This window comes from Candidatus Moraniibacteriota bacterium (assembly GCA_016699795.1).
Lineage (GTDB): Bacteria > Patescibacteriota > Minisyncoccia > Moranbacterales.
On record CP065011.1, the window covers coordinates 460,158 to 517,828 of the forward strand.

Annotated in this window: 47 protein-coding genes and 12 tRNA genes (2 of these 59 cut by a window edge); 32 read left to right on the forward strand and 27 right to left on the reverse strand. The window is 33.6% G+C overall.

Translation table 11 applies throughout. The features are described 5' to 3' along the window. Positions 1-263, reverse strand: partial view of a hypothetical protein gene (locus IPN70_02270; protein ID QQS61731.1) — the 5' portion only. The gene continues 1,930 nt to the left of window position 1, outside the view; 263 of the gene's 2,193 nt are visible here — the first part of the coding sequence; it begins with the start codon at positions 261-263; the stop codon falls past the left edge of the window. Positions 264-713: 450 nt separating this feature from the next. On the opposite strand from IPN70_02270, the gene IPN70_02275 reads away from it, so the two are divergent. The 9 genes from IPN70_02275 (at position 714) to IPN70_02315 (ending at position 8,168) form a co-directional block, all read left to right on the forward strand. Then, positions 714-1,256 (forward strand): DUF4446 family protein, encoded by a 543-nt coding sequence (locus IPN70_02275; GenBank protein ID QQS61732.1) that lies wholly within the window; start codon positions 714-716, stop codon positions 1,254-1,256. Positions 1,257-1,304: 48 nt separating this feature from the next. Beyond that, positions 1,305-3,083, forward strand: a complete 1,779-nt coding sequence (locus tag IPN70_02280) for a translation initiation factor IF-2 (GenBank protein ID QQS61733.1) — start codon at positions 1,305-1,307, stop codon at positions 3,081-3,083. A gap of 94 nt (positions 3,084-3,177) precedes the next feature. Beyond that, entirely contained in the window at positions 3,178-4,629 is a 1,452-nt protein-coding gene (locus IPN70_02285) for an HDIG domain-containing protein (GenBank protein ID QQS61734.1), read from the forward strand. 208 nt (positions 4,630-4,837) lie between these two features. Continuing rightward, positions 4,838-5,611, forward strand: a complete 774-nt coding sequence (locus IPN70_02290; protein ID QQS61735.1) for a hypothetical protein — start codon at positions 4,838-4,840, stop codon at positions 5,609-5,611. A gap of 755 nt (positions 5,612-6,366) precedes the next feature. Continuing rightward, positions 6,367-6,437, forward strand: a tRNA-Pro gene (locus IPN70_02295). Positions 6,438-6,582: 145 nt separating this feature from the next. Beyond that, complete coding sequence (locus tag IPN70_02300; GenBank protein QQS61736.1) at positions 6,583-7,341, forward strand: slipin family protein; 759 nt, start codon at positions 6,583-6,585, stop codon at positions 7,339-7,341. 35 nt (positions 7,342-7,376) lie between these two features. Then, a complete protein-coding gene (locus tag IPN70_02305) occupies positions 7,377-7,676 on the forward strand; it encodes a hypothetical protein (GenBank protein ID QQS61737.1) in 300 nt (99 codons plus the stop codon). Between the two features lie 2 nt (positions 7,677-7,678). Further along, positions 7,679-7,761: transfer RNA gene (locus IPN70_02310), tRNA-Leu, on the forward strand. Between the two features lie 86 nt (positions 7,762-7,847). Then, complete coding sequence (locus tag IPN70_02315; protein ID QQS61738.1) at positions 7,848-8,168, forward strand: hypothetical protein; 321 nt, start codon at positions 7,848-7,850, stop codon at positions 8,166-8,168. A 62-nt stretch (positions 8,169-8,230) separates the two neighbouring features. Here the strand turns inward: IPN70_02315 and IPN70_02320 are convergent, their stop codons facing one another. From IPN70_02320 to IPN70_02340, 5 genes are all read right to left on the reverse strand, one after another. Next, complete coding sequence (locus tag IPN70_02320; GenBank protein ID QQS61844.1) at positions 8,231-9,262, reverse strand: ribonucleotide-diphosphate reductase subunit beta; 1,032 nt, start codon at positions 9,260-9,262, stop codon at positions 8,231-8,233. A 32-nt stretch (positions 9,263-9,294) separates the two neighbouring features. Further along, entirely contained in the window at positions 9,295-11,913 is a 2,619-nt protein-coding gene (locus IPN70_02325; GenBank protein ID QQS61739.1) for a ribonucleoside-diphosphate reductase subunit alpha, read from the reverse strand. Positions 11,914-12,066: 153 nt separating this feature from the next. Next, positions 12,067-12,645, reverse strand: coding sequence for a superoxide dismutase (locus tag IPN70_02330; GenBank protein QQS61740.1), 579 nt, complete (start codon positions 12,643-12,645; stop codon positions 12,067-12,069). 44 nt (positions 12,646-12,689) lie between these two features. Then, positions 12,690-13,277 (reverse strand): redoxin domain-containing protein, encoded by a 588-nt coding sequence (locus IPN70_02335; protein QQS61741.1) that lies wholly within the window; start codon positions 13,275-13,277, stop codon positions 12,690-12,692. Positions 13,278-13,572: 295 nt separating this feature from the next. After that, a complete protein-coding gene (locus tag IPN70_02340; protein QQS61742.1) occupies positions 13,573-15,858 on the reverse strand; it encodes a hypothetical protein in 2,286 nt (761 codons plus the stop codon). A gap of 120 nt (positions 15,859-15,978) precedes the next feature. On the opposite strand from IPN70_02340, the gene IPN70_02345 reads away from it, so the two are divergent. The 4 genes from IPN70_02345 to IPN70_02360 all read left to right on the forward strand — a co-directional run bounded on the left by IPN70_02345 (position 15,979) and on the right by IPN70_02360 (position 18,503). After that, entirely contained in the window at positions 15,979-17,529 is a 1,551-nt protein-coding gene (locus tag IPN70_02345; protein ID QQS61743.1) for an NAD(P)/FAD-dependent oxidoreductase, read from the forward strand. 106 nt (positions 17,530-17,635) lie between these two features. Then, positions 17,636-18,097: a 50S ribosomal protein L19 gene (gene rplS, locus IPN70_02350; GenBank protein ID QQS61744.1), complete on the forward strand. Its 462-nt coding sequence runs from the start codon at positions 17,636-17,638 to the stop codon at positions 18,095-18,097. Between the two features lie 8 nt (positions 18,098-18,105). Next, positions 18,106-18,190: transfer RNA gene (locus tag IPN70_02355), tRNA-Leu, on the forward strand. A 239-nt stretch (positions 18,191-18,429) separates the two neighbouring features. Then, positions 18,430-18,503: transfer RNA gene (locus IPN70_02360), tRNA-Val, on the forward strand. 430 nt (positions 18,504-18,933) lie between these two features. Here IPN70_02360 and IPN70_02365 read toward each other — a convergent pair. The 3 genes from IPN70_02365 to IPN70_02375 all read right to left on the reverse strand — a co-directional run bounded on the left by IPN70_02365 (position 18,934) and on the right by IPN70_02375 (position 19,238). Continuing rightward, positions 18,934-19,005 (reverse strand) — tRNA-Gly (locus IPN70_02365). Between the two features lie 61 nt (positions 19,006-19,066). After that, positions 19,067-19,139, reverse strand: a tRNA-Ile gene (locus tag IPN70_02370). Positions 19,140-19,166: 27 nt separating this feature from the next. Next, positions 19,167-19,238: transfer RNA gene (locus IPN70_02375), tRNA-Phe, on the reverse strand. 163 nt (positions 19,239-19,401) lie between these two features. Between IPN70_02375 and IPN70_02380 the strand changes: the two genes are divergently transcribed. From IPN70_02380 to IPN70_02395, 4 genes are all read left to right on the forward strand, one after another. Then, the gene (locus IPN70_02380) at positions 19,402-20,004 is read left to right on the forward strand and encodes a guanylate kinase (GenBank protein ID QQS61745.1); all 603 of its coding nucleotides are present in this window, start codon (positions 19,402-19,404) and stop codon (positions 20,002-20,004) included. After that, positions 19,907-20,968, forward strand: coding sequence for a tRNA lysidine(34) synthetase TilS (gene tilS, locus IPN70_02385; GenBank protein ID QQS61746.1), 1,062 nt, complete (start codon positions 19,907-19,909; stop codon positions 20,966-20,968). Before IPN70_02380 ends, tilS begins: the two co-directional genes overlap by 98 nt. A gap of 16 nt (positions 20,969-20,984) precedes the next feature. Continuing rightward, a complete protein-coding gene (gene ftsH, locus IPN70_02390) occupies positions 20,985-22,808 on the forward strand; it encodes an ATP-dependent zinc metalloprotease FtsH (protein ID QQS61747.1) in 1,824 nt (607 codons plus the stop codon). A gap of 76 nt (positions 22,809-22,884) precedes the next feature. Beyond that, positions 22,885-22,960, forward strand: a tRNA-Val gene (locus IPN70_02395). Positions 22,961-23,419: 459 nt separating this feature from the next. Here the strand turns inward: IPN70_02395 and IPN70_02400 are convergent. Both IPN70_02400 and IPN70_02405 read right to left on the reverse strand, forming a co-directional pair. After that, on the reverse strand, positions 23,420-24,628 hold the full coding sequence (locus IPN70_02400; GenBank protein ID QQS61748.1) for a hypothetical protein: 1,209 nt from the start codon (positions 24,626-24,628) through the stop codon (positions 23,420-23,422). A gap of 94 nt (positions 24,629-24,722) precedes the next feature. After that, positions 24,723-25,727, reverse strand: a complete 1,005-nt coding sequence (locus tag IPN70_02405) for a hypothetical protein (protein QQS61749.1) — start codon at positions 25,725-25,727, stop codon at positions 24,723-24,725. Between the two features lie 70 nt (positions 25,728-25,797). Between IPN70_02405 and IPN70_02410 the strand changes: the two genes are divergently transcribed. Further along, positions 25,798-26,721 (forward strand): tyrosine-type recombinase/integrase, encoded by a 924-nt coding sequence (locus IPN70_02410; GenBank protein ID QQS61750.1) that lies wholly within the window; start codon positions 25,798-25,800, stop codon positions 26,719-26,721. A gap of 18 nt (positions 26,722-26,739) precedes the next feature. Here IPN70_02410 and IPN70_02415 read toward each other — a convergent pair whose 3' ends face one another. Continuing rightward, positions 26,740-28,959, reverse strand: a complete 2,220-nt coding sequence (locus IPN70_02415) for a UvrD-helicase domain-containing protein (GenBank protein ID QQS61751.1) — start codon at positions 28,957-28,959, stop codon at positions 26,740-26,742. A 41-nt stretch (positions 28,960-29,000) separates the two neighbouring features. Between IPN70_02415 and IPN70_02420 the strand changes: the two genes are divergently transcribed. Beyond that, the gene (locus IPN70_02420; protein QQS61752.1) at positions 29,001-30,650 is read left to right on the forward strand and encodes a UbiA family prenyltransferase; all 1,650 of its coding nucleotides are present in this window, start codon (positions 29,001-29,003) and stop codon (positions 30,648-30,650) included. Here the strand turns inward: IPN70_02420 and rsmA are convergent, their stop codons facing one another. The 13 genes from rsmA to IPN70_02485 form a co-directional block, all read right to left on the reverse strand. Beyond that, on the reverse strand, positions 30,651-31,508 hold the full coding sequence (gene rsmA, locus IPN70_02425; protein ID QQS61753.1) for a ribosomal RNA small subunit methyltransferase A: 858 nt from the start codon (positions 31,506-31,508) through the stop codon (positions 30,651-30,653). A gap of 191 nt (positions 31,509-31,699) precedes the next feature. Next, on the reverse strand, positions 31,700-32,638 hold the full coding sequence (locus IPN70_02430; GenBank protein QQS61754.1) for a G5 domain-containing protein: 939 nt from the start codon (positions 32,636-32,638) through the stop codon (positions 31,700-31,702). A 9-nt stretch (positions 32,639-32,647) separates the two neighbouring features. Continuing rightward, positions 32,648-34,192, reverse strand: coding sequence for a YifB family Mg chelatase-like AAA ATPase (locus tag IPN70_02435; GenBank protein ID QQS61755.1), 1,545 nt, complete (start codon positions 34,190-34,192; stop codon positions 32,648-32,650). A 34-nt stretch (positions 34,193-34,226) separates the two neighbouring features. Further along, positions 34,227-34,619, reverse strand: coding sequence for a signal peptidase II (locus IPN70_02440; protein ID QQS61756.1), 393 nt, complete (start codon positions 34,617-34,619; stop codon positions 34,227-34,229). 43 nt (positions 34,620-34,662) lie between these two features. Further along, a complete protein-coding gene (locus tag IPN70_02445) occupies positions 34,663-35,019 on the reverse strand; it encodes a hypothetical protein (protein QQS61757.1) in 357 nt (118 codons plus the stop codon). 66 nt (positions 35,020-35,085) lie between these two features. Further along, the gene (locus IPN70_02450; protein ID QQS61758.1) at positions 35,086-35,505 is read right to left on the reverse strand and encodes a YraN family protein; all 420 of its coding nucleotides are present in this window, start codon (positions 35,503-35,505) and stop codon (positions 35,086-35,088) included. A 604-nt stretch (positions 35,506-36,109) separates the two neighbouring features. After that, a complete protein-coding gene (locus IPN70_02455; GenBank protein QQS61759.1) occupies positions 36,110-38,083 on the reverse strand; it encodes a hypothetical protein in 1,974 nt (657 codons plus the stop codon). 64 nt (positions 38,084-38,147) lie between these two features. Further along, positions 38,148-40,262: a polyribonucleotide nucleotidyltransferase gene (pnp, locus tag IPN70_02460; GenBank protein ID QQS61760.1), complete on the reverse strand. Its 2,115-nt coding sequence runs from the start codon at positions 40,260-40,262 to the stop codon at positions 38,148-38,150. A 54-nt stretch (positions 40,263-40,316) separates the two neighbouring features. Beyond that, complete coding sequence (locus IPN70_02465) at positions 40,317-40,832, reverse strand: NYN domain-containing protein (GenBank protein QQS61761.1); 516 nt, start codon at positions 40,830-40,832, stop codon at positions 40,317-40,319. Between the two features lie 32 nt (positions 40,833-40,864). Next, positions 40,865-41,131: a 30S ribosomal protein S15 gene (gene rpsO, locus IPN70_02470; GenBank protein ID QQS61762.1), complete on the reverse strand. Its 267-nt coding sequence runs from the start codon at positions 41,129-41,131 to the stop codon at positions 40,865-40,867. A gap of 201 nt (positions 41,132-41,332) precedes the next feature. Continuing rightward, positions 41,333-43,789 (reverse strand): DNA gyrase subunit A, encoded by a 2,457-nt coding sequence (gyrA, locus tag IPN70_02475; protein ID QQS61763.1) that lies wholly within the window; start codon positions 43,787-43,789, stop codon positions 41,333-41,335. Position 43,790: 1 nt separating this feature from the next. Further along, positions 43,791-44,051: a hypothetical protein gene (locus IPN70_02480; GenBank protein ID QQS61764.1), complete on the reverse strand. Its 261-nt coding sequence runs from the start codon at positions 44,049-44,051 to the stop codon at positions 43,791-43,793. A gap of 118 nt (positions 44,052-44,169) precedes the next feature. After that, complete coding sequence (locus IPN70_02485) at positions 44,170-44,823, reverse strand: MBL fold metallo-hydrolase (GenBank protein QQS61765.1); 654 nt, start codon at positions 44,821-44,823, stop codon at positions 44,170-44,172. 426 nt (positions 44,824-45,249) lie between these two features. Here IPN70_02485 and IPN70_02490 point away from each other — a divergent pair. From IPN70_02490 to IPN70_02520, 7 genes are all read left to right on the forward strand, one after another. Beyond that, positions 45,250-45,322 (forward strand) — tRNA-Ala (locus IPN70_02490). A 24-nt stretch (positions 45,323-45,346) separates the two neighbouring features. Further along, a tRNA-Arg gene (locus IPN70_02495) sits at positions 45,347-45,418 on the forward strand. Between the two features lie 58 nt (positions 45,419-45,476). Beyond that, positions 45,477-45,827, forward strand: coding sequence for a 30S ribosome-binding factor RbfA (rbfA, locus tag IPN70_02500; GenBank protein QQS61766.1), 351 nt, complete (start codon positions 45,477-45,479; stop codon positions 45,825-45,827). Continuing rightward, positions 45,811-46,848, forward strand: coding sequence for a bifunctional oligoribonuclease/PAP phosphatase NrnA (locus IPN70_02505; GenBank protein QQS61767.1), 1,038 nt, complete (start codon positions 45,811-45,813; stop codon positions 46,846-46,848). The genes rbfA and IPN70_02505 overlap by 17 nt, the downstream gene beginning before the upstream one ends. A 7-nt stretch (positions 46,849-46,855) precedes the next feature. Then, on the forward strand, positions 46,856-47,419 hold the full coding sequence (locus IPN70_02510; GenBank protein ID QQS61768.1) for a uracil-DNA glycosylase: 564 nt from the start codon (positions 46,856-46,858) through the stop codon (positions 47,417-47,419). Positions 47,420-47,481: 62 nt separating this feature from the next. Beyond that, positions 47,482-47,553 (forward strand) — tRNA-Cys (locus IPN70_02515). A 13-nt stretch (positions 47,554-47,566) separates the two neighbouring features. After that, positions 47,567-47,652 (forward strand) — tRNA-Leu (locus IPN70_02520). A 163-nt stretch (positions 47,653-47,815) separates the two neighbouring features. On the opposite strand, the gene IPN70_02525 is transcribed toward IPN70_02520, so the two are convergent. After that, positions 47,816-48,397, reverse strand: coding sequence for a 3D domain-containing protein (locus IPN70_02525; GenBank protein ID QQS61769.1), 582 nt, complete (start codon positions 48,395-48,397; stop codon positions 47,816-47,818). Positions 48,398-48,763: 366 nt separating this feature from the next. Then, on the reverse strand, positions 48,764-49,849 hold the full coding sequence (locus IPN70_02530) for a S1 RNA-binding domain-containing protein (GenBank protein ID QQS61845.1): 1,086 nt from the start codon (positions 49,847-49,849) through the stop codon (positions 48,764-48,766). A gap of 390 nt (positions 49,850-50,239) precedes the next feature. Here IPN70_02530 and IPN70_02535 point away from each other — a divergent pair, with 390 nt between their 5' ends. The 6 genes from IPN70_02535 to IPN70_02560 form a co-directional block, all read left to right on the forward strand. Next, the gene (locus IPN70_02535; GenBank protein QQS61770.1) at positions 50,240-51,391 is read left to right on the forward strand and encodes a LysM peptidoglycan-binding domain-containing protein; all 1,152 of its coding nucleotides are present in this window, start codon (positions 50,240-50,242) and stop codon (positions 51,389-51,391) included. Positions 51,392-51,603: 212 nt separating this feature from the next. Beyond that, the gene (locus IPN70_02540; protein QQS61771.1) at positions 51,604-53,814 is read left to right on the forward strand and encodes a hypothetical protein; all 2,211 of its coding nucleotides are present in this window, start codon (positions 51,604-51,606) and stop codon (positions 53,812-53,814) included. A 5-nt stretch (positions 53,815-53,819) separates the two neighbouring features. After that, positions 53,820-54,914 carry a hypothetical protein gene (locus IPN70_02545; GenBank protein QQS61772.1) on the forward strand — a complete coding sequence of 365 codons (1,095 nt, stop codon included), beginning with the start codon at positions 53,820-53,822 and terminating at the stop codon, positions 54,912-54,914. A gap of 85 nt (positions 54,915-54,999) precedes the next feature. Further along, positions 55,000-55,479 carry a PrgI family protein gene (locus tag IPN70_02550; GenBank protein ID QQS61773.1) on the forward strand — a complete coding sequence of 160 codons (480 nt, stop codon included), beginning with the start codon at positions 55,000-55,002 and terminating at the stop codon, positions 55,477-55,479. A gap of 3 nt (positions 55,480-55,482) precedes the next feature. After that, positions 55,483-56,190, forward strand: coding sequence for a hypothetical protein (locus IPN70_02555; GenBank protein QQS61774.1), 708 nt, complete (start codon positions 55,483-55,485; stop codon positions 56,188-56,190). Between the two features lie 2 nt (positions 56,191-56,192). After that, positions 56,193-57,671, forward strand: the 5' portion of a protein-coding gene (locus tag IPN70_02560; GenBank protein ID QQS61775.1) for a DUF87 domain-containing protein. Its footprint extends 327 nt past the window's final position; the window shows 1,479 of its 1,806 coding nt (coding positions 1-1,479); its start codon is at positions 56,193-56,195; its stop codon lies off the right edge, out of view.

Sequence of the window (57,671 nt, forward strand, 5' to 3'; positions counted from 1 at the left end):
TTATCAGGATCATAGGCCCAACCTTTTACACTACAAGTATTGGAGTCAGGACCATCAAAAGCTCCTATAGCAGGTTTAGCACTTGCAGCATCTGAAAATGGTAAATCAAAAGAAATTCCTGAGAAGATATCCCTTGTTGTTGCTTTTTGAATAAGAAGAATACTTCCAAGAAAAAAGCTTATGACAAGAAGAAGAGAAATGATTTGTATTTTAGAATCTTTTTTTTGTTTTTTTTTGTTTTTTTTTGTTTTTTTTGAAAACATAGTTGTGTGTTTTAGGTTATAGTAGTAATGATACTCTTTTGTGGGAGATGTTCAAGACTTTATAATTTTTCTCTATTGTAAAGTAATTTTCCAACGATGCAGTGCTTGAGAATTTCTTTGTGAACTGCATATATTAGTAGCGCTTGTTTTAAATTTCGCACAGTACACATAGAAAGATCCGTTTGCTATATGATTTGCGGAAGCATTATCACTAACTACCGTACAATATTGATATCCACCATCTAAGCCTTGTTGACTTGCTGGTTCTTCTACGATAGTTTTTGAGAATTCTCCCCTATTTATATATAAAAATTATTCAAAAAAGCATTCTATGTAATTCTTTTTCTACTACAGAGCTTTTTTAAAATTTTTACTTTCCAAAAAATGATTTTCTTTACTTATTGTAATTAAACACTTTTTCATTGAATAATTCTTATAGACAAAATAAAAATGTTGTGCTACATTTTCCTCATGGATGCGCCTAGTGATTTTTGGTTATGGATTTGGATTCTTTCTGGAGGAATAATATTTCTTCTTCTTTTTCTTACCTTACTTTGGATTTACGTTCGAAAAATTAATGAAACGTTAAAAATTTTTTTTTCTGGCACGCAAGAAGCTAAAGACTTTGAATCCGTTATTATAGAAAATATACGTCACACACAACAACTTGAAAAAGATGTAAAAGACCTCGCATCCTTCAGTAATAATGTTTATCGATTAGCCACAAAAAGTCCTTATAAAATGGGCCTTATAAGATTTAATCCTTTTAAAGATATTGGAGGAAATCAAAGTTTTGCCCTTTCTTTTTTGGATAAAGAAAAAACAGGTATGGTTATTTCATCTCTTTATACCCGAGAAGGAACGAGGATATACGCCAAACCTGTTTACAAAGGAGAGGCTCTGGATGGTTATGAATTTTCAAAAGAAGAAAAACAAGCTGTAATCCAAGCATCAATAAAAAAAATAAAAGGATTTCAAAAAAGTGAAAAGTAATTTTTTATTATCATAACTCTCAATTAATCATCATAGAATCATTTTTATATGACAACAACTACATCTCCTCAAAGTGAAGAAAAAATAATAAAAATCCCCGAAACAATAACTGTCCAAAGATTTTCTGAAATTCTTCAACTTTCTGTTTCTGCAGTTATAATGGAATTGATGAAAAATAAAATCTTGGCCACTATAAATGATGAGATTGATTTTGAAACAGCCAGTATTATAGCGCAAGATCTTGGATTCACTACACAAAAAGACTTAGATGTTACTGCTGGGGAAAGCGTTACCTTAGAAAAACTTCTTGAAATTTGTCGTCAAGAAAAAGAGAAGGGTTTAAGACTTACTCCTCGTCCACCAATAGTTACTATTCTCGGACACGTTGATCATGGAAAAACTACTCTACTTGATTATATTCGCAAAGCAAGCGTTGCTCAATCTGAAGTCGGAGGGATTACTCAAGGCATCAGTGCTTATCAAACAAAAAAACAAGGTAAATATATAACATTTGTCGACACACCTGGTCATGAGGCCTTCGCATCTATGCGACAACGTGGTGTTTCCTTGGCAGATATAGCAATCCTTGTTGTTGCTGCTGATGACGGAGTAAAACCTCAAACAAAGGAAGTTATCGCGTATTTAAAGGAAAAGAAAATACCTACCATCGTAGCTATAACGAAAATTGATAAACCGGAAGCTAAAACTGCTCGAGTAAAACAAGAGGTTTCTGAGCATGGCATTCTCTTGGAAGGTTGGGGAGGAGATGTTATGTGTGCTGAGGTAAGTGGTAAAAGTGGAAAAGGTGTCGATCAATTATTAGAAAGTATTCTCCTTCTTTCTGAAGTAGAAGACTTTTCAGCTGATAAAAAACGAGATGGTTTAGGTATTGTTCTTGAAGGAAATCTTGATGCGAAAAAAGGTCCTGTTGCGATCGTATTAGTAAAAACAGGAACATTCCGAGTAGGTCAGGATGTTGTAGCGGGAACAGTTTCTGGACGAATTCGAAGGATAGAAAACTGGAAGGGTGAATCCATACCTTTCGCAGAACCTTCTGTTCCAGCAACTATAATAGGACTTTCTGACGTACCTCAGTCAAACACTATTTTGCAAGTTATTGATGCAAAAAAAGAAAGACGCTTACGAGATACCATAAACTTCTCAAAGAAAAAAACAATCTCAGCTCAAAAAGATGATTCAAAAAAAGTAGTTTCCGTTATCCTTAAGGCAGATACACAAGGATCTCTCGAAGCAGTTCAACAAATCCTTTCTACATTTACCAATGATGAAGTTTCTCTTGATTATATTGATGCTGGCATTGGGAGTATAACAGAATCCGATATTCGCTCAGCAAAAGCTGGTGAGGCTTCTATTTTTGGATTTAGCGTAGAAGCAACCCCTGTTGCTAAAAGAATGGCTCAAGCTGACTCTGTTGAAATAAAAACATATCGTATTATTTATGAATTGGTTGATGATATAAAAACTCGAATGGAAAATCTCCTTGAACCAGAAGTGATCCGCACAGATCTTGGGAAAATGGGAGTGCTTGCAATTTTCAAAACAACAAAGAAAGATATGATTTTGGGAGGAAAAGTCATAAAAGGAAAGATTGCCAAAGGAGCTAATATTGAAGTTATGCGCGAAGATCGTCTTATTGGAATAGGAAAACTCGTCAACTTGCAACAGAATAAAGTCGATGTAAATGAGGTAAAACAAAATTACGAATGTGGAGTTACCTTTGAAGGTGAAACTCGCATTGTCGCTGGAGACATTCTCGTCTGTTCTTTTCAAGAAATACGAAAACGAACACTCTCAGCATCTCGATAAAAATACCCTTAAAAACAAAATATTCCATCGGATACTTCTTCTTACAGTATCCGATTTTTTGACCTTGTGAAGAAAAACCATTACAGTAGTCTTTATGAAATATATAATTCCTCCATCAGTACTACACACTGGAAAAACTTTACTTGAAGCGGGTTTTGAGGTTTATCTCGTAGGAGGTTGCGTTCGGGATCTTCTTATGCAAAAAAAACCAAAAGATTGGGATTTTACGACAAATGCACTCCCGGAACAAATACAAAAACTATTCCCTGATAGTTTTTATGAAAATACTTTTGGCACCGTTGGCATCAAAGTTCCTGAAGAAATTTCCATAGATTCCAGTGATCGTATTATTGAAATCACTACGTATAGAACCGAATTGGGTTATTCAGATAATAGACGCCCTGATCACATACACTTTGCCAAAACTTTAAAGGAAGATCTCTTACGAAGAGATTTTACTATGAATGCTATTGCTCTATCCCCTCTTAAAAACGAGATTCAAGATTTCTATAATGGCGAGAAAGATATTGAACAAAAAATTATTCGTGCCGTAGGAGACCCAAATGAACGTTTTTCTGAAGATGCTCTTCGCATGATGAGGGCTGTTCGATTTTCAAGTGAGCTCTGTTTTTCTATCGAAGAAAAAACTCTACAAGCCATACAAAAAAATGCTTCTCTTCTCAAAAATATTGCGAAAGAACGTATTCGTTTAGAATTGGAGCGCATTCTTCTTTCCCCACATCCTTCTGAGGGAATAGAAATGCTTGAAAAATCAGATCTTCTTCAATACATAATTCCCGAACTTCGTGAAGGAATTGGTGTTTCTCAAAATCTTCACCACACGTATACTGTATGGGAACATAACCTTTTAGCACTTAAAACTTGCCCATCGAAAAAACTTTCCGTTCGTCTCGCTGCACTTTTGCATGACGTAGGAAAACCCCGAACAAAAAAAGGTGATGGAAAATTCGCCACCTTCTATAATCATGATCATGTTGGTGCTCGTATAACACGAGAAATTCTCAAACGTCTCACCTTTCCTCGTGAAATTGTAGAACACACAACCCTTCTCGTAGATCAACATCTCTTTTATTACAACGTGGAAGAAGTTACAGAGTCCGCCGTAAGACGAGTAATTGCGCGTGTTGGTCTTGAAAACATAAAAGATCTTATTGATGTTCGCATTGGGGATCGACTTGGAAGTGGTGTTCCTAAAGCTAAACCCTACCGACTTAGACATTTTGAATATATGGTAGAGAAAGTTTCTCATGATCCTATAAATGTTAAGGATCTCAAAATAAATGGAAATGATCTCACTCAAACTCTTACCCTTAAACCTGGACCAAAAATTGGCGCCATTCTTGACGTTCTTCTTGGAGAAGTTATTGAGGATTCTTCAAAAAATACTAAAGAGTTTCTTCTTGAGCGCGCTCGTAAACTTGAATCACAAGAAATTGAAACACTTCGCCATACAGCCAAATCTCGCATTGAAGAACAAAGAAAAAAAGATGAGGACTTTATGAAAAGTAAATATTGGGTAAAATAAAAATCTTAAAAACTTAAAATCTTCTCAAGTTCATTACAAATTTACCCTATTTAAAGATATGTTTCTATTCTCTCTTACATTTTCCATTAAAAATTTTACGCATAACTTTTCAAATTTCTGTACATTTTCGAAGGAAAAATCTATACTAAAGCCATAATTGTTATTCTATTTTTAATGTTCTCTAAAATTTTAATGAGAATACAAAAGTATGCTTAGTGAAAAAAATTTCTTCTCCATTCTCAACAACCAATCCAATCATTTTCCTGGTTATAATGAAAATCAATCTGAAGGAGACGGAAAAATTCTTGAACGAGCCCTCTTTGGTGGCCTAACCGGTTTCAATAAAGACTCTGACACACTCCTTGAGAATAGATTTGAATCCGTAAGTGGAGAACATGACAAAAATTATTATTCCAAGATATTTGAAATCGTACGCACACGCCAACCACACAATAACCCCAAAAATCCTCCTGGTCATTTCCCTCAACAACTCCTCAAAGAAATTGTGCGAACTCTTGCGATAAAAACAAGGCGCATTCAACCCGGAGACTCAATCACCCTTCCGCATCCCTTTTTAGATGTTCGTTTGTATACAGCGGTTAATTCAATTCTCGATCGACGAGAAGGAGTGGATGCTTTCATTGATTTTGTACTCCCAAACAAAACTATTCGAACTGTGACTCTCGATGCCACGCTTCAGGATATAAAAAATTCGTTCAAAGCAGATATTCTTTTCAGTCTTCCTCCAGAAATAAAGAGAAATTTTCGAAGGGATACCTTTATAGAAGATTTTGTTGATACTAAAAGATGTACGACATTCTTCTATGAACTCTCCGAAAAAATAGTCAATGTATTGACAAATCCCAAAAATATGGTAAATATAGAAGAACGTCTGGCACACCCGACAAAGCATGTCGTACCCCAGGATGTTCTTTATTGCACTGGAAACACCTATCGAAAAAACGATATGGAGGTAAAATAAGATTGAAGAAAAAATCTTTTGCAAACGTCCTTTTTGGAAGTGTCGTGAACGGGCCTCCTGATATCGAACATGAGCCAAATCTCGAGTATTTCACTCATGAATTTACTTCGGGATGTGTCGCTCACGCTTTCTGTAGTGGATGTGGAAGGCACTTTCAAGTAACTACTAAGAGAGCAGAAGAGATTCTCCATTCACACACACTCCCTCACAATGACGAGTACATCCGACTTATAGAGTGCACGCTCTGCTGTCCCCAGGGTGCTCGGGGAGCTATTATAAAAAAAAGACCCAAGCTCTCCTAGCTTTTCAAGTGCTAAAAAATAAACCACATTTTCAAAACGGGATTGTCTTACTTTCCCGTTTTTTCTTTTTATATTAATCTCTTTTGCGAAGAATCCTCCACCCTTTAGTGTACGGTCTCGAAAATAACCTTCACACCCAAAGATAAATATGAAAATTACCCAAAATCGTAAAGTTATTATTTCATAATAGAAATTTCTCGCGTCTGTGCTTCTATATTTCGTATTTGAAAAAAATATTAAAATCCAAAATTTTAAACTATAAACAATATATTGTCGGAAAACTTTTTTACATTTTTCTTCACTCTTTCTTCTTTTTACTCACAAAGGATATCTCAAAACAAGCATCCTAACCTTTATTGGAGAATAAAATATTTAAAATAGACTCTTTATTTTTCTAATCTTCTACAATATAGACAAAAAAAAATTTTACAATTATAGTAAAAGATAACCTAGCGGGCTGTAGTATACCGGTAGTACGCACCCTTCGGGTGGGTGTAGACTGGGTTCAATTCCCGGCAGCCCGACAATAATGAATGGGCTGAAGTACACAAACTGCTTTGCGTGCGTCGGAAATTGAAGGGATGGGCGATGCGTTTCGCCGACTATCCCTGGCCCGAAGGGAATTTCTAGCAGCCTGACGTGAATTAATTTATAAAAAGTATCATTTATATGGAAACATTTCTTTTGTATTTATTCTTTATAGGAATTGGGGTTATTCTTATTTCTATAAAACAAATCAATCAATACGAGCGTGGAGTAAAATTTACTTTTGGAAAATTTACCTCCATTATAGAACCTGGCTGGAGACTTATTTTTCCTATAATACAAGGATATCAAAAAGTAGACATGCGAACCCGAGCTGTAGACGTTCCTGATCAAGAAGCTATTACCAAGGATAATATTTCTGTTCGAGTTAATGCTGTTATTTATTATCGAGTAAATGACGCTCAAAAAGCAATATTGGAAGTAGAAAATTTTTATTTTGCTGTATCTCAACTTGCCCAAACTACAATGAGAAATATCGTAGGAGAGGTAGATCTCGATGAACTTCTTTCAAATAGAAACGCCATAGCAGAAAAAATACGTCTTATCATTGATAAATCATCTGATTCTTGGGGAGTTCAAGTAGAATCTGTTGAACTTAAAGATGCTATTCTTCCTGAGGATATGAAAAGGACTATCGCCAAACAAGCTGAAGCTGAAAGAGAAAAACGAGCTGTCATTATCAAAGCTGAAGGAGAACTTATCTCAGCTGAAAATATGGCTAAAGCTGCCTCTATTCTCTCGGGAAGTAATGGCGCTCTCCATTTACGAACACTTCAAACACTCAATGATATTAGTAGCGATGAATCTAATACTATGATCTTTGTGACTCCTATAGAGCTTATACAAGCTATTGAAGGTTTTTCAAAGAAGATTTCTCGCTAAAAATTACTGAAAATACAAATTTTTTGTATTAGTGTATGCAAATATATGTAAAAGATTTTAATGGAACCGCCGTTTCTCTTATGCGAAAAATCGGTTATGTTTTCCAAAAACAAGAAAATTCCCATGAATTAGCTTTTGTTCGAACACTAGCACAATCAGGTTTTCCTCGATTTCACATCTATGTAAAAAAGAAGGATAAAGAACTTCTTCTTACGATTCATCTTGACCAACACAAAGAAACCTATGGACAAGAAACCCTCCATCATGGAGAATATGCTTGTGATGGTGCCCTTGGAGAAGAAATGAAAAGAATTCAACATATTCTCCAAAAATAAAAGCCGAGGTGGCGAAATGGTAGACGCATCAGCCTTAGGAGCTGACGGAATAATATCCATGGAGGTTCGAGTCCTCTCCTCGGCACTACATCTACTCTTGATTTTTTTCTCAAAATAAACTATTACATACCCACAGCCCTTCAAAAATCCTTCGTACAAGAGAGTTTTTCTGTGCAAGTTTTTTTAAGGATTGATCCTTCAGTTTGTAACGAGGCAAAGAAGAAAATGCATTTTGTCATTAAAGGTCTTTCCATAAATGAAAGAGAAGGTTTTATATATGGAGAAAAAGCCTTCGATCCCTCTACTCAAACAACGAGTATTAAGACTCAGTTCTTTGAAGGTATTTTTTCGGGTTTTTATCCCCTAGAACAGAGAGAATCCTCTATTCCCATTCAGTATGATAAAATTTTTACCTCTCTCTTGGTGATAAATATCACTCAGAAAGATTGGGAGAAAAAACTCTCAGAATATCTTCAAATAATCCTTAACTAAGGATTATTAAAAAAGCATCTGCCAAACAAGGTATGATGCTTTTTTCTTAAATTCCACCTTTTTTAGAAATCCCAACTTCCCTTAAGCGAACTTGACTGAGTGTAATTTACAACCGTTGTTTCAAAAAAATTTCCTTTGTCCCCATTAGTATCTTGTAAACGATCAAGATGTTTATAGGGGTTTGCTATAGCATCAGGATATAAAGGATTAATACTAAGTGTTGCTAGGCGTTTATTGGCAAGCCATCGAGTATATTCTCTTGTTGTTACCGCATTTATTCCAGGAATTTTATTTCCTAAAATATGCGTCCCCCATTCTATTTCTTGATCAACAGCTGACTTCATCATTTCAACAATAAGTTTTTCGTTATAAATAGAGGGAAATTCTTTTCGTATTTCACGAATAATATTCGCAAATATCGAGACATGAGTAAGTTCATCCCTTCGAATATAAGCAATCATCCTTCCTGTCGCTTGCATTTTCCCACGATCTGTTAAGGTATCAAAGAAAGCAAATCCATTATAGAAATACAGTGACTCCAAAAGGAAATTAGCTACAATTCCACGGAAGAAGTTTTCATCGCTTGGGGTATCTATAAAATCTTGGTACATTTGACCTATATACGTATTTCTTTTGAGAAGAATTTTATTTTTTCTCCAAAAATAATAAATCTCAGTACGCTCATCACTATCCACGACAGATTCAAGGATAGTTGCATATGACTGTGAATGAATTGCCTCTTGATATGCCTGAATAGACAAGATGAGATTTACTTCTGGACTCGTAATATACTCAGAAAAATTCGGCAAATTAACCGTCTGTATAGAATCCAAAAAAATAAGAAAAGAAAGTATACCCTTATAGGCTCGCTGTTCTTCCGCACTCATTTCTGAATGAAACATGCGAGCATCATCTTTAAGTCCCATTACCTTTTCAGGAACCCAAAAATTACCAATCATAACTTGATACAAAGATTTTGCCCAAGAATATTTTGTAGCATTTAAATTGAATAATCCTGTTGTATTTCCCTTTATAATAGCCCTATCTGAAACGTCATCGTTCCCTAAAGGATTAAATATGGGATTTTTTTGCATTTTTTTCACCATAGAAGTTACGTTTAAATAATTTATCCGCTACACGAAACACAATCGTCTTTTATTTCACCTGATAAGCTTCGTACATAATATACCGTTTTAATACCATCTTCCCACGCTTTCATATAATAACCAAAGAGTTGTGCAGGACTTGTCCGCGCAGGATCAATCATCCACTCAAAACTTATTGATTGGTCAATCCATTTATACACAATCGCTATCATATCAATGACATCTGCCATATCCATAGTAATATATTCCCTATAATACCAAAAATTTTCTTTATTAAGTTTTGGAGCTACTCTTATTGTGGAAGAGCTGAGATTTGTTTCAATAAAATATTTTTTATATATAGGAAGAAGTGCTGCTGTTGTACCAACCACACCCGCTGTGGATGTATTTGGGGCTGGAGCTGTATGATAACCAAATCGTACTCCATATTCTTTCATATCTAAGAAGATGCGTTTCCATTGTTCTGCATATTTAGTATTTTCTTCAAACCATGAACTTTTATGTCCAAGAAGTATTCCTTTACTATATTCACTTCCTTTATATAATTCATATGAGCCTCGCTCTTTCGCTAAATTTATCGATGAGCGATATGTATAATACGCATATCGTTCAAAAAGTTGATCAACTTGTACTCTTGCTTCCAAACTTTCATATGCCAACTTTCTCGTTGCTAAATATTCTGCCAAACCTAAATATCCTATTCCTATACTGCGATATCTAAGGGCTGTTCTCTCAGCTTCTTTGATAGGATAATAATTAAGTGTTATCACATTATCCAAGACACGTAGAAGAATGGGAAATGTTTTTTTCATCACTGATTCCGTATAGACTTTAGCAACATTTACAGAAGCAAGATTACAAACAACAAGATCTCCAGGTTGATAGCGAATAATAATTTCTCCACTTTCTTCCAAAACTTCTTTTTTAAATACTGTAGGTGATGTATTTTGACAAATTTCTGTACAAAGCTGAGTAGAATAAATATTTCCAGCGTGTTTATTTGGATTTAATCTATTTACAGTATCCCTATAAAACACATAGGGCATACCTGTTTCAACTGTTGCTTTGAGAAATTTTTTAAATAAATCCTTTGCAAGAACTGTTTTCTTTAATTTCAAACGATTATCAGCTTCAAGTTCTTTATAAAATTTTTCAAATTCTTTTCCAAAATGATCTTCTAATTTTTTCCCCCAAACACTACCCACTTCATGGGGATCAAAAAGTGTCCATTCCCCCTCATCCTTCAATCTTTTCATAAAAATATCAGGAATAGAAACGGCTGGAAATATATCAAATGCTTTAGAACGAATATCTCCTGTTTCTGTTTGAAGATCAAGGAAATCATAAATATCTGCATGCCAAATATCAAGCGTAACAGAAATTGCTCCAGCACGAGCCCCGAGCTGATTAACTGCATTAGCCGTATCATTTATAACTTTTATCCAAGGATTAACTCCGCCAGAGGTACCCTCTACTTTACGAATCATCGCCCCTCGTGAGCGAATATGACCGAGATACACACCAATACCCCCTCCAAATTTAGAAATCTGCGCCATATTCTCAATACCATGATAAATGGCTCTTAAATCATCATCTATATTTATTTTAAAACAGCTAGAAAGTTGATGGTAATTCGTTCTTGCATTAAGGAGTGTCGGAGTTGGTAATGATATTCTTTGCTCAGAACATTCTTCGTAAAGACGTAAAGCAAATTTAAGACGGTTCTCTTTTTTCTCAGGAATAGCCAAAAATAAAGCAACTGACATATACATCTCCTGAGGAAGTTCCTTAACAATCTTATTAGGATTTAAAAGATATCTATTTGCAAGAGATAATATAGTTGTATATTCATAATTTTCATCCGTATTTTTATTTAAATAACGGCCTGCTTCCAGAATATCTTCTTTAGAATAATATTGATAAAAATCCTTATAATAGAGACCCTGTTGAATATAATCATCAAATAAAGATTTGTAAGACTGTGCTGAATATAATTTCTCCATTGAAAGTTTTCGGTTAGAAAGTGCCTGTTTGTACAAATTCCCCAAAAAAATTCTTGCTCCTACATATTGCCAAGCAATATTTTCCACACTCACCAAATCAATACAAGTCTTTACTAAAAGTTTATTTATATCAGATGTTTTAATATCCTCTACAATGTTATTTTTAAAAGCCTCAACTAATTCTTTAAAAAGACATTGTTTTTCATAGCCCTTTGAAGCCCTATCAAAGACTTTTTTTATCTTTTTTATATCAAAAAGTTCTTTAGATTTATTATTTTTTATCACTTTAAGTGATTTTTTCTCAAACTGTGAAATGAGATATTCTTTTCGCTCTTCGCGTTCTCGTCGATGTTCCTCACGATAAAGAATATATGCCTTTGCTACCTCAAAATATTCAACTCGCATCAAAGCTCGCTCAACAGCATCTTGTATCTTTTCAACAACAGGGATTGATGAATGAATTTCATTTTCACAATGACGTTCCAATTCTTCAACAATCTCATCAACAAGAAATGGAATAAACTCCTGATCTTTTTCTCCTATAGCATCACATGCTTTTTGGATAGCTTCTTCGATTCTTGCTCGATCAAAGTCCTCTATTTCACCGTCACGTTTTTGAATATGTGTGATAGTCATATATTTTCATTATATTTTTTATTTCGATTCATTTTTAACTAAAAACTGGAGAATTTCTTTTATATGCAATTTTTATTCAAAAACTTACATTTTAGAGAAGGAAAAGGAGTGGCAAAAAACCACCCCCTCATTCTTTCTACAAAGAAAAATGAACTATTTTACAAACCGAGATTCAACAACACGCCAATCAATAGCTTTCATAAAAATTTCAATATAATCCACTCGCTTCAAACCATAGTCAATCATATATGCGTGTTCGAATACATCCATCACAAGAAGTGGGATCGAGCCAGAAAGATGTCCTCCGTCATGCTCATTAATCCATACATTAAAAAATTGATCTTCTTGGGGATCATAGTAGAGCACAATCCAACCAATTCCTCTCATTACAGCCATAGATCGAAAATCTTTTTCCCACACCTCCAAACTTCCCCATTCTTTCTTGAAAGCCTCTTTCAATTTTCCTTCCAAAAGAAAAGATTTTTCTTTTGTAAGATTTCCAAAATACAATTCATGAAGTCGCATACCATTCCATTCCCATCCAAATCGTCGATTCATTTCCGCATATTCTGGCACGATAAACTTCTCATTTCTCCTTAATTCTATCAAAGAATCTTGTAATTTATTAACATTGGCAACATATCCTTCATAAAGGGTAAAATGATTCCTTAATAAATCTTCACTCATTCCTGAGATTCCCAAAAGATGTTCAAATTTCTTCGGATGATACATAAATAATACTTTATTTTATATTTTATCGCTATTGAAAAATATTTTTAAATCTTTCCTACCAAGTCTACTCCTGGCTTTAATGTTTTCTTCCCTGGAGTCCATCGAGCAGGACAAACCTCTCCCTTATGCTTTGATACATAAATAGACGCTCTCAATTTTCGAAGTAATTCTTCAGCATTTCGTCCAATAGAATTATCATTCACTTCGTAGGCCTTAAGCACTCCCTTTGGATCGATAATGAATGTTCCTCGAAGAGCAAGTCCTTCCTCTGGAATATAAATTCCGAAATACTTTGCTATTTGTGCAGTAGGGTCAGCTCCCATTGGATAAGTAATCTTTTTTATAGAAGGTGAATTATCATGCCAAGCCTTATGAACAAATGCCGTATCTGTACTAAAACTAACAATTTCAGCACCTTCTTTAACAAAATCTTTATAATTCTCTGCGAGATCTTCAAGCTCCGTAGGGCAAATAAAAGTAAAATCTGCTGGATAAAAAAAGATAATTAACCACTTATCTTTAAAATCAGATATTTTTTTCTTCGAAATTCTATTATTTTGAAATACTTCAAACGAAAGATCTTCGATTTTTTCCCCTATTACAGGATGTCGATTATTATTTATTTGTTCCATACTTTTATAAGAATTGATATATTATTTTTACATTTTATACAAAAACTTCTCTTTAGCTTGAAATTATATAAAACTACTCCTTAGTGTATTCCAACAAAAATATCTTGTCAAACCAAAAGAAACCAATTATACAAAAAAACACAACATATTGTGCTTTTTCAATAAAAAAAACACAATCAATGTATTTCATACAATAAAAATACTCTCCAAAAAACCTTCGAATTTTTCTTATTATAAAGATTAGGAAGGCTTCTTCACTAAAAATTTTAGAAAAAATACAATTAAGATACATACATTATTGAATTTCATAAATTTCATATTCCTCCCCATATGATTTTATAAAGACAATATCCTGATTTTCTTCCAAAAAAGATTTAAAATTTTTAGATGCAATACATATTTTATTCTCTTCCATATTCTCTTTATGTAAACATGTATTAGCTCGGAAACGATAAAAAAGGATATATTTAACATTAAATTTCTTTAAAACCTCTTTAGGATTTTCTTCTTTTGAAAAACACAAGAATAACTCACCAAAAAAATCAGGAATAAAATTTTTATATGAATCTTGAAGAAAATATCCTTGAGGCTCAAAAAGGCCATAAATTTTTACATCTTCTTTTAAAAGCCTTATGCGATTATTAAGAAATTGTGATGCCTGAAAAAGGAAATAATTACCAGAATCACATCTTTTATCAACTTTATCACAAGATATCTGTTCAAAACCCTCACTCAAATCAATTTCATTTCGAAAGTATTCAAGCTTTGTTGGTATATTTGAAATAAGGGAAAAAATAAAAATTAAGAAAGTAGAAATAAAGAAAATAGATATTTTAACAGCATTTTGTATTACGATTGTTTTCCTTGAAATTTGAATAAAAGCTATGTATAACCATAAAAAAAACGATGGCCCTAAATACCAGATTTGTCCACTTAAGAAAAATGCCCAAAAAAAGAAATACATCCAGGAAAAAATAAAAATAATTCCATCAAATAAAGAAAATTTTCTCCATTGAAAAAATAATATTACTGGCAAAAAAAGGAAAAAATAAATTCCTGGGTTATTCAACAAAAAACTATTATTTCCCAATAAAAAATGGGAAATAAAAAATATTTTTACATTATTAATAAAACTCACAGCCTCTCTTTTTATATCAAATTTCCAACTATAAATGAAAATAACATCTTCTCGAATCTGCTGAGTAAATTCTTTATGACAAGAATCTCCATTCTGAGAGGAATAAATGTTTTTTCCATCCATTAAGGGATAAAAGGGTGAGCTGTAAAAAGAAAGATCTTTTACCATCCATGGAAACATAGCTATAAACATAAACAATGTAACAATAAGAATATGTTGAATTCGAATCTTTTTTAAAATCCAGAAAACAAAAAAGATACTTAAGAAAAAGATAATAAAGAAGACTGCTGTATATTTTATGGACATAAGGAATCCCAATAAAATACCAAAAATTGAGTATGTACCAAGAGATTTTTTTAAGGAAATTTTTTCAATAATATCCCTAAAAACAAGAAGTGTGACAAGAAAGAAGAAATAAAGAAAAAGATCTATTTTTAAATGAAAAAAACTCATGTTAAGCAAAAAAGGAAACGTCGAAAAAACAAGAACAAACCATATCTTCAATGACCCTTTTCCCCCCTTCACAGATAATAAGTCAAAAAAAGCAAGCGCGGAAAATACATATAATAACCAGTGCAAAACAAAAGGACCCAGTAATCCTAAAGAAAAATAACCAGCCATAAACAAAATTTCTCCCAGTTGAGGAAATCCCCAATGAGGATGAAATGCAAAAGGAATAATATGTCCTAAACGAGCATATGTTTCAGGAAAAGTAAGATACTGATGAAAAGTATCCCATCCCCCACTTAGTAATGAACCTAGAGAAGAAAGAAAACTTGAAAGAAAAATAAGAATTAAAATAATCCAAGGAATAACTTCTATTCCGAAATGAGATGCTATTCGAAAAGAAAACGCCACAGAAAAAAAATCACGCAAAAAATGAAATATTTTTTTATAAAAAATAAAGCTTAAAAACAAAACAATCCCTAAAAAAGAAAAATTATTTATTCCAAAAAATAGCGTGAAAAGATATAAGCTATATCCAAAACATCCCATTCCCATAGCAAATGAGACGAGAAAATAGCTCATTTTTCTTTTTGTGTAATATCCAAAAAATTTCAAAATGCTCTCTCCTATACTTATTGAAAGAAGCACAAGCATTCCTAAAAAAAAGAAAATAAAAAAAATATCTAAAAAACCAAAAAATAATTTGCCCCACAGTTCCATTTTTAAAGCATATTCCTGAAAAACTAAAGAAAATATAAGGATGAAAATGAAAAAAATTAAAATCCAAACAGGTATTTTAGACTCCAAAATAAACTCTTTTAAGATTTTTCTCAAAAAGAACAAACTAAAGAAAAGAAAAGAAAAGAAAACAATCAGGAGAAGTCCAAAAAGAAGAAGAAAATCTCTCACAGTATCCAAAGGAAGTAATGTTGCAACATAGGGAATACTTGACATTCCAATAAGCCAAAAAATATATAAAATCTCTTTTTTAATCATAAAAACTTTATAGCATACTTTTCATTTTCTTGACTCGATAAAGAATACTAGAGTATACGTTAAACTATAAAGAAAGCCCCGATATAAGAATGTCTATGATAGAGCTTAAATTAAACTAAAATGAAAAAAAGTCAAAAAACAGCCCTCATTATAGGTGCTGGTCCTGCAGGTCTTACAGCAGCGCTTGAAATACTGAGAAAAAGTAATCTCCAAGTTATTATTATAGAAAAAGACTCTGTTGTTGGAGGAATTTCTAAAACAATTCCCTTTAAAGGAAATCGTATTGACATAGGAGGTCATCGTTTTTTTTCAAAATCAGATGAGGTAATGCTTTGGTGGAATGAAATACTTCCCATACTCGACAAAAACAATGATCATTTCTTACCCAAAGAGAGTTTTCACTTTATTTCTCAAAAAGAGTATAAAAAGAATCTCCCTAAAAATATAATGTTTATTCGAAAAAGAATCTCAAGAATATTCTATGCCAATACATTCTTTACGTATCCCATAACATTTACTTTAGAGACCCTTAAGAATCTCGGTTTTTTTTCTTCCCTTACTATAGCCTTTTCCTATATTTTTCATAAACTCTTTCCAAGGAAACCAGAAAACACTTTAGAAGATTTTTTTATCAACAAATTTGGAAAAAAACTTTATTCTTTATTCTTTAAAGAATATACCGAAAAGGTATGGGGGACTTCCTGTAAAAACATACAAGCTACGTGGGGAGCACAAAGAATAAAAGGACTTTCTTTGAGAAAGGTTATTTCTCATTCATTACATACCTGTTTTTCAAAAAAAACTCTGTCTTCCAAAAAAATTGAAACCAGTCTTATTGAAAGATTTCTTTATCCAAAATATGGACCAGGACAAATGTGGGAACTCGTAGCAAAACACATACTAAAAAGAAAAGGAAAGATTCTTTTTCATCATGAGATAGAAAATATATATATTTCAAAAAATACAGTTACTTCTCTAGAAATAAAAAACAAAGAAACTCAAGAAAAATTCACCATAAACACCGACTTTGTTTTTTCAAGTATGCCCATTTCTGAGCTCATTCACACCATGAAAGATCAGCCACCTCAAGAAGTTCAAGCTATTTCTAAAGAACTTACCTACCGTGATTTCATAACAGTCGGAATACTTTGTTCTTCTTTTTTACCCTCAACAAAAATCAAAGATAATTGGATATACATACAAGAACCAGGATTACAAGTAGGAAGAATTCAGATATATAACAACTGGAGTCCTTTTATGGTGAAAAATCCAAAAGAAACAATATGGATTGGATTGGAATATTTTACGAATAAACATGATGCTTTTTGGAGTATGAACGATGAAGAAATTCTTTCTTTAGCAAAAAAAGAATTAGTTCAAATGAAAATGACTTCATTAGAAAATATTCTGGATGGTATTGTTATTAGAGTTGAAAAAGCCTATCCTTCTTACATAGGAAGTGGCTATAAACAATTCTCTATAATAAAGGAATATCTTCTTTCTTTAGAGAATCTTTATCCTATAGGAAGAAATGGAACACATACCTACAACAATCAAGATCATTCCATGCTTTCAGCGATTCGATCTGTTGAGCATATGCTTACGAATTCTCCAAGTAAAGAATCTCTATGGCGGATTAATTCTGAAAAAGAATATCATGAGAAAAGGTGAGGTATGCCCTTTCGCAAAACGCTTGACGTTTCTCTTATTCTCCCTTATTATAGGGAAGTTAAAAAAATAACTGCTCGATATTTTCGTATCGTCTTATCTCAAATATATGCACTCTGACGTTATTGCCTTTAATCTTGCTCAAAGAACTCATGTTGTTCCAGATCTTAAAACTGGTGATATTGTTCGTGTTTATAGGAAAATTAAAGAAGGCGATAAAGAGCGTATTCAAATCTTTGAAGGTCTTATTATACGTATTCAGGCCAAACAAAGCTCCTCTCCTATTATAACCGTTCGAAAAACCTCTTTCGGAATCGGTGTTGAAATCATGTTCCCTATTCATTCTCCTTCAGTAGATAAAATTGAAATAGTCAAAAAAGCGAAGATTCGTCGCGCAAGACTTTACTTCGTTCGAGAGAAAACAGACAGAGAATTAAGAAAGAAACTTCGAGCAGTTACTGTGGCAACAAAAAAAGTATCTCCTAAAAAAGATGATAAAGTTTCAAAAGTTCCTTCTCAAGAAGTAAAGGCTAAAAAGGAAACGGTTATTTCAGAAGCTCAGGAAAAATAAAACATCATGCCCAGGTGGCGGAACCCGGTATACGCGCTAGCTTGAGGTGCTAGTTCTCGCAAGGGATTGGAGGTTCAAATCCTCTCCTGGGCACACCAAGGAAGTACGTCAACTACTTGACGTATGTGAGGATTTGAAAGCCGGAGCGATGTGCGAAGCACCGCGAGGCGGGGTCGAAAGATTTTCTTTGAAAAAAGAAAATACTTGTGACCAAATCCTCTCCTGGGCACACCAAGGAAGTATGTAAGGAGAGATTGAAAGTCAAAGCGTTGTGTGCAAAAGATATAAAGGTTGATCCGGAAGAGAAAAGGAGTATACTATAAAATATATATGCGTGCTTAGCTCAGTTGGCTAGAGCATCTCGTTTACACCGAGAGGGTCAGGGGTTCGAGTCCCTTAGCACGCACAACAAACATCGTGAGTTTTGTGTGTTATGTACGCCAACTGCTTGGCGTACATAGGGACGAGAAAGCCGGAGTAAAGTGTGAGTTTTCCCTGAATCTTCGAAGGGAAAGGCAAACACCACGAGGCGGGGTCGAAAGATTTTTCCGTCAGGAAAAATACTTGTGACCGAGTCTCTCGATAAGTACACAATTTTTATCAATCATAAAAAATCGCCTTAAAGCGGTTTTTATTTTTGACCATTAAAAAATAAACAGGAGATTCTCCCCTTCTATCGCTTCGCACGTGCCTTTGACACAGACTACGCATCTCCTCCAGAGCCGGGGTTTTCAAAACGTGAAGCAGTTCACGTTTTGAAATACCCTTCGATTCCCCTCGTTTTTACACCTACCTAAATACAAAAGACCCCATATGGGGTCTTTTGTATTTAGGTGAGCGAGAGACGGGAATCGAACCCGCGACCTATTCCTTGGCAAGGAATCGTTCTACCATTGAACCACTCTCGCATCTTTATTTATTTTTTGAAAAATACCCTCAGACAGCATATCCCGAAAATTTCCTCTTCAGTGGGACCAGCTGGAATCGAACCAGCGACCAAGAGATTATGAGTCCCCTGCTCTAACCGCTGAGCTACGGTCCCTTCTTTTTTATTATTTTCGCTCTAACGTGCCTGGGGTGAGAATCGGACTCACGACACAAGGATTTTCAGTCCTTTGCTCTACCACTGAGCTACCCAGGCATAACACAACATTCTCCTCTTCCAGTATAAGAAAAAAAAAGAAAAAAGCAAGCTCTCTTTTTAGAGAAAAAGTATACATCTCTATAAAGATATTTTTATTTGACATAATTAAGCTTTTTCATTATTATTTATTTTTAAGATTTCGCTAAAAATACCTTTTTCTATGCACAACTTAATACAAAATCTTTTTATTATTTCTGGCCCCTCTGGTGTTGGTGAAGACTCTGTTATAGAAGGTCTACGAGAAAGAATTCCTATTGAACGAGTTATCACATCCACAACGCGTCAACCTCGAGAAGGAGAATCTCAAGGAGTTCCTTATTACTTTCTCTCTAAGGAAGATTTTAAAAAGGGAATAGAAAAAGAAATATTCATAGAATATGCAAAAGAGTATAATGATGAATATTATGGCGTAACCAAAGAAGAAATTGAAAGAGTTATACAATCAGGAAAAATTGGTATTTGGAAAATAGAATGGAAAGGTGTTATTACTGCAAAAAAACTTTTTCCTTCTATACAATCTATACTCTTAACTGTGAGTGATCTCTCTATTTTAGAAAAACGTATTCAAAAACGAGGATCTGTTTCCAAAGAATACATTACAGAGAGAATGCTCTATACCATCGAATGGCTTTCTCACAAAGATATTTATGATTACATCGTCTACAATGAAGAAGGAAAACTTACACAAACAATTCAAGAAGTCCAAACAATTATTGAAAATAACAGCCTCCTTTACAAAAAAGATTCAGACAACCGCGCATAGATACCATCTTTGGGATAAGGGACATCGTATTGTTATTGGTGTTTCTGGAGGACCAGACAGCATGGCTCTTCTTTACTTTTTCCTGCATCTAAGAGGGAAATACGATCTTACTCTTTTTGTTGCCCATGTAAATTACCGGTTGCGTGGAACGGAGAGCAATGCCGATCAAAATCTCGTTCAATTCTTTTGTGAAAAAAATAACATTCCCTATTTCAATTATAAACCAAGAAATTTTGAAATAAATGAGGATTCTTTACGAAAAAAAAGATTTCTTTTTTTTAAGAAAATAAAAAGATTAACGAAGTCCCACGTAGTAGCCCTTGCTCATCATAAAAATGATCAAGCGGAAACAGTATTTTTTCGCCTTCTTCGCGGGAGTGGAAGAAAAGGATTATCAGGAATGTCTATCAAAACGAAAACGATTATTCGTCCTTTTCTTTTCACATCAAAGGAAGATATTATTTCTTATACGAAAGAGAATGACATTCCCTATCGTACAGACAAGACAAATCTCGAATCAAACTTTACAAGAAATCGTATTCGAAATATTCTATTCCCCCTTCTAAAAGAACAACTTCATCCAAATATTATCACTGTTTTAGCTCAAACAGGCCATATACTCTCTGATGAAGATATCTATTTAAATTCCTTACTCCAAGAAAATTTTCATCCCCTTATAGAAAAAAAGAATTTGAGTATTTCATTTTCTCTCACGGAATGGAGAGACCTTCCTATTCCCCTCCGAAGAAGAGCTCTTATTTTTTGCATAGACACTATTCCGAAACATTCTTCTACCCTAACAAATATACATTTTTCTCTCATAGAAGAGCTTAAAAATATGCTAGAAAAATCAAAATCTAAACATCAAGAAAAAAGATTTCTAGGATTGCTTTTAGAGAAAAAAGGTGATAGAGTAACCTTGTTTTACACAAAAAATCCATTGTCCGATAATTCTAATACCTAAGATATTTCACACATTTATGAATAAAAATATTAAAAACATTGCAACAGCTGTTCTTCTCGCGATCTTATTTATGGGACTTTTATCCCTTTATACAAACCCCTCAGAAAAACCAGAGGAAATCACACTCAGTACTCTTTCGCAAGAAATAAATGATAATAAAATTAAATCAATTGAAATCGATGAGAGTAAAGTGAATGTCACATTATCTGATGGAAAAAAACAACTCACCACAAAAGAGGCTGAAAGTTCTCTTTCTGAAACACTTGTTAACTTCGGAGTATCCACAGAAAAGCTTAATTCTATAGATATTTCCATAAAAAAAGAATCAGCTTCTTCCTTTTGGCTAAGAACTTTTCTTCCTTTTTTCCTCCCCTTTATTCTTATTGGACTTTTTCTTTGGTTTATGTTTCGTCAAGCGCAAAAGGGAAGTTCCCAAGCACTTACTTTTGGTTTAAGTAGAGCTCGAATAGTCGATCCTAATGACAAAAAAAGAAGGATTACTTTCAAGGATGTCGCGGGAGAAACGGAAGCAAAAGAAGAACTTTTTGAAATCGTAGAATTTCTTAAAGAACCAAAGAAGTTTTTGGCTATGGGTGCTAAAATTCCCAAAGGAGTTCTTCTTATGGGCCCTCCGGGAACAGGAAAAACACTCCTCGCAAAGGCAGTTGCTGGTGAAGCGGGCGTTCCTTTCTTTAATATAAGCGGATCCGAATTTGTAGAAATGTTCGTAGGAGTAGGTGCAAGTCGCGTAAGAGATCTCTTTAAACAGGCTAAGAAACAAGCTCCTGCAATTGTTTTTATTGATGAAATCGATGCTGTGGGACGACATAGAGGAGCTGGCTTAGGAGGTGGCCATGACGAAAGAGAGCAGACTCTTAATCAAATTCTTGTGGAAATGGATGGTTTTGAAACAGATGCTGGTGTCATTGTTATAGCGGCTACCAACCGACCTGACGTACTTGATCCAGCACTCCTTCGCCCTGGACGATTTGACCGTAGAGTTATTCTCGGTTTCCCCGATATGAGAGAAAGAGAGGCTATCCTTACTTTGCACATAAAGAATAAACCTATACATTCTAATGTAGATAAAAAAGTTATTGCCCAAAGAACTCCAGGATTCTCAGGAGCTGATCTAGCCAATCTTCTTAATGAAGCAGCTCTTCTTGCAGCAAGACGTAATAGAAAAACTATCAGGATGCAAGAAATAACAGAATCCATTGAAAAGGTTCTTCTTGGGCCAGCAAGAAAGAGTCGAATTATAAATGAAGAAGAAAAGAAGACAATAGCATATCACGAAGCGGGTCATGCTCTTGTTGCGGATACCCTTCCAAATGCTGATCCTGTACAAAAGGTATCCATTGTTTCTAGAGGCTCAGCAGGAGGTTATACCCTTTCTGTCCCAACTGAAGATAAAAGCCTTAGACGAAGAGATTATTTTATAGATGAACTTGCTGTACTTCTTGGTGCTTACACCAGTGAACATATTGTTTTTGGCGAAGTCACTACCGGAGCATCGAATGATTTAGAAAGAGCTACTCACATTGCCCGTGAAATGGTAACTCGTTATGGAATGAGTTCTCTCGGACCTCGAACTTTCGGAAAAAAGAGTGGAAATATTTTTCTAGGAAGAGATATATCTGAAGAACGTGACTATTCCGACACCACTGCCAGCGCTATAGATAAAGAAGTTTCTGATCTTATTAAAGATGCTTTCGAGACAGCTAAAAAAATCATTCTCGAAAAAAGAGAAACTCTTAATAAAATAGCTGAGGTTCTTCTCGAAAAAGAGACTTTAGAGAAAGATGAATTTGATGCGATTATTTCCTCAAAAAAATCTTAACTCATAGACAATTTTGTAATTGTTCTTTATTATTTACTCTAGCGATCTCTATTTTGTCCAAAATCAAGGACAAAATGAGTCCTTAGCTCAGGGGTTAGAGCGCTACGTTGACATCGTAGAGGTCGGTGGTTCGATTCCACCAGGACTCACCAAAACAAGATTCTTTTATAAAAAACTTTTTCCTATAGTTCATTACTTTTTTTCTATATTTTTATAAAAAAGAAGTTTTTCTTCGTACTCTTTTTTATTTATCATCCTTTCTTTTTTATTCGAATCTTACATTAAAAACTATATAAAGTTCCTATTAAAAAAATTTTATTCTTAAAGTTTAGACACTGAGAAGCTCCTTATTTTTTTATTCTCTCCCAAAAACTCATTTCTTAATTTCTTTAAGAATCTTCTTATTCCATTCAGTATTGCGTGATCGTACCAAAGAGTGTCTTTGCAGAAATAAATATGGAAGAAAATGATAGTTTCTCCCTCTATCCAAGAAGAAAGAAAAAATTAAACAAAAACCTTTAAATGAAAAGTTTCGTTATTTCAAATGAGATCATTTTTCATATCAAGATAACCTCTCTTTTTTGATTTTATTTTGAGAAAAAATTCTCTAGTTAACAAGATTCGTAATAATATTTACAGTTTGCTTTGAGACTTCCCATTGCATTAGAATATGCCGATTGACATGCAGAAATTGTTGAAAAACTATTAGATATTCTTGTTGTTCCACAACAAGACGACTCTTCACATCTTATTAGAAAAGAATATGTTGTTCCGCCACTACCACTACCGCCGCCCCCTTTATAATACGAATTCCATGTAGAATTATTTGATTGATATAATTTATAAAATTGAGCCTTTGGTCCAATCTCACCGATAACCCGATTTACTTCCGATGTTATTTTTTTATCAATACTTCTTATTTCAGATGAAATGTGCTGTTGAATCTGACCTACACCACTACGAATAGTTTGTTGAATAAATGATGTTACAAAGGATGAAACGAGTGCGCTAAGAAATTCTCCAGGAGATTCCGCTGCTGCAATTATTTTATTTCCTAAGTCAGTAACCGCTGATTGTATATCTTTAATGAGAGATCCTGGTGTGATGACATACCCTTCCGGCGTTGTTTGTGGTTTATAACCTTGATATGCCATTCCTTGTATCTTTGCCAATTCTTGTTTCTTTTCAAGTTCATAGGAATATTCTTGCTGAGCTATTGATGAATACCCGTAAGGATTATTATAATCATTTGAAAAATAAGCATCCCAACATTTCCAATTTCCAGCAGCAAACATTTCCGAAGGGTCTGTACAAAACTGATCCAGTGTATATTGTCTTACTTGATCCAATCCTTCAGCGACCACACCCCCGATAGCTCTTCTTGCATAATCTTCCATGTAAGAAGGAAAATTTTGGACAAATCTAACACCTTCATTAACAGCATCAACAGCAGCGCAAGAAGAAGAGACAAGATCCGTATAGGGATCATTCGTTGGACTCGAAGAATAAGCAGGGACATAATCACAGGTATTTTTTCCTTGAAAAGAAACTGAAAAAAAGTCATTTATGTAAAGAGTAGCCTCATCCATCGGAGCTTGAACAACAAAATCTTCCCAATCCGTAATAATGAGAGTTTCTGAATAGCTTGCACCACCTATAAGTTGTCCTATTTGGGTATTAAGCAACTCGTAAGCTGTTACTTTTAATGTTCCTAGTATAGCCGCTTGAATTTCTGTATATGCAGTTTCCATAGCCTGCTTTGCAATCGCAGCCGCATAGGCCGCTCCCCAAACATCAGCCCGAGCAACATTCGGTTTCATTAAGAAAACTGAGGAAAAAAGAAAAATAATTAAGAAAAAGGAATGGGTTACTTTTATTTTACTTTTATTTTTTTGCATATATTTTTATTACACCCTACAAATCAAGTATCATATCTTGGACCCCGATAGTTTCTAATATTGTTGTTACTTCTTGTTGAAAATCACCAGCGAGAGCGATAAGTCCTTGCGCTCGCGAAAGAATGGCTATATTTCCAATAGGGTCTTCAGCATTTGGAGTTGATTCTTCTTCGAGAGAAAGCGCGTATTTTGCTATTTGTAAACCCTTTTTATGTATTGGAAGTACATTTTCTGGAACTTCCACATCATTCATAAGATTAAGAATACTTTCCCCTCGATCAGCCCATTGTTGAATGATCTTATAATTTCCCTGAGAAAATTCTGAAACTGAATTAGAAATTTCTGATTGCACAAAAGATGAAAAACCCTCTTGATCATTAAAGTCAATTTCATTTGACATTGCGGAAGCTACGATATAAGAAATTTTAGATAAATACTCAGAAGTATCTTCCTTTTCTCTCTTCTTTCGTTCTTCTTCATCTAACTTTTTATATCCTTGTTTTAAAATCTTTATTTCATCATCAGCAATCTCAGGAAGTTGAATTTCTTTATTGGCTTCTTCCAAAGCTTGGCTCACTAATGACTCTACAGAATCTAGTGTTACCTCTGTTCCCTCAGCAGTTGCTTCTGAAGCGATCTGTGCAATTTGGGTTGCTGCTTTTTGTGTTAAATTTTCTTTTGTAGAAGAATCTTCTTCTCCTGTTTTTTCATCCACTGAAACGACTTCTTTTTTTTCTACCGCAGGTGTGGGGGGTACTTCATCAGGAATAATTTTATCACCAGGCGCTGGCTTTAGAGGATTATAACCGCCCACAACTTCTGTATAATCACTATAACTATCTCCGTCGCTATCCGCATTATAGGGATCTGTTCCCAAAGCAGTTTCTTCAGAATTACTCAAACCATCTTTATCAAAGTCTTCAAAAAGTGTTAAATTACTCGTTGCTCCTGAATATAAAGGGGAAAGTATTAAAATACTAATGACTAGTGCTATACTGAAAGTATAATTTTGATTGTGCATACATTTCTATTTTTATCATTTGCTAAAACTAGTATACTCTATTTTTATATTTTCGAAAATACTCTTCATTATGAAAAATTCTATACTAAAAAATGAATTTCTTGAATCCCTTCTTGTAGAGAAAAATCGCTCTCATTTAACAAAAAAAACTTACGAAAGAAGGTTGAATCATTTTTTAAAATGGCTTCGTTATGAAGATCCTAAAGAAATAACTTTGGAACGCGTAAGAAGATATCGTATCTTTCTTAATAAGCAACTCAATCACGAAGGCTCTCCCCTTGATAAAAAAACTCAATCTTATTACATCATAACTCTTCGAAGTTTTCTTAAATATCTTGCAAAAAGAGATATTACTTCTCTTAGTCCAGAGATACTTGATGTTGGAAAGAATATTCAAAATGAAATAGAAACACTTAGCTCTGAAGAACTTCATCGACTTTTAAAAATTTCTTCAGGAAAAAATCTTCAAGATCTTAGAGATCGCGCTATTTTAGAACTTCTTTTTTCTTCAGGGCTTCGTGTGAGTGAACTCACAAATCTAAATCGTTCCCATATAAATACCCATTTACAAGAAATGAGTATTCGGGGCAAAGGAAGAAAACTTCGATTAGTATTTATTTCTGATACAGCTAAAATAGCAATACAGAATTATCTTTCACAAAGAACCGACATGGAAGAGGCTTTATTTATACGAACAGATAAAAGAGTCAAAAAAAATTCTTTAGAAAATCCCCGTCTCACATCAAGATCTATTCAAAGAATAGTAAAAAAACGAGCTCAAGAAGCAGGTATAGTAAAAGATGTTCATCCTCATACCTTACGACATAGCTTTGCTACTGATCTTTTAAGGAATGGTGCGGACATACGGAGTGTTCAGCTCATGCTTGGTCATGAATCTATAACAACTACTCAGATCTACACACATATCACAAACAAACAACTTAAAGGGATTCACAAAAAATATCATGGGAAATCCTCTTTGGAAGAAAGCTAAAATAAATGAAAATTATCTTTATTTATGTAAAACATCAACTCCTTTGGAAATTTTTTTAATACCTACTTTTTGAAAAACAATGGTGTAGGTATCATTATTTTGACTCACTATAACCCCTGAACCAAATGTATTGTGTGAGATACGTTCTCCGTCTTTATATTCTTTTTTATTCCTTTCTTCTTTTCTTTCTTTTATATACTCCTTTTTATTAAATTTTCTTTTTTCATATCTATACATTCCCTGACTATGCTCTTTTTTTTGCATCTCTTTCTTTACTAATACTTCAGGAATTTCACTCAAAAATCGTGATGATGGATTTGCCTGCATAGAGCCAAAAAGCATTCTTTGTCGTGCGTAAAGTAAACAAATACTTTTTTTTGCTCGAGTTATTCCTACATACATAAGTCTACGTTCCTCTTCAAGATCCTTTAATGAAAAAGAGCTTCGTGAATGTGGTAAAATATTCTCCTCAGTTCCTACAATAAAAACATGATCAAACTCTAAACCCTTCGCACTATGCATTGTCATACAATGAACAACATTTTCATTTCGATTAACTTGATCGCTATCAGCTATAAGCGCGGTTTCTTCTAAAAAAAACTGTAATGCTTCAGATAAATTCAATTCATCATAACGAGAAAGTACACTAAATAGCTCGCTAATATTTTCTATTCTTGCCTCATTTTCAGAAGTTCGTTTTTCACAAAGAGCAGCTTCATACCCTGAATTTTTATAGACATTTTTAGCCCAATCAGAAAGAGAGCTTTTTTCATTCAAAAGGGACATCCCTTTCATTTTTTCACAAAAACTACGAATGCATTTACGTTTAGATTCTGCCATCACATCACAAGAAATTTCCATTCCCACATCAAGAATATTGCGAGAATTTTCTGCTAATTTTAACCACATTTCCAATGTCTTCTTTCCAATTCCTCGCTTTGGCTCATTTACAATTCTTATTAACGCCATTTGATCTGTTGGGTTAAGTAAGAAACGAAAATATGCAATCATGTCCTTTATTTCTTTTCGATCATAGAATTTCAAGCCCCCCACTATTTTGTAAGGAATGTTTTCATGAAGAAAAATTTCTTCCAATGCTCTAGATTGAGCGTTTGTTCTATATAAAACTGCAAAATTTTTATATAATTCTTCTTTATTTTTAGAAATCTCTTTTTTAATTGAATCAGCAACATATTGAGCCTCCCCTGATTCATTATTCGCTTCATAAAAAATAATTTTCTTTCCCCCTTTTTTATCAGTCCAAAGTTTTTTCTCTTTTCTATTTTTATTTTGTGAAATAATACCATGCGCCGCATCAAGTATAATTTGAGTGGATCGGTAATTTTGTTCTAAATGTATTATCTTTGCGTCCGGATACTCTCTTTCAAAATCCAGAATATTACGAATATCAGCGCCTCGAAAAGCATATATAGATTGCCAATCATCTCCAACAGCACAAATATTTCTATGACTTTTTGCAAGTGTTGCAATAAAACGATATTGAATATTGTTAGTATCTTGGTACTCGTCAACAAGAATATATTTAAAACGCTGTTGATATTTTTCTACAATATTTGGTTTTTTTTGAAAAATCTCCATTGTGACCAAAAGTAAATCATCAAAATCCAAAGCATTATCTCGAATAAGAATATCTTCGTATTTTTCATAAGCTCTTGCAATCATCTCTTCCATATAGTTCTGAGCTTGATCAGAAAATTCTCTTGAATTCAAAGATTTATTTTTTGCCGCTGAAATAATACTAAGAAATCCTTTTGGAGAAAATTGTTTCGCATCAAATCCAAGATCTTTTATTATTCTCTTGAGATACATCTCCTGTTCAGAAGTGTCAACAATGTGAAAATTTTTTTCCCTTCCTAATACCGTTATATCTTGACGTAAAATTTTTGAACAAATACTGTGAAATGTTCCTGTGAGAGGGGTTTTTTCATGAAAGGAATTATTCGAAAAAAAAGATTGGGTAGGAATTTTTGTCAACATTGCCAATCTTGATCGCATTTCTTCAGCCGCTTTGTTTGTGAAAGTAACTGACATGATATTTCCCCCGGAAACGCCTTTATTTCTTATAAGATGGGCAATTCTATGCGTTAATGTTTTTGTTTTTCCTGAGCCAGCTCCCGCCAATATCAAAAGAGGCCCCTCAGTATGCAGGACGGCTTCTTTTTGTTCCTCATTTAATGAAAAAAGTATATCTTCCATAGTGTTTTTCGATTGTATCATAAAAAATTGCCTTTATCCAATAATTGTTTCATACTAAAAATATGAAACTTATTATTTTAAAATTAGAGAGGATAATTAGCCTCCTAGAAAATACAAAAATTTCCTTTTCTCTTTGGATTGGGACCTTTTTAAGTATAATTTTTTCTAGAATCCTTATTGAAAATTTGCTTGGAGGTTTTTCTCACAGAGAAATACATTTTCTTTTTTCGGAATTTTCTCATACGTTTCTTTTTTTCCTTCTTTCTTATTGTGTATTCCTTGTTCTTTTATCTAAAACGACAAAAACAAATATTTCAGCCACAGCAAATGTTCTTCTTTGGGGCTTTCTTATAATTCTTATTCCTCCCATTATAGATTATTTTATCTCTCATGGGAGAGGTCTTTGGAGTTTCTATGAATTTGACAGCTTGGAAGGTCTTTTGCGTGGATTTTTCACTTTTTTTGGAGATACTCCTAATATGGGAATTACCTATGGAGTTCGCATTGAGGTTATTTTGTCACTTTTCCTTTTTTTTGTTTATGTTTTTATTAAAACAAAAGACTATTTGCGAGCCCTTCTTACAACCTTTATTGCCTATACGTTCTTTTTTATACTTGGCACATTTCCTTCATGGATTGCATTCTTCGTACTTGGCTGGGAGAAAGGATTTATGGAAGTTACTTCTGTTGATATAGCGGGAATGTTTCTTTCTCCTGAAACATCCCTCTCTTATACTCCCGGGAACATCATAAATTCACTTAATGCAAAAATGAGCATTATTTACGCCTATATTCTTTTCAATATCATTCCTCTATTTTCTTTTTTCTTCTACCCCAAAGAAACAAAATCACTTTTTCTTAATATTCGAGTACCCCAAACTATTTACCACGCAGGGCTTGTTTATGTTGGGGCTGGTATTGCCCTCCTTTTTTCACAAAATCCAATAAACTTTCTAACTTTTTTTAATGGATTAGCCCTTGTTCTTCTTACCTTAACTGCGATAACAGCGTGGCTTACCAGCGTAGTAGTTAATGATATTTTCGATGAATCCATAGATGCTATTACAAATACCCATAGACCCCTTATACAGAAAACTATTTCAAAAAACTCCTACAAAAAAGTTGGTTGGACTCTCTTCTTTCTCTCTTTATTTTTAGCAGGAATAGCTCATCCCTATGCAATAGCCTTAGTTTTTGTGTATCACGCTCTCACATGGCTCTACAATGCACCTCCGTTTCGTCTCAAACGAATTCCTTTCATTGCAACATTCTTAGGATCTATCGCCTCATTCATAATTATTCTTTTGGGTTATATTGCCTTTGACACCACAGGGATTATCACTGATATTCCTTGGGAAATAATTTTTCTTCTTCTTTTTTCTTATACTATTTCCCTTCCTATAAAAGACTTTAAAGATATTAAAGGTGATAAGAAAAATAATATTTGGACACTCCCTGTTCTTATGGGAGAAAAATATGCACGACTTTTTGTAGCAACGGGAATTTTTTTCTCTTTTATTTTAAGTGCTCTTATTCTAAATGCTAAAAATATAATTCCTTGGGCTCTCATTTTTAGCACAATTGCTTTTTTTATAGTATCTAATCCAAATCTTTCTATTTTGAATAAAAAAATTACTCCACAAATGCTCCCTGGTTTTATTATTGGCCTAGTCTTTCTTTACACATTAATTCTTTTGTTCTCAATCCTCTAATTATATGTAATTTTCTTTTAGAAAATTTGTTATTTTTTTCCAGTCATTTACACTTAAGTCTTGAGCTCTAACTTTTTCCTTTAAATCTATTTGGAGAAGGAAATTTTCCATCATTTCTTTTTTTATAGGAAACCCATTCACAATGTTATTAGCCAATGTTTTTCTTCGAGCAGAAAAACCCGTTCTCACAACTCGAAAAAATAAATCTGTATTTTCATTATTTTTTTCACATTCTTTTTTTATTAAAACAAAAGCACTTTCCACTTTTGGAACTGGTTCAAATGCCTCTTTAGAAACAAAAAATTGTATTTCTGGGCGAGCATAATATTGCACCGCCACAGACAAAATGCTCATTTCTCCCAAAGGAGCACATATTCTTTCAGCAACCTCTTTTTGTATCATAAAAAACATTTCCCTCGGAGATTGTTTCATTTCTAAAAATTTTCGAATAATAGGTGAGGTTATATAATAAGGTAAATTTCCAATCATTCGAAACGTCCCCTTTGAACTTTGAAGGTTTTTCTTTTTTTCATTTTCCACACTCTTTTCGCACAAAACCGTATTAAGATTTAATTCCGAAAAAATTTTTCCAATATCTGTTTTTAAAATATCTTGATGAACAATAAACGCATTAGAATAATTTTTAAATTTTTCTTTCAAAATAGGTATTAATCGATCATCTAATTCAATAGCTACCACGATAGCACCCGCATGAATAAGTTGCTCTGTTAAAACACCCTCTCCGGGACCAATTTCCACTATAAGCTCCCCCTCACATGGGGCGATCGCAGAAATAATTTTTTCTATCACCTGTTTATCTTGTAAAAAATTTTGTCCCAGTGATTTTTTTGCATCCATACAATAATTTTCTTTCCTTTAAATATGTATTAAAAAACAAGATTTACATCTTTAATAGTAAGTCTTTTTAATACAAAAGCAAATTTCAACAAAAACTCTAAAAGATTCTTATTCGGATTAAAATATTATCACAATCTTTGTTATCAAATTTTACTATTTTTTCTAGATTTCTTTTTATTTTTAACAAACAATTAATTTAAAATTTCTTCAACTTTAACTTCAATAACACCAGCACCTATAGATGCTATTTTTTCAAACGCCACCTTATCTAAATCTATAATTCTATTTTCTCCAAACGGCCCCCTATCATTTATAACTACAATAACTGATTTTCCGTTTATCGTATTAGTTACTCTTACATGACTTCCTAGAGGCAACCAGGGACTTGCAGCAGCGTCTGTGCCTGTAAAAGAATACCACGTTCCAAAACCAGTATGTTTTTTACCAAGCTTCACATACGCTCCTTGCACCACTTTTTCATCCACCGGATCTTTTACAATCTCAGTTCGTATAAGTTTTCTCTTGATTTCCTTACTGTCATGCTTTAAAACTTCATACGTTAATTGTTTTTCACCCTTTTCTCCTTTTTGAATAATCTTTTTTTCCCTCCAACCTAAAGCGTTACTCTCTTCCGCTTGTATTTTATAAGGAATCATTTCCTTTTTCTTATCTTCTTGTATTTCAACTCGAATAACTTGTATTTCCATTCCATCAACCACAGGAACTCCCTTTTCAGGAAAGGTAATGTCTTCTTTTTTTAAAATTATATTATTTTCAGCTAAGACATTAGAAACAAAGGATGTATTAGTATTCAATTCATATTTTTTATCTTTCATAGTAATGTGAACTGTTTTTTTTCTCTGAATATAGAGTCGTAACCCCGAATCAATAAAAACATCTTTGGATGGAAAAATAGTATCACCCTCCAAAAGAACTATTCCTAGCTTTTGTAGAGCATCATTTACTGTTAGTGGTCCATCAAGCCTCACCGGATATTCCTTTTCTTCTTCACAAATAAAAAACTCACGAGTAAGATCACTCGTTTTAGAAGAATCTTTAGCGAATACAAAATAAAAAAATGAGCCCGATAACAGAAAAAGAAATATAATAAAAGAAATACGAATCTTCATAATAAAAACTTATGATTCATAACGGAATCTATACTGTATCGCCTCAGCTATATGAGCAACACCAATTTCATTATTTTGTTCCAAATCCGCAATAGTACGTGCTGTTTTTATTAACCTATAATACCCTCGGGGACTCAATTTAAGAGCTGAGATAGCTTCTTTCAATAAAGTCTTACATTCTGCATCCAATGAGCAATATTCTCCAACAGCCCTCGTTGAAAGCTGGCTATTTAAATCTATCTTCTCTTTTTCAAAACGATTTTTTTGTACCAATCTAGCATTAACAACACGACATCGGATATCATAACTTGATTCTGCTTCAGAAAAAGAAACTTCGGATTGAAGTTTTTCCACATCCAAACGTGGAACTTCTACTTGCAAGTCTATTCTATCAAGAAGTGGCCCTGATAATTTTTGTTGATACTTTTGTCTTTGACTATTCGTACAACTACACAAACGTTGTGGATCTCCTGCATTCCCACAAGGACAGGGATTCATCGCCGCAACAAGAACAAATCGTGAAGGAAATTCTATTGTTTGTTTCGCTCTTGAAACAACAACAAATCCTTCTTCCAATGGCTGTCTCAGATTCTCCAATACGCTTCTTGGAAATTCTGGAAATTCATCCAAAAATAATACACCTCTATGCGCTAAAGTTATTTCCCCGGGCCGAGGATTAGAACCTCCTCCTATAAGTGAGACGGCACTTGCGCTATGATGCGGACTTCTAAATGGTCGCTCTTTCAAAACAGCAATTTTTCTTGGTAAACAACCAGAAATAGAATAAATTTTTGTAACCTCTAAACTTTCTTCTCGATTAAGTTCTGGGAGTATTGTAGGAACGGCACGAGCTAAAAGTGTTTTTCCCGATCCTGGAGGGCCTGAAAGAAGAACATTATGTCCTCCAGCAGCAGCGATCTCTAAAGCGCGTTTAGCATATTCCTGTCCGCGAATAAATCTAAAATCGCTTTCTCCAATAATTCTTCCCTCATCAAAATCATAAGATTTATCAACAAATTGATGCGTCGGGAGCGTTTCTTTTCCTCGAAGATATAGTATTAACTCTCGCAAAGATTTTACACCAAAAATATCAATTCCATCCACCACGGAAGCTTCATATAAATTTTCATAGGGGATAAAAATTTTTTCTATCCCTTTATTTTTAGCTTCACATACAATTGATAAAATTCCACGAACAGGTCGCAAGCTTCCGGAAAGCGATAATTCCCCCACAAAGAGAAAATTTGAATTTACATAATCCAATTGTCCTGATGCAACAAGGAAGCTTAAAGCTATAGGAAGATCATAAAGAGGACCTGCTTTAGGTAAATCAGCAGGGGCCAAATTAACAGTAACTCTTCCATGTGCATATGGAGGAGAGAATCCACTATTCTTTAAAGCTGATTCAACGCGACTTTTTGATTCTTTTACAGCCACATCCGGCAATCCCACAAGTATAAAACTTGGGAGTCCATTTCCTAAAACATCCGCTTCTACTTGAATAATCTTTCCCTCTAATCCAACCACCGCTCCAGAATTAACACTGCATATCATAAAATCTAAAAAGTAAATAAAATTTAACCTATTTTCATCTTACCTCTTTTTTTATAAAAATACATAGGAAAAGTAAAGCTCCAAAAAAAATACCCGCATCTGCTATATTCCAATAAAAAAGATTAAAAAAAGAAAAATAATCATAAACACAACCAAAAATAAGTCTATCAAAGAAATTAGTTACACCTCCTCCAAAAAAAAGCAATAAAGCAATAATTTCTAATGAAAAAACATTTTTCCTCTTCAAAGAGAAAATCTGAACTAAACACAAAAGAAGAAACAAGCTGATAATTATTATTATCCACATTTTCGAAAAAGAAGAAAATGTCCCAAAAGAAAAACCAAAATTACAAAAAAGATGAGAATGGTATATGTATTTTAAAAATTGATGCGAGAGTAAAAATAAAATAGAAATAGAAAAAATCATTTCCATCACAGAATGATTTTTAAAATATGAGCAAAAAAACAACTTATTCATCAGCACACGTTTTAGCTTCAGGATAAATACGAAGCCTCTCTTCAGGAATAATTTTTCCACTCTTTTGTGAAATTCCATAATTCCCAGCATTAATCCTTTCCAAGGCTTCGATAATTTCTTGAAGATGTACTTCTAGTGTATTTTCTAAAGCAAGATTACTTTCATATTCCTCAACTTCGTGAGCATTATCTTCTTGATCTCGACCCAAATCATTGAATTGAGTTTCAAATCTTCCCTCTTGGTGATCAGTTTCAATAGCAAAACGAGATAATTCATTTTCCAGTTTGGCCTTTTCTTCCAATAAAAAAACTTTCATCTCATCTAAAAATTTCTGATTATGTGTTTCCATACAATTGAAGTTACTTTAACTTATTAAAATATAATACCATCCTAAAATAAAGGCGTCCAGATAGAATTACAAAAATATATGTTCTAAATGACGAATATTTTTTAAATTTTCATTCTCATCATAAGTAATTATGATTGCATCTAAAGAAAAAGGTGTCCGATTCCATTGAGGATGTTCTTTTAAATAACAAGAAATAATTCGATGCAACTTTCTCAGTTTATCTTTCGTAATATTCATCTCTGGTGGAAGATTATCTTTTTTTAATCCAAAACCAGCCTTTACTTCAAAAAAAACTAAATAATTATCTTTACAGGCTATAATGTCAATTTCACCCAAGGAATAGCCCTTAGAATTTCTAAAATTCCTTTCAATAATTTTATATCCTTTTCCTTTAAGAAAAACACAAGCATCATTTTCACCTTGACAACCCCTTTTTTTTAAATCTTTTTTAAAAGATTTACTCTTTAAAAATAAATTTCTCCACATAAACAAAAAAATCCCGAAAAAGGGAAATGCATTAAAAAGAAAAAATCTGTTACCAGGCGCCGTCCGCGCCCAAAAATATATTAATTTGGCTGTACGGCGCCCGATTTTTGTTATGCTCAAGCATCACTCGAGTATTTTCTATAAAGCGGGTGAGTGCTTTATAGTAACTCATTAGATGTAATGCTTTCGCACACTTGCCTCCCCGACCCCCGGCATAGAGCCTTTTTTTAAGGTACTGATTTTGTTTTTTTATTTTTATTTTAAGGATTTTTTTATTTTTATTTTTTTCTCCTCTCTCATACATTGTATGAATAAAACGATAGGGGTCAGCGGAAACGTTCCGATTGCAAATAGGGGGAAATTACAACCGGAACGTTACCGCCGAAAAGCAAGTTTATTTGTTAATGTTCTCAACTCAACGATGTAAGTATAGCACGTAAAACCAATCTTTTCAAGTTAATTATTTAAACGACTCCATAAAGCGAAAAAATAACAATCTCTCTTCTCTTAAATTTTTCAAATATACTTCTTATCCTTCTCTAAAAAAAAGTAATTCTCTTTTTTTAGCTTTAGATTAGCCTATAAAAAAGATCCTTTTATTTTTTTAGGGTATCATATCAAGAACGACACGAACAGATTCCTTACTCGTTCCTATAGCAAGCATTTCATCCTTAAATGCATAATCAAAAGAATAATTTAAGGAACCTTTTTCAATATTATGAAAACGAACAGGGATGCTATTATATGAACCTGACATAAATGTATATACTGAAGGCAATAAAACAGCATCTTCATAAAGATCTTCTACAAGAAGAGCTCCGGATAATTCTAAATTTTTCTTTATATTTTCAGTTAATAATTTTTCTTTATTAAAATCAATAAGAAGTCCGAATCTTACTCCGTAAGACTCATGACTTGCAACGAGATTCCAGGTAGCTTCTTTCGTTAAGTCGATAGTATTGGCTAAGGTAGAAAAAGCTTCTGTAATAGGAAAGGTTTCTTTTGTACTAGGATCTTTAAATTCAAATTTAAATTTATTTCCCACTGGTAATTCTTCTACATTTTCCCGTATCTTTTCTATTTCCTGATTAAAAGTAGTTTTATCCGATTGGATAATATTTATTTCATTTGTATTATATTTTTCAGCAACAACCACTGGTGGTATTATTGGATCTTCTTTAGGAATTTCATTACTAACGGGTGGTTTTATAGGCTCTTCTTCTTTTTTTACACCCAAACCTAAATACGACATTCCATCATATTGAATCCAAAAATAATAACCTCCCCAAAAAAATAAAATTAAAAAAATAAATAAAAAAGAAAAATTGAAGATCTTTCTAGCGAAAGGTGAAAAAAAGTCCTCGTGAATTCTTTCTTTTTTATAAACAACTTTATCTTCAATTTTTGGAAAATTATTTTCATTTGGATTTATTTTAACTTCCTCTTTTTTGCTTATATCTTCTGAAGAAAAATAATTATTTATTTTTTCTTTTTGTTGTTCAGTAATGTCACCATTCTTCTCTGTAAAAGAAATTTCTTTATTCTCATTTTTAAATTCTATTGGTTTAGATTCTGTAATTGGAAGTTCTGGTATATTTTTTTCTGTAAATACTTTTTCCTCTTTAGTATTCAAAGGCATTTTAACATCCCCATTTGGAATAACACCCTTCTCTAAAAATTTATTTTTTTCTTCCTGACTATTTTCCTCCTTACTCTCTAGCGAGGAAGTTTTTCCCTCATGACTAGAAAATCCAAAAGATTTCTGAAAAAAGTCTTCAGCAGAGTCAAATTTTTCATCACTATTTTTTATATAAGAATCATTTTCTTCTATTTTTTCATTTTCAGCAGAAGGTAATCGTGATAATATTTTCTCCTCTATATGCACATTATTAGAAATAGGAGTTGAAATAATAATCTGTTCACCACCTCTTATTAAATCCTCCGTTTCAATATTTTTATCATTTTCCACTTTATCATTCTCTGATTCCTCTTTTTTTATAGACGTATCAATGTTTAATTTTTCTTCATTTACTTCATCAACAATAGGAGAAGTAGTATCTACAGCGGGGATATTTTTATCCGAAAAAGTATTTATTAATTTTTCTCCTTCATTAGTATTTAGTACTGATACAATTTCTTTCGAAGCTGTTGTCGTAACAACAGATGACTTATTAGAAAATTGTTCTTTTTGAACTCTAGATAAAGTCTCATCAATAACGAGTGGCTTATTAACAGTACTATTCGGTGAATCAAAAATAATCTCTTTTATCCCGTCTTGTTTCTTTTTTAGAAAAAGATTCTCTTTATTATTAATTTCATCATTTCCAGAAGCTCCTATTTCTTGAGAAAAGAAAGGGGATGCTTCTTTTATGATACTATCTCTTTCATCGGATTTTATTTTTTCTTTTTCAGTCTCAAAAGAAATTCCAGAAACACCTTTTTTTTCAAAACGAAGCAAATCTTTTTTCATTGTTCTTATTAATGAAGAAAAATCTTTTTCAGGCTTACTTTGAGAATCCATTAACTCTGATGGATTTATAGTTTCTTGATCTTTTATTTTATTTTTTTTTCCAAACATACCAGACATTTAATTTTTTTATTGTACATCAAAATACAATTTTATGCCAACTATTTTTTTATACCTATTCTGAAGCCTCTTTCATGGAGAGATTTATTCGTCCAAGATTATCAATCTCAATTACTTTAACTTTCACAATATCTCCAATCTTCACTATTGTTTCAACTTTTTCAACTCTTTCTTTTGAAAGCTGTGAAATGTGTATTAGACCTTCTTGTCCAGGAAGGACTTCTGCAAAAGCACCGAAATTCATAATACGAGTAATTTTTGCATTAAATAATTCCCCACTTTTCACTTCACGTGTAAGATTTTCAATCCATTGTTTCGCCTTTTCAGCACCTAATTCATCTACTGCTGTTATAAAGATAGACCCGTCATCTTCAATATCAATTTCTACACCCGTTTCACTAATAATTTCATTTATTATCTTTCCTCCAGGACCAATAACATCTCTTATCTTGTCTGGATTAATTTGAAGAATGATAATTCTTGGTGCATAAGGTGATAATTTTTCTCTAGGAGAGGCAATTTCAGATACTATAGAATTTAAGATGTCCATTCTATTTCCGTGTGATTGACGAAGAACTTCTTTTAACATTTCTACAGTAACTCCTTCAACTTTCACGTCCATTTGTAATGCTGTTATACCTTTTTGGGTACCTGCAACTTTAAAATCCATATCTCCGAAATGATCTTCGAGTCCTTGAATGTCTGATAATACTTTAAAGTCTTTTTCTCCAATAATAATACCCATAGCAATTCCACTTGCCGGAGCTTGTATTGGAACACCTGCATCCATAAGAGCAAGTGTTGAACCACACACTGAAGCCATTGACGAGGATCCGTTTGACTCTAAAACTTCACTCACTAAACGAATTGTGTAAGGAAAATCTTCTTTTGTTGGAAGTAATGGCTCCAAAGCTCTTTCAGCAAGCGCGCCATGTCCAATTTCTCTTCTTCCTGGTCCCCGCATCGGACGAACTTCACCTACAGAATATGGAGGAAAATTATAATGATGCATATAACGTTTTTTTGTATCATTTTCTTCCATTGAATCTAGTATCTGTTCTGCTCCTGGAGCACCTAAAGTTGCCACAGTAAGAGCTTGTGTCTCCCCTCTCGTAAAAAGACCCGTACCATGAGTCCTTGGCAAAACACCTGTTCTACAAGTTATTTTTCTTACTTCAGATAAAGCTCTTCCGTCTGGACGTTTTCCTTGTAATAAAACATTCTTATGCACAAGTTCATCTGCTACAATATCCACAATAAGAGAAGCTGCTTCTTTTGAGGCTTGTCCTTTTGGTTCTATTGAAGCTACCCACTCTTGTGTATAAGAAAATATTTTTTCACTTACTTCATTCAAACTATCATACTTCGCTACTTTAGAGTCCTTTTCAAATAAAATATCTTCATAAGAATTCTCTTGCAAAATATTCCGTACGCCTAATTCAAATTCATCGCTCCACGTTAATAATGCGGGTTTTGATTTTTCTTTTCCTACATCTTCTCTTATGGAACGAATAAAATCTGATATTTTTTTAAGATAAGAGGTTCCGTATTCAAAAGATTTAACAATATCATCTTCTGAAACTTGTTTCGCACCAGCCTCTATCATATTAATAGTATCACCACTTCCTGAAAGTACGAGATCTATATCACTTAATTTTCTTTCTTCATTTGTAGGATTTATAATAAAAGCATTGTCAATTCTCCCTATTCTCAAAGCGGCTATAGGGCCATTCCATGGTATATCAGAGATATGAAGAGCGAGTGAAGCTGCTATTATAGAAAGAACACTTGGTTCATTTTCTTGATCTATAGAAAGTACCGTAGCGATAACTTGAACATCATTTCTCATCCTCATATCAAATAAAGGTCTGATCGTTCTATCAATAAGACGTCCGTTCAAAATCGCTTCGTCTGTTGGGCGTCCCTCACGTTTAATGAATCGGCTACCCTTAATTTTTCCGGAAGCATAAAATCGTTCTTCATAGTCAACCATTAAAGGAAAATATCCTGTAATTCCTGATTGTCTTTTACTCATGGTAGCAGTTGCTAACACAACTGTTTCTCCATAACTCACACAAACAGATCCATTTGCTTGTTTCGCAAGCTCACCTGTTTCAACAGTAAGTGTTCTCCCCTCAAGTTCCATTGTCCAACGATTCACTTTACTCATATATCCTTTATTTCTGCTCTAGTAATAATCACACTAAATATTCTCTTACAAAAACTAGCCCTTCACAGAAGAAGCAAATAGAAATTTCTTCTTTTCTGCACTTAAATCAAAAAATTCATCCGCTCTTTCAATAAGTTTAGCACTTGTTGATTCTCGAAATGCTATAACTTCAACACGACAACCAGCAGTATTTTGAATATATTCCACCAAAGGAAGATAGTCTCCGTCTCCAGAAACCAAAACAATAACGTCCATCGATTTTGAAAATCGAACCGCGTCCATAGCAATACCAACATCCCAATCAGCCTTCTTTACTCCGCCAGCAAAAATTTGAAGATCTTTTTTCTTAACTTCATATCCTGCGTTTTCAAGAGCTTCAAAAAAAGGCCCTTCCATACCCTCTTCAGTTTGAACTCCGTAAGCAATAGCTCTAATAAGCTTTCTTCCACTAACACCTTCTTCAAGAATATTTTTAAAATTCACTCTTCGTCCATAAAGAACACGAGCCGTATAATACATATTTTGTATATCAACGAGAACACCAACTCTTTGTTCTTTAAATTTTGCCATATTTTTATTTTGAAGAAAGTATACTAAAGAATTTAACCCTTGAGACCCAATTTTTTTACTACTTTTTTATATATATCTTCATTCGTTTTCTGCAAGTAAGCCATGAGGCGACGCCTCTTAGAAACCATTTTTAATAAACCTCTTCGGGAATGAAAATCTTTCTTATTCTGCTGTAAATGTGAAGTTAATCTTTTAATCTGCTCTGTAAATAGAGCTATTTGATATTCTGGGGATCCTGTGTCTTTATCATGACGTCGAGTATCTTTTGTTGCACCATTCTTTTGCTCTCCTGTAAGCATATATAAGTTTGAGCAGAGCATGAGTCTATAAAAACCCTTAATTCGTCTTATTAAACGAAATCAAACGAATAAAAAATTATCTTCAGAGTAAAGAAGCGATTTCTTTATTCAAATGCTTGCTTATAAATAAAAAATTACATTGAATACTATCTCATATATTCCAATTTTTGACAAGTCTTCTTTGAAATATACTTTTTAATTTTATACTGTCGTTGCTGCACTTAATTCATCCCCTGCTTTTGGACGCATAATACGAACTCCCTGTGTAGATCTACCCAAAAGAGGAATAGTTTTGAGAGCAATTCGAATTATTTGTCCTTTCTTCGTTATGATAATCAAATCTTCTTCAAGATCTTCTTTATAAACAACGCTAGCCCAAACTAAATTACCTGTTTTTGGTGTTATATTAGCAGTTCGAATACCTCCCCCACCTCTTTTTTGGATTTTATATTGAGAGAATTTACTTCTTTTTCCATAGCCTTCTTTTGTAATAATAAGAAGTTCAGGATGTTTATCTAGATCTTGGATAACGTCCATGCCCACAACCTCATCGCCATGATGCAATCTTATTCCGCGAACACCAGCAGCCGTTCTTCCCATAGACCGCACATCCTCTTCGAAAAATCGAATAGCTTGTCCTTTGGCCGTTGTTAAGACTATTTCATTATTTCCAAATGTTGGTTTTACCCAACCCAAAGTATCTTTTTCATCCAAGCGAATCGCAATAAGACCACTTCTTCGAACCTTCATCAAATCCAATATAGCTGTTTTCTTTATAACACCCTGAGCTGTGGCCATAACTAAATATTTATAAGCATGGTCTTTTCCAAAAGCAACGAATTCAGTTATATATTCACTTGGCGATAACTGTAGAAAATTAACCATTGATTGCCCCTTAGAAACTCTAGATGATTCTGGTAATTCATAGGCTTTTAATTGAAATACCTTACCAAAATTTGTAAAGAAAAATAAATCATCATGCATCATCACCGTTAACACTCTACGAATAAGATCATTTTCTTTAGTTGCAGCACCAATAACTCCCTTACCTCCTCTATGTTGAACACGATAGGTTGAAGGATCCATTCTTTTCACATAGCCATCCCTTGATAAAGCTATTATAACCTCTTGGTTAGGTATGAGATCTTCTTGATTAATATCTCCAACACCTTGCGATACTACTTTAGTTTTTCGAGCATCCCCATAAGTCTTTTTTATTTCACGATATTCATCTTTTACAATACCCATAAGAGTCTCTCGTGAATCAAGAATACTCTGGAGTTCTTTCATTAAAATTTTCTTTTCTTCTAATTCATCTTCAATCTTTTTTCGTTCCAAACCAGCCAATGTCTGCAAACGCATTTCCAAAATTGCTGAAGCCTGTTTATCTGAAAATTGAAAAGAATTAACAAGATTTACATGAGCCTCTTCTTTTGAGGGCGACTTTTTTATAGTCTCTATAATCTTATTTATATGATCAAGTGCCTTTTTTAATCCCTCCAAAATATGTGCTCGATCTTTCGCTTTTTGAAGATCAAACTTTGTCCTTCTAAGAACAACTTCTTCTCTGTGTTTTAAATGCGCCTCTAAGACTGTTTTCAGATTAAGTACTTTTGGTTCTATTCCATCAACCAAAGCCAGCATATTTACATTAAAATTCTTTTGCAGATCTGTCATTGCATACAATCTATTTAAGACTTTCTTGGGATAAGCGTCTTTCTTTAACTCTACAACAACACGAACTCCGTCCCTATCAGATTCATCTCGAAGATCCTTAATTCCTGTCATTTTTCCCTCATGAACTAGATTAGCAATTTTCTGTAAAAAATCAGCTTTATTTGTGGCATAGGTCATTTCAGAAATAATAATATGAAATACTCCATCACGAACCTCCACAATTTCAGCTTTACCTCGCATTGCAATCTTTCCCCTACCCGTGCCATAAGCCTCTCGAATATCTTCTCGCCCAAAAATAATTCCTCCTGTAGGAAAATCTGGTCCTTTTATAAATTCCATAAGATCATCAACTCCTGCATCAGCATTATCCACAAGATATACAAGAGCATCCACAAGTTCTCCTAAATTATGAGGAGGTATATTCGTAGCCATACCCACAGCTATTCCAACACTCCCATTAAGAAGAAGTTGTGGTAATTTAGAAGGAAGAACTGAAGGTTCTTTATGAACACCATCGAAATTTGGAACAAAGTTAACAGTTTCTTTTTCAATATCAAAAAGCATTTCTTCTGCTATCTTCTGCAATTTTGCTTCAGTATAACGATAAGCAGCAGCGCTATCCCCATCCATTGATCCAAAGTTACCTTGACCCCAAATTAATGGGTACCTCAAAGAAAAATCTTGCGCCATTCGAACCATTGAATCGTATACAGCAGTATCTCCGTGTGGGTGATATTTTCCAAGAACATCTCCAACTACTGTGGCTGATTTTCTAAATTTTGCACTTGATTTTAAACCCGAAGTCCACAGTGAATAAAGAATTCTTCTGTGTACTGGCTTAAGACCATCTCGAACATCTGGCAATGCTCGAGAAACAATCACACTCATAGCATAATCAAGGTATGATTGTTGAATTTCATCAACAATAGACTTATCTTTAATATTTTCAGAAAATAAAGATTTTTCCGTTTCTTCTTTCATACTAGTTTTTCTCTCTTATTTGATCAGTATTTGAAATATTTAAATTTTGTTGTTCATCTTCTGATTTTACGTTTTTATCATCATATTGAGTTTCTAACTGCTGTAAGGTGTTATATTTCAATTCCTCTGTTTCTTTATATATTTCCTTACCTCCTTCCATTAATTCTTTTTGAGGCAAAATATTTTCCAAGTTTTTTAATTGAAAAATAATTTGCATTTTTTGACTTGTAGAAACAAGCCAAATAACAACAATAAAAAACATACTCACAGAGACATAGGCGAGAACATATCTTTTTCTTATATATTCAGGTTTTTCTTTAATATTTTGAATATGTTTTGTAATAAAAAACATAGAAATTCATTCTCAAAAAAATAAAATTTTACAGAATTTGTGGTAATAATTCAACAATATCCATATTTCTATTAACAAGATCTCTCGATTTTATTGTTAATTTAGGAAGAACTTCACAATCTTTGATTGCCATCTCAGAATAAAAAGCATCTTTTGTATTCTCTTCTCCGTATGATTGTGGTATTCCATAATACATAGGAATTATTATTTTTGGCTCTATGGAGCGTATAAAATCCGTTGCTCTCTTAACATCCATAGCTTCTAATCCTCCTATGGGAATCATTAAAATATCACAATTATTCACTTGTGCATACACCTCTTTAGGAACATTACCACAGGTTCCTAAATGAACAATTTTTATATCCTCAACTTCTATAAAATATCCTATTTTATCCCCCATGCAAACACCATCTCTATTTTCACAATCATATCCTATAATATTAACTCTGTGATGTGAATATTCTCCTGGTAAATGGATAGACATTGGCTTTCCTTTTATTTTAGATAAGGAAGATTTCTTTTTTGATGAAGTTAGAAATATAATATCTGCCTCTGTATATAAACCTTTCAAACCCGCTGTTTTTTCATCAGGATCAATAAAAAAGGTAAGTTCTTCAGCTAATCGACCCTCAGGTCGAGTTTGAATTTTAAAACTTGTACCGCCAAAATACTGAATAATCATAAAAAAGTCCTTAATTTACTTTTAAAGTATAAAAAAGTTAGCACATCTCACAATTTAAAGCAACTTACAAAAATATCTCTTTCACAATAAATTCTTTCTTTTGTCAATACTTATATTGTATTGTTCTATGTGGAACATTGTTTTGTATTTAAATTATTTATATTGCATTGTTCTATGTGGAACATTGTTTTGTATTTAAATTATTTATATTGCATTGTTCTATGTGGAACATTGTTTTGTATTTAAATTATTTATATTGCATTGTTCTATGTGGAACATTGTTTTGTATTTAAATTATTTATATTGCATTGTTCTATGTGGAACTCCTTTGTGTTTTTTGGATACTTTATAAACACATTATCTTTAATTTGTCAATTATTAAATTGACTTTTTGTTTTATATTCCATAGTATATATCTATGAGAAAGGGGATATAGCTTAGCTGGTAGAGCGCTTCCATGGCATGGAAGAGGTCGAGGGTTCGAGTCCCTCTATCTCCACACCACACCAAAATCCAACAAAAAGCCCTTGTAGTTCAATGGATAGAACAGCACACTCCTAACGTGCTAATGTAGGTTCGATTCCTACCGAGGGCACTCTCAATAATAATTCATCTTTACACGTTATTTTTTAGAATAAAACCTTTTAACCTTTATGAGTTTACGACGAATTGAAAAAATAAACGAAGTTATAAATCGAGAAGTTTCAGACATATTAAAACGTGATTTTTCCTTAGATTCAGAGATTTTCTGTACTATTATCAAAGTAGATACTTCACCAGATTTAAAACATTCAAAGGTGCATCTTAGTATATATCCAGAAAAAAGAGCCCCTTCTTTCTTAAAACGCTTAAGTAAACAAAAAGATAAAATTGAAAAAAAATTATTTTCTAAACTCTGCATGAGAATAGTTCCGAAAATTGACTTTATTTATAATAAGACAGAACAAAAGGCCGATCATATTGAATATTTGCTAAAACGTATCCACGATGAACAACAGTCCTGACTTACTGAAAACACCCTCGAGGATAAAGCCTTCTCTAGAACAACAAAAAAAGAAATTTCATAAAGAATTCCACACGTTCTATCACATTTTAAAAAATTCTAAAAATTTTCTTCTTGTTGCACACTCTTATCCTGACTTTGACACTTTAGGCTCAAATGTAGCTCTTTATAGATTTCTCAAACAGAATAATAAAAAAGTAACCATTACTTGTACCCAAGAATTACCTTCGGAAATATCACATCTCTATCCTTCTATTTATCTAGAAAATCCAGAAAATCTCTCTCTTCATTCCTATGATGTCATTATAGCCTGTGATTCGGTTGATAGGGGATTCTCAACTATTATTTATCCCCAGATAGACATAACGAAACAAATAACTGTTATTATCGATCATCACCCCGATATCACAACACGTGCTGATGTAATGATTTTAGATCAATCCGCCTCTTCTGCTTGTGAATTATTAACAAAATTTTTTTATTCTCAAAATATAGAAATTTCTTCTCTTATGGCAACGTCCTTACTTTCAGGAATATTGGGGGATACGGGAAATTTTCAACACACAAACACAACAAAACAAGTTCTTAAAATAACATCACTTCTTTTAAATAAAGGAGCTCATCTAAAAAAAATTTCGTCTGGTATTTTTGCAAACAAAAAACTAAGCACACTCCAATTATGGGGAAAAGCTCTAGAAAATGCTAAAATAAACAAAGAAATTGGAGTTATTATTACAGGAATAACGCAAAAAGAAATAACTGATTGCCATGCTCATTCAGAAGAAATTTCTCAAGTTGCCAATATGCTTGCTACCGTTCCTGGTATTCATTTTTCTCTTGTATTAACTCAATACGATGCCTATACTGTAAAAGGAAGTCTTCGAGCAGAGCCTACTCATAACAATCCTATCGACCTTTCTCAACTCGCCCATAAATTAGGCGGGGGAGGACATGCGCTTGCTAGCGGATTTACGCTCAAAGGCCATCTTATTCAAAGAAAAAATGATTGGATAATCCTCTAATTGCTTTATGGAAACTTTTGAAAAATTAGAAGGTCGTATTGTTAAATGCTATAAATGTTCTTTAGCAACAACAGCAAAAAGAAAAGTTCCAGGATCAGGGAATAAAAAAGCTCATATCCTTTTTGTAGGGGAGGCTCCTGGAAAAAAAGAAGATGAAACAGGGGAGCCTTTTGTGGGAACGTCTGGAAAAATACTCAATGAACTCCTTGATTCCATATCCATAAGTCGTTCTGAAATCTTTATTGCTAATATTGTTAAATGTCGCCCTCCAAAAAATAGAGATCCTTCTCCTTCGGAGATTATTTTATGTAAACCATGGCTATTAAAGCAAATATCATTAATACAGCCAAAAGTTATCGTTACTCTTGGAAGACATTCTCTTAAAATATTTCTTGGAAATGATAAAAATATTTCAGAATGTCATGGAAAAAATCACACTATTTCTTTTTCTAAAGAAATAAAAGCTATCACCATAATTCCACTGTATCATCCAGCTGCGACTATTTATAACAAAAAATTAAAAAAAGTACTCTTCGAAGATTTTCAGAAACTTCGAGAATTCCTTTCCTAGCTTTATTCATTGACGACAACGACTCCTTTCTATACACTATCTATATAAGAGTGTGGGGAAAAGGTCGCGTGGCCGAGCGGTTTAGGCAAGGGTCTGCAAAACCCTCTACCCCGGTTCGATTCCGGGCGCGACCTCAGAAAAATTTTAGCCGCGGTGGTGGAATGGTAGACACGGAGGACTTAAAATCCTTTGAGATTTAAACCCTCATGCGAGTTCGAGTCTCGCCCGCGGTACTTATAGTATAAATGGGAGGAAAAAATTTTATTACCAAAAAGAATTTATTTTCATTCTTGTAAAAAACTTTTTTCGTTAAAAACACAATACCTCCTTAAAATAATTTTAAGGAGGTATTTGCTCTCTTTTTTAATTTTCTCTTAATTTTCGAAAAAATATTTATTATCGAATAACCTTTGCTTCAAGGTTTCTTCTCCCAAAAGCAATCGCTTCTTTTTTTGTTTCCATATAAATGTCAAATTTATTTCCTTTTATTGCTCCACCACGATCTTCGCATGTATACATACCCATTCCATCTATAGAGATTTTCACTCCAAAAGGGTATTCTGGGGGACATGCTAAAGTTCTTTTTGGCTCAACCTTAACACCAGACGCTGTTATACCATCCGATTTTCCACATTCATCAGCTGATGCAGTATAAGCGCTAGCATTTATAACAAAATTTTCTTCCGAAAGATTTTTCCAACGATTCTCTTGTTTTTTTCTCCAAAGAGACATTTTTCTTTCGTATTCCAGATCAACTAATTGTTCTTCGGAATAAGGAATAATTCCTTCGTATACGGGCATATTTGGATTCTGCGTTCGATCAAAATTATAAAAATAAAGCAAATCTTTTTCTCTCAAATCTCCGCTTTCTGTTTCTGCTATTGCATAGAGAGGGGTAAAAAGAAACAATGAGAATAAAAATAAACTAGAACCAAAGAAATATTTCATTCTTAGAACAGAATTACAATATAAAGTCATAAAATAACTTTATAATATTAGACTTTGTATTCTATAAAAAAATACAACGTGTCAAAAAATTGACTCACTACATTAACACTTTTTTATAATTTTGTCAATACTTCGGTGATGATTTTTCTGCTTTAAAAATGTTTCCTCATTATCATAGTTCGTTATTATATCTATCCTTCTTACTCCTTTTTTTCTCTTAAAATATATTTTTAAAAGAATTTTTTCATCACAAAAAAAGATACTTTCCTTCAACAAAACACACTATTTTCCTTTCATTGATATTTTAAAAAGTCTTCGTCTCTTTTTTATAACCAAAAAATAAAAAATCCGTTTTTATACGGATTTTTTATTCTATAAAAGCTTTTTCTCTGGTATTTACTTTTTAAGAAGCATTAGTCCCATACGATGATCTTTTGATTCTATAGAAAGAATTTTCCAACGATACGTATTTCCTAAAACAAGAACTTCTTCCATCATCTTTCCCTGATATACATCTTTAAATTCACTAATATGAGCAAGTCCGTGAATATTTTGATCAAGATAAACGAAAGCACCAAAAGGATTTATCTTATCAACTTTACCTTCTACTTCATCCCCAACCTTATATTTAGTCTCTACATCTTCCCAAGGATCTTTTTTAAGAGCCTTAAGTGAGAGTGAGATTCTAGATTCTTCTATACCAATAATCTTTGCTTTTACCCTATCACCCGCTTTTACTATTTCTCGAGGATTATCGATTAATTGCCAAGCTAATTCTGAAATATGAACCAATCCTTCTAGTCTACTATCTCCAATTTGCTTTGATTCATCTACTTCGGAAGGATAAAATTTAACAAAAGCTCCAAAATCAACAACACCACTCACCTCACCTTCAACAACATCTCCTTTCTTCAAACTAGAGATCATAGTCATTTCTTTCTCACTCTGAGCAGCTTTTTCACTTACAATAAGTTTTTCTGATTGTCTATCCCAATCAATAACACGAATCATTAATTCTTTTCCAATTAATCTGCGTAACATTTCCAAAATTTTTGCTTTATCTCCATCATCAACTCGAGGATAATGTTCTCCTGACAATTGAGAAACTGGTAAAAATCCTGTAACTCCATTTACTTCAACAAGTAAACCTCCTTTATTTGCATCAAGAATCCTTGTTGGAACAGATGCTTTTTCTTTTGCTTTCTCTTCAATATCTTCCCATGCTCGTTCATAAGATGCCTGACGAACAGAAAGTTCTATATACCCATCTTCATTATCTAAATCTACAACCATTGCTTTTATAGGGTCTCCTATTTTGAGAGCATTAACAATTCCCATGCCGTCACGCATTTCAACACCATAAACAATACCAATACCTAAAACGCCTAAATCTAACAAAAGAGCACTTGATTCTTTTTCGATAACACGTCCTTCTACGATATCACCCACTAATGGAACATGAATTCCATTATTTTCAAGCATAGTTGTGAAAACATTCTCACTTTCTGAAGAACTTTCATTCTCCTTTACTTTTTTTTGGAAGATAAATTTTGGTATACTCATAAGTATTTATTCAAAACATGTGAGGTCAAGATCCCACAAAACATTAATAAATTATTTACTTGACTACTTCTCTAGCCGGTATAAAGTACAGCATTTTTTTTCTTTTGGCAAGGGGTTATTCCTTCAAGGGGTTGACAAAAAAAATGAAGCTCGTATAATTTTGTACGATATTTAATTCTTAAGGTTTCGTGATAATGATCATCCCTCATTACTTCAAGTAATGACTTCTGATCTCTAGTCTGAAACCATACAGAAGGAACGTGACGTATTCGTACGTACACACAACAACAGCAACCAACTCATTTTGATATGGTTAGTTGCACAAATAGTAAAGATAGTCATCTTTTATCTAATGGTCGGCATAGATCCCGACTCTTCCATTTATTACAAAGAGCTCGAAAAACTCGTAAGTATTCAGCTATAGCGGTTGTTTTAATGAGTGTTTTTCTTGTTTCTACTAATAATATTTCTACTCGTTATAAAACGAAAGATCAATTAGAAAAAGAAGTTTTTACGCATTCTTTTAAGACAAATACTATTGAAGAGAAAACTTCAAGAAATACCATTGCTGCTTTGCCTTATATTCAAACAAACAACACAACAACTTCACAACTAGAACAAAAACAGGAAATCTCCATTCTTCCACCTGATGCAAAAACTCAATCTGCTTTTTCTTATTTTTCAGCACAATCCTTTGTAGCTACTGTTAATGCTATGGAAAAAGATCCTGAAATAGACGGTGGTATGACTCTTTATGTAGTACAAGAAGGGGATACGGCGAGTTCGATAGCCTCAAAACATAATATAAACATCAACACACTCTACTGGGCAAACAATATTGAAAATATTGATGAGATTATGCCAGGAGACACCCTCTTCATCCTTCCTGTTTCTGGACTAAAATATAGTATTAAAAATGAAGACACTCTCAAAAGTCTTGCGGATAAATACGAAGTTAGTGAAGATCAAATCATAGCCTTTAATGAACTTCCAGCAAATGGACAATTAAAAGAAGGTGATGAAATTATTATTCCGGGAGCAAAAAAGGATATTCCTGAACTGGAACAAGAAGAAGTATCACCAAACACAAATCTTTTTGCACCGAGGCAGTATACTGGATCTAACGGAAAAAATGTTGAGAACAGACATGGTAAACCCAACACTTTTCCTTATGGTTATTGTACGTGGTATGTAGCTCAACAAAAACACGTTCCTTGGCGAGGAAATGCTGGAACGTGGCTTTATAACGCCAAAGCCTCAGGATATGCAACAGGAAGTAAACCAAAAACAGGATCTATCGTTGTTACTACTGATAATACTTATTATGGCCATGTTGCTGTAGTAACGAAAGTATCGGAAGATTCTATTACTGTAAAAGAAATGAATTATAAAGGATGGGGAGTTGTTAATACTCGAGATATTAGTATCAAAGATCGACGTATTAAAGGGTATATCTATTAGAAATTCTTTTTTAAAATAGGAATCACACTCTTTAAAATACAGTATTGTGAAAAATAAATAGCATGATAAATCCTACATTTTTTAGTATTTTTTCTTTTAAAATAGGGGGGAATATTCTATTTCTTTCCAGGGTATGCACAAATTTTTGTTTTCATGATATTATAAAAATATAATAAAAAGATACTTTAGTGTAAGAATGTTTTCATTTTCTTATGAAACAAATACAAAATAAAAAAAGTTATTTCATTTTCTTTTCCACCTTCCTTTTCTTACTAGTTATTTTTCTTCCTACAATACTTTACGCTGCGCCAGGAGAGCCTAGTCTTGTAGATAAAGTTTTCAGCCCTATTATTAGCCTTTTACTCGGTATTCTTTGGTTAATAACTTCTCTTATTAATGTCGCGGCTGTTTTATTTGGCTATGTTGTTGATGCTAAAAGCTTTTCAACTATAATGAATAATCCAGCTATAAAGACTTCATGGATTGTTGTTCGTGATGTCCTTAATATCGCATTTATTCTTGTTCTTCTTTTTAGTGCTTTCGCTACTATATTTCAAATTGAAAAATTCCATGTAAAAAAAATCCTTCTTACTCTTATCATCATGGCTCTTTTAGTAAATTTCAGCTATCCCATATCGAGATTTATTATCGATACCGCAAACATCCCCATGTATCATATCGCCACTGTTGTTTTTGGCGAGGGCGCTGATTGGATGGCTGTTCTAGCGGGAGAGTCTGGATTAGGGGATCTCTTCAAGCCTGCAGCAGAATTTGAAAATCAACAATATAAAGATCTTTTAGCTGCTATTCTTTTTTCATTCATTTTTCTCATAACTTTAATGGCTCTTTCTGTTTTATTCCTCATTCGATTGGTAGTTCTTATTATACTTGTCATCTTTTCTCCTCTCGGTTTCGTAGCGGCAATTCTCCCTTCAACCAAAAATTATGCTGATGATTATTGGACTGCCTTAATGAAAAATGCATTTTTTGGTCCCATTATGATGCTCATGCTCGCTCTCAGTATTTTTATTCTCAAGGCATTCCAAAGCGCAAGTATTGAAGGATTTGCTTCAGGAAATGCAGCTTCTACTTCTGGTGAAACAGCTCTTGCTCAATGGGCATTTGCTTTTGTTCCTGTTGTCATTCTTTGGGGAGGTATAATTTGGTCCCAAAAACTTGGTGCTGTAGGGGCAAGTTTAGTTATGAGTAAAGTTGATAGTTATTCCAGAAAAAGTTGGGGTGGTGTAAAACCCATTCTCTGGGCGGGAGATCGTGTAACAGGGGGGCTTACTAAAGGGATAGATGGGGGATTACGTTTTTTAGGATATAATCGAGCTGCTCGAGTCAATTCAGCCTACAATCAAGCGAAAGCAGTTCCATCAGCAGTAAAAAAAGTTTATTGGGATGATAAAGTAGCCGCGAGAAAACAAGAAGCAGAAGATGCTCGAAACCTTGTAACAGGAAGATTACCTCTTAGCGGAACAACTGTTCGAAATGCCCACGAAAGACTCGAACAACAACAAATACAAAGAAAAAAGAAAGAAAATGAAGAGAAAAATTATACCATGTCCAACTATCGCAATGATTTAGCTGAATCGAACGACAAAGTAACCCGAATCGCGGCTGCTCAAGGAATGGCTCAAAAAGGATTTACGAACATTCCAGACATACAGAGAGCGCTCCAAGCTAGTAGAGGAGATTTGGATACGCAACAGTTAATCTTACAAAAAATTCCCAAAGAATTAGCGTCGCAAATCAATCCAGATCAAATTCGTGGCTTAAGTAATAACCTCACAAATATAAATACTCTCCAAGAAAATCAACCAGGTCTCTCAAATGCTGACGCGCAGGCGGAAATTGATACCCTTAGAAACACGTTCGATTCCAAACTAAGAGAGAACCTTAAAGTAAAAAATACAGATGCTCTCGTTCAAAGTTTGTCGAATATACAAGGAAATACTAGACTCTCTTCCCAAATTTTAAAAAATGCGGATGCTGGAGCATTAAGAAATCTTAATACACAACAAACAATAGCTCTTAGAAATACGCTAACTGACAGAGCCCGCATTCAAACTATTAATCCCCATCTCGATGCAACAGAAGTTGATGCTGAAATTGAGGAAGTAACACGAAGTCTTAGAAATGCTTTACGGGATGCGGGAAGAATAGATCTCTATATCGATAGTGAACTTGATCCAGCATATGTTGGTACTCGCACAAGAGAGCAAATCGTCAATACAACAGTCAGGAGTATGGATAATAAATCTCTTGGAAGCCAAAATGAGGCGTTCTATAGAAGTCAGGCTGTTCAAAACAATTTTGCAAATATGACGCTTAACAATCCTCAAAGATTTAATGATGTAATGACACATATGAGCAATGAAAATCTAAACCATCTGCAAAGTCCAACTCTTCTCCCTTAAATTGTATGCCAAAACAAAAATATCCTTTTTTCTTTTATCCCATGCTTCTCGATAATGAAAAAAATCAAGGCTTTTCAAAAACATTTATCGACCATTGGATGCGCCAAAAAAAACTCCCCGAAAAAAGGGGTCTTGTTCTTGTTCACAGTAAAACAACCGAATGGATAGCAGAAATTTCAAAAAAATATAATTTTTCCGAAAATCAGACAACAAGTCTTTCTCGTATTATTCGTGATTTTGGACTTAATGATATTAAGGAAAATGAAATTCCTTTGCTTATACAAAAAAGTTTCTCTGCTTTTTCCGAGGAGCAAAAAAAGTTTCTTGAGAATTTTATTGTAAAACTCTTTCAAATAGAGCTTCCTGAAGATACTCTTTATCAAGAAGAAATACCTAAGGAAGAAAGTAAAGAAAATTCTCTCCCAAAAGAGAGCATACCACAATCTCCAAAACTCACTCTTTTAGAAGCTCTTATTAAGTACCCACGAATAGGTCAGCAACTCATTACCTCTCAAAACATTGTTATGCGAGGTGCTCAAGAACCTGTTCGTCCTTCCATAAAAAATTGGATTACTCTTTATCAACAAGAAATGGGACCTTCACCTCATGAAACTTTTGAAAGGGGAAATTTTCTTTTTCAAAATCAAAATGCTACAAGATTATCCCCGAGAGAACGTGAGTTAATTCATGAAATCCTCAAATCTCTCGATGAAAACAAACCCCTTCCTATAAATCAAATTACTCAAGAAATCCGTCTGGATGAGATAATGAGTTCCTCTCAAGGTTCTTTTTCTAAAGAAAAAACTTCTCCTTCCATACAAACAACTTCGAATCAAAAAAAGGATTTAACTATGAATTCAGGCACGCTATCCCTAAATTCTTCTTCTACAAAAAAAGATAATTTGGAGTATCGTTCGGAAGAAAAACCTTCTTATTCAAAACAAGACACTGCAATAGCATCAAATACTCAATCAACTTTTCAAGGATTGCGTATTGGCGGAGAAAATGATAATTTTTTTTCAAAAAAAACACTGGAAGATTCTCTTAATACTAAAAATATTAGTTTTTCCTCTGGTCAAAAATTCCCCGGAGAAGAATAATTGATAAATTTTATTTTTTCTTATTTTTGTGTTACTCTCTAATACAGTAAGGTATTCTTTTTTTCAAAACAAAAATTATTAGAGTATGATGCGATTTCCTGTTCCACAATTTATCGGAGTTGAAGATAAGATTGCAGGACCCCTCACATGGAAGCAACTTTATTGGATGATTGCTATGGGAGTATTTCTTCTCCTTCTATGGAAAGCTTTTTCCCTTATTGTTTTCATCCCTCTTGGTGGACTTGTTGTGAGTATTTTTACAGCATTTGCTTTCTATAAACCATGGGGTCAACCCCTTTCTAAAATGGTATGGCATGCTATGATATTTCTATTTCGACCCAAAACATATACCTGGCAACAAACACCCACTGCTGCAAAGATCATCGGGGGGGACATTGCCATTCCGATAGCTCCAAAAAAAGAAGATCCTAAAAAAACATTACAACGAATACAAGATTATTCAGAAGTTCTTGATAATCCTACAAAGAAAACTTTTTCAGATTCAATGGTGACTCCGAAATCAAAACGTGATATACTTTCAATATTCTCAAAAAAAGAAAAATAACCTATGTCAACAGAAAACCTACATCAGCCAAATCTTTCTCCAAAAAAACAAGGACCTAGTACTTTAGAGTATGTAGACGTTCAGGAAATTCATGATGGCATTGTAATACTCAGAGATGGCTCTTTTCGAGCTATTTTAGCTGTTTCTTCTCTTAATTTTGATCTCAAGTCTAGTGATGAACAAGATGCTATTATTTTTCGTTATCAGCAGTTTCTTAACTCTCTTGACTTTCCTCTTCAGTCCACTATTCATTCTCGAAGAATAAATATCGCACCTTATCTCGAAATGCTCAAAATTCGTGAAGCTGAACAAACAGATGAGCTTATGCGTATGCAAATTTATGAATACCGTAATTTTATTAAGAATCTCACAGAAGTTCAAAATATCATGACAAAGTCTTTCTTTGTTGTTGTACCGTTTTTTCCTGTTGAAAAAACAAAAAAAGGTATCTTTTCGGAACTTTTTCAAATGTTCAATCAAGATCTTGTTATCAAACACAAACTTGAAAAATTTGAAACTTACAAAAGCCAGCTCTTGCAAAGAGTTGATCATGTTGTTGCTGGTCTTTCTGGAATGGGGCTACGACTCGCGCTTCTAACCACAGAAGAAACCGTAGAACTTCTTTATAATTCATACAATCCATCTCTCTTTAGTATGAATATTATTAATGACATCGAAAGTATGGAAACTCAAAATAGAATAACTCGATAAACATGGACAATACTACAACAGAAAAAAAAGATTATCAGAAAGAAGACGAGCTCTATCAACAAGGAATGTCTTCTGTTCGAGGTTTTATAGCTCCTGCTGCTATGAAAATTTCTTCATCTTTCTTGGAGATGGGGAGTATCTTTTCTCGCACACTCTTTGTTATGACTTATCCGAAATATCTTAATAACGGTTGGTTTTCTCCCATAATTAATATTGATTTTTCCATGGATATTGCCATGTTTATGCATCCCATGGATTCTTCTATTGTTCTCAAAGATCTTCAAAAACAATCGGCTCGAATTTATTCTCAAATTCATCTAGAAGCGGAAGGTGGTAAAGTTCGTAATCCTATTCTAGAAGCAGCTTTAGAGAATGTTGAGCGTTTACGAGATGATCTTCAAACTGGTACTGAAAGATTTTTTCGATTTGGTATGTATCTTACGCTTTACGCATCATCCTCACAAGAATTAAATGATATAACGAATCAAATAGAATCTATTTTAGAAGCTCAGATGGTCTATTCCAAACCCGCAGTTTTACGAATGGATGAGGGATATTCTTCTACCATACCATTAGCTAATGATGAGCTTGATTTAGCAAATAATCTTAACACCTCTCCTGTATCAACAACCTTTCCTTTTATCTCTTCAGAACTTTCTTCTAATGAAGGTATTCTTTATGGAATAAATCGTCATAATAATAGCCTCGTTCTCTTCGATCGTTTTCACATGGAGAACGCGAATATGGTTATTTTTGCAAAATCAGGTGCTGGAAAAAGTTATACTGTCAAACTTGAGATTCTTCGATCTCTTATGTTCGGAACTACTGTTCATATTATTGACCCAGAAAATGAATATCAACATCTTTGTGGGGCTGTTGGAGGAACCTATGTGCCCATTTCACTTAACTCCTCCTATCACATTAATCCTCTTGATCTTCCTAAGGTTGAGCCCGGAAAAGATGATCCTGAAGGAATTTTCCGAAGTCATGTAGCCTCTATAATCGGACTTCTTCATCTTATGCTTGGTTCCATAACTCCGGAAGAAGATTCTTTACTCGACCGTTCGATACGAGAAGCTTATGCCATAAGAGATATCACTCCTCATTCTAATTTTTCTATACTCACAAGAGAACAAATGCCCACTATGAGTGATGTTCAGAATGTTCTTTCTAATGTACAGGGTGCTCAATCCCTCGCTGCACGTCTAGAAAAATATACTGAGGGAATCTTTTCTGGATTTCTTAATCAACATACTAATGTTGAAACGTATGGAATACTCACAACGTATAATATTCGAGATCTGGAAGAAGAACTTCGCCCCATCGCTATGTATGTTGTTTTACAGCATCTCTGGAATGAAATGCGTCATGAGCTCAAACGAAGACTTCTTGTTATCGATGAAGCTTGGGTTATGATGCAAAATGATGATGCAGCTTCTTTTGTTTTTGGTATTGCTAAAAGATGTCGAAAATACTACACA

What these genes read in the sequence shown, in the direction of transcription:
- IPN70_02540 (QQS61771.1), top strand. Translation starts at nt 51,604, where the DNA reads ATGAAACAAATACAAAATAAAAAAAGTTATTTCATTTTCTTTTCCACC.
- IPN70_02285 (QQS61734.1), top strand. Translation starts at nt 3,178, where the DNA reads ATGAAATATATAATTCCTCCATCAGTACTACACACTGGAAAAACTTTA.
- IPN70_02290 (QQS61735.1), top strand. Translation starts at nt 4,838, where the DNA reads ATGCTTAGTGAAAAAAATTTCTTCTCCATTCTCAACAACCAATCCAAT.
- IPN70_02525 (QQS61769.1), bottom strand. Translation starts at nt 48,397, where the DNA reads ATGACTTTATATTGTAATTCTGTTCTAAGAATGAAATATTTCTTTGGT.
- IPN70_02545 (QQS61772.1), top strand. Translation starts at nt 53,820, where the DNA reads ATGCCAAAACAAAAATATCCTTTTTTCTTTTATCCCATGCTTCTCGAT.
- IPN70_02510 (QQS61768.1), top strand. Translation starts at nt 46,856, where the DNA reads ATGGAAACTTTTGAAAAATTAGAAGGTCGTATTGTTAAATGCTATAAA.
- IPN70_02325 (QQS61739.1), bottom strand. Translation starts at nt 11,913, where the DNA reads ATGACTATCACACATATTCAAAAACGTGACGGTGAAATAGAGGACTTT.
- IPN70_02440 (QQS61756.1), bottom strand. Translation starts at nt 34,619, where the DNA reads ATGATTTTTTCTATTTCTATTTTATTTTTACTCTCGCATCAATTTTTA.
- IPN70_02420 (QQS61752.1), top strand. Translation starts at nt 29,001, where the DNA reads ATGAAACTTATTATTTTAAAATTAGAGAGGATAATTAGCCTCCTAGAA.
- IPN70_02485 (QQS61765.1), bottom strand. Translation starts at nt 44,823, where the DNA reads ATGATTATTCAGTATTTTGGCGGTACAAGTTTTAAAATTCAAACTCGA.
- tilS (QQS61746.1), top strand. Translation starts at nt 19,907, where the DNA reads ATGAAGAAGGAAAACTTACACAAACAATTCAAGAAGTCCAAACAATTA.
- IPN70_02305 (QQS61737.1), top strand. Translation starts at nt 7,377, where the DNA reads ATGCAAATATATGTAAAAGATTTTAATGGAACCGCCGTTTCTCTTATG.
- IPN70_02335 (QQS61741.1), bottom strand. Translation starts at nt 13,277, where the DNA reads ATGGAACAAATAAATAATAATCGACATCCTGTAATAGGGGAAAAAATC.
- IPN70_02480 (QQS61764.1), bottom strand. Translation starts at nt 44,051, where the DNA reads ATGTTTTTTATTGTTGTTATTTGGCTTGTTTCTACAAGTCAAAAAATG.
- ftsH (QQS61747.1), top strand. Translation starts at nt 20,985, where the DNA reads ATGAATAAAAATATTAAAAACATTGCAACAGCTGTTCTTCTCGCGATC.
- gyrA (QQS61763.1), bottom strand. Translation starts at nt 43,789, where the DNA reads ATGAAAGAAGAAACGGAAAAATCTTTATTTTCTGAAAATATTAAAGAT.
- rpsO (QQS61762.1), bottom strand. Translation starts at nt 41,131, where the DNA reads ATGCTTACAGGAGAGCAAAAGAATGGTGCAACAAAAGATACTCGACGT.
- IPN70_02415 (QQS61751.1), bottom strand. Translation starts at nt 28,959, where the DNA reads ATGATACAATCGAAAAACACTATGGAAGATATACTTTTTTCATTAAAT.
- rbfA (QQS61766.1), top strand. Translation starts at nt 45,477, where the DNA reads ATGAGTTTACGACGAATTGAAAAAATAAACGAAGTTATAAATCGAGAA.
- IPN70_02435 (QQS61755.1), bottom strand. Translation starts at nt 34,192, where the DNA reads ATGATATGCAGTGTTAATTCTGGAGCGGTGGTTGGATTAGAGGGAAAG.
- IPN70_02535 (QQS61770.1), top strand. Translation starts at nt 50,240, where the DNA reads ATGGTTAGTTGCACAAATAGTAAAGATAGTCATCTTTTATCTAATGGT.
- IPN70_02400 (QQS61748.1), bottom strand. Translation starts at nt 24,628, where the DNA reads ATGAAACCGAATGTTGCTCGGGCTGATGTTTGGGGAGCGGCCTATGCG.
- rplS (QQS61744.1), top strand. Translation starts at nt 17,636, where the DNA reads ATGCACTCTGACGTTATTGCCTTTAATCTTGCTCAAAGAACTCATGTT.
- IPN70_02445 (QQS61757.1), bottom strand. Translation starts at nt 35,019, where the DNA reads ATGGAAACACATAATCAGAAATTTTTAGATGAGATGAAAGTTTTTTTA.
- IPN70_02345 (QQS61743.1), top strand. Translation starts at nt 15,979, where the DNA reads ATGAAAAAAAGTCAAAAAACAGCCCTCATTATAGGTGCTGGTCCTGCA.
- IPN70_02410 (QQS61750.1), top strand. Translation starts at nt 25,798, where the DNA reads ATGAAAAATTCTATACTAAAAAATGAATTTCTTGAATCCCTTCTTGTA.
- IPN70_02465 (QQS61761.1), bottom strand. Translation starts at nt 40,832, where the DNA reads ATGGCAAAATTTAAAGAACAAAGAGTTGGTGTTCTCGTTGATATACAA.
- IPN70_02280 (QQS61733.1), top strand. Translation starts at nt 1,305, where the DNA reads ATGACAACAACTACATCTCCTCAAAGTGAAGAAAAAATAATAAAAATC.
- IPN70_02320 (QQS61844.1), bottom strand. Translation starts at nt 9,262, where the DNA reads ATGCAAAAAAATCCCATATTTAATCCTTTAGGGAACGATGACGTTTCA.
- IPN70_02430 (QQS61754.1), bottom strand. Translation starts at nt 32,638, where the DNA reads ATGAAGATTCGTATTTCTTTTATTATATTTCTTTTTCTGTTATCGGGC.
- IPN70_02380 (QQS61745.1), top strand. Translation starts at nt 19,402, where the DNA reads ATGCACAACTTAATACAAAATCTTTTTATTATTTCTGGCCCCTCTGGT.
- IPN70_02450 (QQS61758.1), bottom strand. Translation starts at nt 35,505, where the DNA reads ATGTGGAGAAATTTATTTTTAAAGAGTAAATCTTTTAAAAAAGATTTA.
- pnp (QQS61760.1), bottom strand. Translation starts at nt 40,262, where the DNA reads ATGAGTAAAGTGAATCGTTGGACAATGGAACTTGAGGGGAGAACACTT.
- IPN70_02405 (QQS61749.1), bottom strand. Translation starts at nt 25,727, where the DNA reads ATGCACAATCAAAATTATACTTTCAGTATAGCACTAGTCATTAGTATT.
- IPN70_02555 (QQS61774.1), top strand. Translation starts at nt 55,483, where the DNA reads ATGTCAACAGAAAACCTACATCAGCCAAATCTTTCTCCAAAAAAACAA.
- IPN70_02340 (QQS61742.1), bottom strand. Translation starts at nt 15,858, where the DNA reads ATGATTAAAAAAGAGATTTTATATATTTTTTGGCTTATTGGAATGTCA.
- IPN70_02275 (QQS61732.1), top strand. Translation starts at nt 714, where the DNA reads ATGTTGTGCTACATTTTCCTCATGGATGCGCCTAGTGATTTTTGGTTA.
- IPN70_02330 (QQS61740.1), bottom strand. Translation starts at nt 12,645, where the DNA reads ATGTATCATCCGAAGAAATTTGAACATCTTTTGGGAATCTCAGGAATG.
- rsmA (QQS61753.1), bottom strand. Translation starts at nt 31,508, where the DNA reads ATGGATGCAAAAAAATCACTGGGACAAAATTTTTTACAAGATAAACAG.
- IPN70_02505 (QQS61767.1), top strand. Translation starts at nt 45,811, where the DNA reads ATGAACAACAGTCCTGACTTACTGAAAACACCCTCGAGGATAAAGCCT.
- IPN70_02455 (QQS61759.1), bottom strand. Translation starts at nt 38,083, where the DNA reads ATGTTTGGAAAAAAAAATAAAATAAAAGATCAAGAAACTATAAATCCA.
- IPN70_02550 (QQS61773.1), top strand. Translation starts at nt 55,000, where the DNA reads ATGATGCGATTTCCTGTTCCACAATTTATCGGAGTTGAAGATAAGATT.
- IPN70_02530 (QQS61845.1), bottom strand. Translation starts at nt 49,849, where the DNA reads ATGCTTGAAAATAATGGAATTCATGTTCCATTAGTGGGTGATATCGTA.
- IPN70_02300 (QQS61736.1), top strand. Translation starts at nt 6,583, where the DNA reads ATGGAAACATTTCTTTTGTATTTATTCTTTATAGGAATTGGGGTTATT.